Here is a 56,055-nt window from a genome sequence, read left to right as displayed (position 1 = left end):
ATTTATCGGGTGGTGCAGGAGTCGCTGACGAACGCCCTCAAATACGCCCACGGCGCCCCCACCGTGGTTCGTGTCCGCCATGGTGAGAACGTGATCGAGGCGGAGGTCGCCAACGACGGCACCGGGTCGCGGTCCAGCTCTCCGGGCGGGAGCGGGCGCGGCCTGGCCGGGCTCCAGGACCGGGTCGAGGCCCTGGGCGGCGAGTTCAGCGCGGCCCCGCAGGTGGACGGCGGCTTCGTCGTACGGGCTCACGTCCCCACGCAAGCAGGGGAAGCCGGCCGGTCCGGTCAGCTCAGTGAGGCGGTGGCCGCGCGGAGTTCGTCCAGGGCGGCCAGGGCGTAGCCGGCCAGGTCGTCATCGCCGTCGCGCTCGCCCTCCGCCCATTCCTGGTAACCCCGCTTGAACGCGAGCACCCCCAGCTCGCCCGCGAGGGCCGCGATCGGATCGGGCACGCCGCGGGCCACCAGCGCGGTGGTCATCGCGGCCGCGAGGCTGACGGTCTTGAGCGCGTCACGTGCCTGCAGTTCGCCGCTGGCGGCGATGGCCGCCTTCAGCCGGGGGGCGAACTCGCGATTGGCCGGCCCCATCGTGCTCGACGCGCGCCGGAGACCGGCGGCGACCGCCTCCAGCGGGCCGGCGTCGGCGGGCGCCTCGGCGATGCCCTCGGCCAGCAGCCGGCACAGCGTCTCCTGGCCGGCCACCAGCAGCTCCCGTTTGTCGGGGAAGTGGCGGAAGAAGGTGCTCTTGGTGACTCCGGCGCGCTCGGCGATCTGCGCGACCGTGGTGGCGTCGTATCCCTGCTCGGTGAACAGGTCGACGGCGGCCACGACGAGGCGTTCGCGCGCACCTGGTTCCCATCGGCCCATGGCTCCATCGTAGCGTGATGAGACCTTTGTCCCATCGCCCTGCTACAGTGATGGGACAAAGGTCCCATCGCTTGCGGGAGTGTTCCATGCGCGTCTTCATCACCGGCGGCACCGGCCTGATCGGCTCCGCCGTCGTCGCCGAACTGCTCGGCCACGGCCACACCGTCCTCGCCCTCGCCCGCTCCGACGCCTCGGCGCGGGCCGCCAAGGAGGCAGGTGCCGAGCCGCTGCGCGGAGGTCTCGCCGATCTGGACGTCCTGCGCGCCGGCGCCGCCCAGGCCGAGGGCGTGATCCACCTGGCCTTCGCCAACGACTTCAGCGGCGCCGACGCCCTCGCGCAGGCGGTCGCCGAGGAGAGCGCGGCCCTCGCGGCCCTCGGGGAGGAGCTCGACGGCAGTGACCGCCCCATCGTCGCCGCCTCGGGCACGCCCCTCGCGCCGGGCCGCGCCTCCACCGAGGCCGACCCCGCGATGACCGAAGGTCCGGTCGGCGGTCGCGGTCGCGCGGTCACGGCGATCCTGGACCTGGCCGAGCGCGGGGTCCGCAGCACCGCCGTACGGCTGCCGCGTACGGTGCACAACCAGGGCCAGGGCGGGTTCGCCGGCCTGCTCACCGGCATCGCCCGGCAGACCGGCGTGTCCGGCTACCTGGGCGACGGCACCCAGCGCTGGCCGGCCGTGCACGCGCTCGACGCGGCGGTCCTCTTCCGGCTCGCCCTGGAGACGGCGCCGGCCGGCACGGCCTGGCACGCCGTCGCCGACGAGGGCGACCAGGTACGCGACATCGCCGCGGTCATCGGCCGCCGGCTGGGCCTGCCGGTCGAGTCGGTGCCGCCGGAGACCTACGGCCCGCTCGCGCCGATCTTCGCCGCCGACCAGCCCTCGTCCAGCGCCCACACCCGGCAGGCGCTCGGCTGGGAGCCGAAGCATCCCAGCCTGCTGGAGGACCTGGAGCAGATCCAGCCCTGAGGAGCGGGTCGATACGATGGCAGGGTGGCGACGGCACACGACCGGACAGGCGACCTCGCCGCACTCGATCCCGAGTCGGCCGGGTGGGTGCGCGCGCTGCGCGGCCCGGAGCCGGATCGGCAGGCCGCCGTCGAGCGGCTGCACGCGCTGCTCCTGCGCATCGCGAGGAACGAGGTCCGCAGGCGGAGCGCGCGGCTCGGCGTCACCGGTCCCGAGCTCGACGACCTCGCCCACCAGGCCGCGGCCGACGCGCTGCTGGCCATCACCGGCAAGATCGGCGACTTCCGGGGCGAGAGCAGGTTCACGACCTGGGCCTACAAGTTCGTCATCCTGGAGGTGTCGGCGAAGGTCGGGCGACATTTCTGGCGCAATCCCCGCGTACCTTTCGATACCGAGGACTGGGAGCGGCTGCCCGACCGGTTCGGGCTCGACCCGGCCGCGGAGTCCGAATGGCGCGACCTGCTCGCCGCGCTGCGCCGCGCCGTCGAGGAGAAGCTGACCGAACGGCAACGCCGGATCTTCGTCGCACTGGTGCTCGCGGAGGTGCCGCTGGACGCCCTGGTCATCGAGCTCGGCACCAACCGCAACGCGATCTACAAGACGATGTTCGACGCCAGGCGCAAGCTCAGGGCCGCGCTCGCCGCGGCCGGTCACATGGATCACGACATGGTGAGGCGATCGTGAACGGCTGGGCCGAGCTGGACCGCTTCCTGGAGACCGATCCGCGCGACGTGGGCTGCGAGGAGGCGATGGCCCTGCTCCACGTGTACGTCGAACTGGTGGCACGGGACGCCGGAGCCGAGCGGCGCCATCCGGGCATCGCCGCCCACCTGCGCGCGTGCGGCCCGTGCTCGGACGACTTCGAGGGCCTGCTGGCCGCGGTCGTCGGCCAGGAGGGCTGAGAACGGCCGCGCGGGGGCCACGACCGGCCATCGCCGGAGCTGTGGCGCGCGTCACATGAGGGTAAGACCTGGCCGGTGGCCGCCGCCAACCAGGTATGACTGATTCATTCAACGGCAAATCCGCACTGCTGCACCCGGGTGACGCCTTCCCGGCACTCACGCTGTCGCTGCCCGGCGACGCGAAACTCCAGCTGCCCGACGCCCTCGCCGGCGGCTTCGGTGTGGTGCTCTTCTACCGGGGCTCGTGGTGCCCGTACTGCAACGCCCAGCTCCGCGCGTTCCAGCGGTCGCTGGACAAGCTCGCCGAGCTGGACGTCAACGTGGTCGCGGTCTCGGTCGACGACGAAGCCACCACCAAGGAGCTGGTCGGCAAGCACGGCCTGACGTTCCCGGTGGGTTACGGCGCCGACGCGGCCGCCTTCGCGGCGGCGACGGGCGCGTTCGTGCACACCGACCCCACCTACCTGGAGTCGACCGGCTTCGTGCTCGACCCGGACGGCAGGGTCCTCGTCAGCGTGTACTCAAGCGGGGCCATCGGCCGCCTCGTCCCCGAGGACGTCGCCGGCATGATCCGGTACGTACGCGAGCACGCGGCCGGCTGATCAGAGGTCGAGCACCAGGTCGTGGCGTGGCGTGGCGCAGCAGATGAGGACCTCGCCGGCGGGCGGCGGCTCCAGCGGGTCGGGGGCGTACGCCACGTCCCCGGCCAGGAGCGGCGTCGTGCAGGTGTGGCAGACCCCCGTACGGCAGGACCAGCGCGTCTGCACGTCGCAGGCGTCCGCGAGATCGAGCACCGAACGGTGGCGCGGTGACCAGCGGACCGACAGGCCGCTGCGGGCGAACGTGATCAGCGGCCCGGTGCCCGGCTCGCCCGGCGGTTGGTGCGGCGCCACCGCGGGCCGGGCCGTGAGGCCCGGGTTGATCGCGGCCAGCGCGCCGAACAGTTCGGTGTGGATCCGGTCGTCCGCCAGCCCGATCGTGGTGAGCGTCGCGCGCATGGCGTCCATGAAGGGGGCCGGGCCGCACAGGTAGGCGCTGGCTTCGGCGGGCAGCCCGAGCCCAGCCATGCTCTCCAGACCGGGCCGGCCCCGATGAACCTCAGCCCGCACCCCGTCCCCACTGTCGCTGCTGCCGTCGCCGGTCGCGCCGTTCTTCGCCGTGTAGAAGATGTGCTCGTGCGCTTCGGGCAGGTCGCGGAGCAGGGCGTGCGCCTCCTGGGCGAAGAGGTGCTCACTGCGGTTGCGCGCCGCGTGGATCCACCAGACCGGCCGCGCGGTACGTTCGGCGGCCAGTCGGTGCAGCATCGCCATGACCGGGGTCGCGCCGACTCCGGCCGAGACGAGCACCACCGGCCCGTCCCCGGGGACGAGGACGAAGTCGCCGCGCGGTGCCGCCACCTCCAGCACCGCGCCGACCCGCAGCCCGGCGTGCAGGTAGCGGCTGACCAGGCCGTGCTCCTCGCGTTTCACACTCACCCGGTACGCGGACGCGCCGGGCGCGGAGGAGAGCGAGTAACTGCGTACCGGCGGCGGATCGCCGGCGCCGCCGACCCGGAGGGTGAGGTATTGACCGGCCTCGGCGGCGGGCAGCGCGCCCCCGTCGGCCGCTTCGAGCTCGACGGAGAGCACGGACGGGGTCTCGTGCACGAGCCCGGTGACCCGCAACGGCCGGAACCCCGGCCACGCCTCGGCACGCGGCCCGGCCTCAGCGGCGCCGGCCGGCCCAGCGGCAGTGGCCATATCGCGGAACGACTGCTGCCACCCAGGACTGAGCGCCGGAATGGCGAGCGCTCTGCGAAGTTTGTCCGGATCGCGCCCCGGAAGGTAGAGCAACGCGTCGATGTCGGCCACGCTGAGCGCCCCCGGCCCGGTCCGCGTCTTGACGATGGCGTCCCCCGCCCGCACCACACCCTCGGTGATGACCCGCAGGTAGAAGCCCGGCCGATGATGGGAGACGAGCAGGGCGGGCAGCTCCGGTTCGCCGAGCCGCATGCCGACCCGGTAACAGGTGACCCGTGGCTGGGTGACCTCGAACTCCGCCTCCCCGATGCGGTACCGGTCGCCGACGCACACCTCGTCGTCGGGCAGCCCGTCGACGGTGAAGTTCTCCCCGAACTGGCCGTACTCGAAGTCGGAGCGGCCGAAGTGCTCCTGCCAGTGGGCGTAGGACTCGATCTGGTAGACGAGCACGGCCCGCTGCTCGCCGCCGTGTCCCTGGAGGTCGCCCTGGCCGTCGCCGTCGACGTTGAGCCGTCTGACCAGGCGCGGGCCGGTGACGGGATGTTTCCACACGCCCGTGTGCACAGTCCTGCCCTGCCAGGACACGTCCTTCGGCATCCCGACGTTCACCGACAAGAGCTTCGCCGTCATGATCCTCGCCGTGGTGTCGCCCACCCCAGGTCGCCGTTCCCCTCCACCCTAACCAGCGGCTTCCCGGCGACCGCGACCGCCCCGCGCGCAGCGGCCGAGGCCCACACCCGCCGCACTTCTTACGGACCGCGGACGGTACCGCCCGGGGACGGCCACTCGGACGCCCGGAGGTGTCAGGCTTCGAGGCATGAGCAGGCGCCTGACAAGCATCGCGGTGACCTTTGGCCAGTCGTTGGCCGGCAGGTTCACCAGCCGGCTGCGTTCGGAACGGGTGGCGGCCAAGCTGGGGATGTGGCTGGGGATCAGCTTCACCGTCGCCTTCGCGACCGGCCTCTTCAGCCACTTCACCCAGCATCCGCCCACGTGGCTGCTGTGGCCGTCGCGGCCGGTCAACCTCTACCGCGTGACGCAGGGCCTGCACGTCATCGGCGGCATCGCCACGGTCCCGCTGCTGCTGGCCAAGCTGTGGACGGTCTACCCGAAGCTGTGGCAGTGGCCGCCGTTCCGCTCCGCGGGGCACGCGGCCGAGCGGCTGTTCGTGCTGCTGCTGGTCGCGGGTGCGTTGTTCCAGCTCGTCACGGGGCTGCTGAACATCGCCTACACCTACCCGTGGCCGTTCGGGTTCGTGCAGGCGCACTACTGGACCGCCTTCATCGTCTACGGCGCGCTCGTCATCCACGCCGCCAACGAGTGGTCCAAGGTCAGGCGGCACCTGTGGGTCCGCGTGGAGGACCCCGACCGGCGCCGCTTCCTGACCACGGTCGCCGCCGCGTGCGGCGTGGCGGCGCTGGTCACGGTGGGTGAGGCGGTCACGCCGCTGAAAGGGCTGGCGGTGCTGGCGCCGCGCGATCCTGACGCGGGGCCGCAGGGCGTGCCGGTCAACCGGTCGGCCGCGGCGGCGGGCGTGAGGGTGGCGCCGGGCGATCCGGCGTACCGGCTGGTGGTGACGGGAGCCGTGCGCACGGAGCTGTCGCTCGCCTACGCCGACCTCGCCGCCCTGCCCCAGCACACGGTACGACTGCCGATCGCCTGCGTGGAGGGCTGGAGCGTGGAGTGCGAGTGGACGGGCGTACGCCTGCGCGACCTGATCAGCCGGGCGGGCGCCGCGCCGGACGCGTTCCTGACGATCGAGTCACTCGAACGCACCGGCTACTACCGCACCAGCGAGGTACGCCCCCCGCACTGGAACGACCCGCTGACCCTCCTGGCACTCCAACTGAACGGCCACCCGCTGGACGCCGACCACGGCTACCCGGTGCGGCTGATCGCGCCCAACCGGCCCGGCGTCATGCAGACCAAGTGGGTCGGCACGGTGAGGGTCGCATGAGGTGGGTCCTGTACGCGGCCGGTGCCGCGCTGGTGGGCCTCGGGTTCACCGGCTTGTTCCTGGACAGCGGTCCGATCGGCTGGGCGCTGTGGTTCGGCGGCGTCGTGGTGGCGCATGACGGGATCCTGGTTCCCGTGGTCCTGCTGATCGGCCTGGCCGTGCGCCGGGCGGGCGGCGCGGTGCGCGCGGTCGCGATCGTGGCCGGGACGGTGACGCTCGCGACCCTGCCGACCGTGCTGGCGCTGGGCCGGCGGGCGGACAACCCGTCGATCCTCCCCCTCGACTACGTCCGAAACCTGCTGCTCGTCCTGGGCGTGCTCGCTCTCGCCGCACTGGCTCCCCGGCTGTGGCGGGCGGCACGACGGAAGCGCGGGGGCCGCGCGCCCGAGTCGGATCGCTGACGCCGTCCCGATCACGACCCGAGGTCCAGTACGGGCGGAGTACGGACAGCGCCGCGCCAGCGGCGGTCCTTAGCGTTCTCGTCAAGACGCCCAAGATCTGGACCTCGACCGGACCCGCGGCCGGGCAGCCGTACCCCCACGGCACCGCGTGACGTCACTGTGCTCACGTTCTCCCAAGTGACTCTTCGTGAATCGCGCCGATCTGTCGTTCATCGACTTCCGCCATGAAGGGAAACCCAGTGAAACCAGGAATCATCGCGTCGGCCGTGGCCTTCTTAGTCGCGACCACCAGCGCCGTCTTCGTGAACGCGCCCTCCGCCTCCGCCGACGGCCTGAGCAACCCGAGCGGCACGCTCACCACCGAGTGCGCCGGCGCCAGCAGCTTCCTCCAGGTCGACTGGAAGGCCGGAGACCGGGTGACCATCCGCTGGCGGGTCGACGACACCGGCACGGCGAGCAACTTCTCCCCGGTGCTGCGGATCCAGGCTCACGACGCCGACCACAGCTCGGCGCCGTTCACGTTCCCCAGCGGCGACGCGCACTTCGTCCTCAACAGCGGCAACGGCACCCATGAGGTGGGCCTGAAGTCCGACTGGAACCCGGAGGCCATCGGCAACATCAACCACCTGCGGGTGCAGATCCAGAACGGCACCACCGCCCAGGGCACCAACTGCGTCGAGGTGCGGGAGATCTACAACTGGAGCATGATCGGCCACAAGAACGCCATGGCGAAGCGCGGCGTCGACTACGTGCTCGGCGGTGAGGGAACGCCGGCCAAACCCGGGTACGACTGCTCGGGCCTCGTCTACGCCTCCTACAACCCGATCGGCAACTTCCCCGGCTGGCCCGTCCGCCGTGCCGTCGACATGTGGAGATGGGCGGAGAGCCACCAGTCCCCGTCGAAGTTCTACGCCAAGTCCGTCGCCTGGTCCGACCTGAAGGTCGGCGACCTGATCTTCTACAAGACGACCGATGAAGCCGTCGGCCACGTCTCGTTCTGGGAGGGGGACGGCAACGTCCTCGACGCGCTCGAACCGGGCACCAAGGTTTCCGTCCATCCCGAGGGCGGCCTGCGCAACGTCCGCGTCGCGGCCTTCCGCATCCTCGGCGTGGCGACCGTGCCCACAGACTGACATCGTTCCCGCCGCGAGCCCAGTGTGCCGAGCGCGGCGCTCTGGGCCTCGGCGTGTTCCTGACCTAAGATCGGGCGGTGCCCCGAAGGCCGTGGACCGACGTTCCGCTCACTCGGTGCAGGCACGAGTGAGCGAGACCAGCTTCGGCGGGCTGCTGCGCGCCCATCGCCGCCGTACCGGGCTGACCCAGCGGCAACTCGCCGACCGGGCGGGCGTGAGCGCGGGCGCGATCCGTGATCTGGAACAGGGCAGGACGAGAAGCCCGAAGCGGGACTCGGTCCAGGCCATCGCCGTCGCGCTCGGGCTGAGCGGGCCCGACTCCGAGCAACTGCACGCCGCCGCCGAGGCGCGTCGCACCCGGCAGGGCGAAACCGATCCGGTTCAGGGCGGTCCGCTGCGCGTGCGCGTGCTCGGCCCGATCGAGGTCTGGCACGGCGAGGTCCAGGCGCCACTCGGCTCCGACCTGCAACGCACGCTGCTCGCCCGGCTGGCGCTCGGCGCCGGCGCGGCGGCCGGTCAGGACGAGCTCATCGAACTCCTGTGGCCGCACGGCGGTGCCCATCGGACGGGCCGTCGCACCGGCCATCGTGCGGTCAGCCTGCTGCACACGCACGTCGCCAGGCTGCGGCGGCTGCTGGACTCCGGGCCGGCTGCGGCAAGCGTGCTGCTCGGCGGCCAGAACGGATACCGCCTCGCGCTCGCCGCCGATCAGCTCGACCTGCTGGAGTTCCGCGACCTCACGGCACGGGCGGCGTACGACGCGCCGGAGGAGGCGCTGGCCAGGCTCGCCGCGGCCGTCGCCCTGTGGCGCGGCGAGATCGACGCGGAACGGGTGGCGGCGAGCCCGCTCTACACCGCGGTGACCGGCGAGTACGCCGCCACCGTCCAGATGTTCGCCACCCTGGCCCGCGACCTGGGACGGCCGGAGCGGGCACTGCGGCCGGTGCGCCAGCTCGCGCTCCGGCACGAGTTGGACGAGCCGCTGCACGCCGAGCTGATCCTGACGCTGGCCGCGAGCGGCAGGCAGGCGGAGGCGCTGGCGGCGTACGATCGGATCAGGGCGGCACTGGCCGACCAGCTCGGCATCGATCCGGGAGAGCGGCTCAGGCACGCCCAGCTCGCGGTGCTGCGGCAGGAGGAGCGGCAGGCCCGGCGGGCGATGGGACGCACCGCGATCCAGCAGGCGCCCGCCGCGCCGCCCGACTTCGTCGGCAGGACGGACGAGCTGGCCGGGATCGAGGCCGCGCTGGCCAGATCGGGCCTGGAGCCGGTACCGGCCGCGCCCCGGATCGTACTGATCGACGGCATAGCGGGAGTCGGCAAGACCGCGCTCGCGCTCGCCGCCGCGCACCGGTTGCGCGGGGAGTATCCCGATGGTCAGTTGTACGCCGACCTGCGCGGCACCACCGCGACCGGGCCGGAGCCGATGCGGGTGCTCAGCCGGTTCCTGCGCGCGCTCGGCGTGCCGGGCAGGCGGATCGGGACCGACGAGACCGAGGCGGCCGCGGTGTTCAGGAGCGAGCTCGCCGACCGGCGGATGCTGGTGCTGCTGGACAACGCGCACGACGCCGGCCAGGTGCTGCCGCTGCTGCCCGGCGCCGGCGGCAGCGACCTGATCGTGACCAGCCGGCGCCGGATGCCCGGCCTGGCCGGCGCGAACGCCGTCCACCTCGAACCGCTCAACCCGGAGGAATCGATTGCCCTGATAGCCGCGACCGCGGGAGCGCACCGGATCGAGGCCGATCCCGGCGCGGCCGGCGCGCTCGCCGAGGCGTGCGCCCGGCTGCCGCTCGCGTTGCGCATCGCGAGCGCGCGGCTGGCCACCCGGCAGGCGTGGACCATCGGCGACCTGACCCGCCGGCTGCACGACGACAACCGCAGGCTCACCGAGCTTTCCACCGGCGAGTCGAGCGTGCTCACCAGTTTCCAGCTCAGTTACGCCGACCTGAGCGCCGCCGCCCAGCGCGCGTTCCGGCTGTGCGGCCTGCATCCCGCCGACGACTTCGGCGCCGACAGCACGGGCGCCCTCCTCGACCTGCCGGCGCTCGAAGCCGATCGCCTGCTGGAGGACCTGCTCGAAGCGAACATGCTGATGCAGTACGCGACCGACCGCTACCGGCTGCACGACCTGCTCGGCCTGTACGCCCGGCGGCTGCTCGCCGACGACGCCGAGGGCGAGATCGCCCGTTCGCGCCTTTACACCTGGTACGCCGACGCGGTGACGGCCGCGATGGAGTGGGTCTACCCGCAGCTCGTCCGGCTCCGGACGCACGCGGCGCGGGAGTCGGTCTTCGCCACCGAGACCGACGCCCTCACCTGGCTGGACGCCGAGCTGCCCGCGCTCGTCGCCGTCGTCAAGCACACCGCCGGAACTGCCGACCGCGCGCTGGCCTGGCGCATCACCGACCAGCTCCGCGGCTACTTCCTGATCCGCCGGCACATCGACGGCTGGTTGCCGGCGGCCGAGGCGGGCATGGAGGCGGCCGTCCTGGCCGGGGACGACGTGGCGCGTACCGCGATGCTGATCAGCCGCGGCCAGGCGCTGTGGTCGGTCGGCCGGGACGAGGAGGCGCTGGCGGACTCGCTCGCCGGTGAGCGGCTCGCGGCCGCCACCGGTTGGACGACGGCCGCGGCGTACCTGTCCCACCACATCGGCTGGCACCACCTGGAGCAGGGCAAGCTCGCCGACGCGGAGAAGTGGATGCGCCGCGCGCTCGACCTGACCGAGGACGACCCGCTCGGTCACGTACGCGCGGTCGCGTTCAACGGGCTCGGGGTGCTGCGGCTGCACCAGGGCCAGTTGGTGGACGCCGCCGACCTGCTCAACGCGGCACTGGAGATCAACGAGACGACGGGCAGGGAGACCTCGGCGCTGGCGAACCGGGGCAACCTGGCCAGCGCGCTGCGTCAGCTCGGCTCGGAGCGGCACGCCTTCGAGCTGCTCACCGGCGTGCTGGCGGCGTACAGGAAGGCGGCCAACCTGCGCGGCGAGCTGTCCACCCTGGACGAGCTGAGCCGGCTGCACCTCCAGCGCGGGGACGCGGCCACCGCGCTGGAGGTGGCGCGGCGGGCGTACGACATGGCGATCGCGGTGCACGACAGGAAGGCCACGGCGCAGACCGCGGCCACCGCGGCGCAGGCCTACCACGCTCTGGGCGAGGTGCGGGCTGCCGTCCAGTGGTTCGAGCGCTGCGTGACGATCGCGCGCGACACGTACCCGTTCGTGGAGGCGCGCGCCCTGGTCGGCCTGGCCACCACCCGGCTCTCGGACGGCGACCCGGCGTCGGCGCGGCGGATCGCCGAGCGGGCCCTGGCCATCGCCGCCGCGTGCGGTTTCCGCCTGCTCGAACGCCGCGCCCTGGCCGCGCTGGACGCCTCGAAACGGTGAGCACCCGCCCCGCGTCAGGCTCGGCTGAGGCCGCGGGGAGGGGTCACGGGGTCGGCTGGGGGTGCAGGGCGTCCACGAGCAGGTCGAGCAGCCGGCCGATCTGCTCGGGCGTGTCGAGGGCCGCCGTGGCCAGGAAGATCCCGAGGATCATCATGGTGACCTGCTCGGGCTCGACGTCCGCGCGCAGCGTGCCCGTGGCGGCGCCCGCGGTGAGGAACGCCGTGATGGCGGCGGTGATGCGTTCCCTGGTGGTGGTGGTCGGGATGCGGCCCGCGCTCTGGCCGGCCCGAATCGCGTCGGCCATGCCGCGCTTCATCGCCGCGAACGCCGCGTACCGCTCCATCCAGGCACGCAGCGCGAGCTGTGGCGGGAGCCGTTCGAGCAGGTCGGGGACGCACGCGCTGAGCTCGTCGAGCTCGGCGGCGTAGACCGCCTCCACGAGCGCCTCGCGGGTGGGGAAGTGGCGATACAGGGTGCCGATCCCCACCCCCGCGTCACGGGCGATGGTCTCCAGCGGAACGCTGTCGTCGGACGCCGCGAACGCGGAGCGGGCGACGGCGACCAGTCTGTCGCGGTTGCGCTGGGCGTGGGCGCGCAGCGGGCGCTGGGGCGCGGCCGGGGTGGGCGTCGATTCGTGCGCGGCCAAAGTGGAGGAACCTCCGGTATTGCCCTATAGTCGATCGAGGATAACGGAGGGTCCTCCGCTATCTCTGGCATTCTACGTGGACGGGATTCCCATGCCCCCAACCAGCTCTCCCGCTTCTCCCGATGCTCCCGGCGGGCCGGTCGCCGCGCCGCGGCCCGGCGGCACCGCTCCGTTCGCCGGCCGTACCGTGTCGCGGATCGGCTACGGCGCCGCGCAGCTCGGACGCCGCCGCGGCGACCGTGACGCGGCCCTGGCGCTCGTCCGCCAGGCGATCGACCACGGCGTCGACCACATCGACACCGCGCAGTTCTACGGCGACGGCTACGCCAACGAGATCCTCCGCGACGCGATCGGGCCGGAGGACGACGTCATGATCGTCAGCAAGGTCGGCGCCACCGCCAACCCCGGCGGACGGGTCCCGCTGCGCCTGGCCCAGCAGCCGAAGGAGCTGCGCGCCTGCGTCGAGGACAACCTCACCGCCCTCGGCGTGGACCGCATCCCCGTCGTGAACCTGCGCCGCCTCGACGCAGGCCCGGGGCTGCGGCCCGAGGGCGATCAAGTCGTCGACCTCGACGACCAGCTCGCCGAGATGACCGCGATGCGCGACGAGGGCAAGATCGGCGGGATCGGGCTGAGCGGCGTCGGCATCGACGGGTTGCGCCGGGCGATCCCCGCCGGCCTCGCCTGCGTGCAGAACGCCTACAGCCTCGTCTGCCGCGACGACGAGGAACTGCTGCGGCTGTGCGCGGCCGAGGGCATCGCCTGGGTGCCGTTCTTCCCCCTCGGCGGGAACGTCTTCCCCGGCATGCCCAAGCCCACCGACGAACCGGCCGTCCGCACCGTGGCCGATTCGCTCGGCGTCACGCCGTCCCAGGTCGGCCTCGCCTGGCTGCTGCACCACGCCCCGAACGTGCTGCTCATCCCCGGCACCGGCGACCCCGCTCACCTGGAGGCCAACCTGGCGGTCGGCGACATCACCCTCGACGCCGCCGCCATGGCCGCCCTCGACGCCGTCGAGTCCCGGTCCAGCGACGTTCCGCTCGGCTGATCGGCGTCGGGCGGGTAAGAGATCATTGCCGAGACATCAGCGCCGAGCGAGCAAGGACAGGACGATATGAAGGCCATCATCTACCGCGACCACGGCGACGCCGACGTTCTGCAACTCGTCGAGCGTGACGTGCCCGAGCCCGGCCCCGGCGAAGTACGCGTCCGGGTCGCCGTGTCCGGGGTCAACCCGACCGACTGGAAGAGCCGCTCCGGTGCCACCAGCAGGAAGAGCTTCCCCGAGATCACCCCGCACCTCGACGGAGCCGGCGTGATCGACGCCGTCGGCGAGGGGGTCGACCCGAGCCGGGTCGGCCAGCGGGTCTGGCTGTTCATGGCCACCGTCGGGCGGCCCACCGGCACGGCCGCCGAGTTCACCGTCGTGCCCGCCGGCAACGCGGTGCCGCTGCCCGACGCGGCCGGGTTCGACCTCGGCGCCTCGCTCGGCGTTCCCGCCCTCACCGCGCACCGCGCGCTCACCGTCGCCGAGGACGGGCCGCGCCGGCTGCGTCCCGGCGCGCTCGACGGCAAGGTGGTGCTCGCCGCCGGCGGGGCGGGAGCGGTCGGGCACGCGGCGATCCAGCTCGCCCGCTGGGCCGGGGCCACCGTGATCAGCACGATCAGCGGGCCCGAGAAGGCCCGGCTGGCCATCGCGGCCGGCGCCCACCACGTGGTCAACTACCGCGAGGGCGACGCTGCCGCCCGGATCCGCGAGCTCGCCCCGGACGGCGTCGACATCGTCGCCGAGGTGGCGCTGGGGGCGAACCTGGCCCTGGACCTGGCCGTGCTGGCCACCCGTGGCACCATCGCGATCTACGCCAACGACGGTGACAAGCCGGTCAACCTGGACGTGCGGCAGAACATGACGCTGAACACGCGCTACCAGTTCCTGGTGCTCTACACGGTCGGCACGCAGGCGCTAACCGCCGGTGCCGAGGACGTCGCCGCGGCCGTCCGCGACGGCGCCCTGCCTGTCGGCGAGGAGCACGGCCTGCCGCTGGTCCGCTTCCCGCTCGACCGCACCGCCGACGCCCACCGGGCGGTGGAGGGCGGCGCGGTCGGCAAGGTCCTGGTGGACATCACCCCGTGACGGCCGCGCGAGACGGTCCCGCGAGGCGGCGCTCTCGCGATGGGGCGGCCTCGCGATGGGCGGCCTCCGCGATGTGACGGACGCGGGCCCTGCTACGGTGCTCCTCGACGAGCTGGAGATAGTCCCGGGCCGGCTCACCGTTGAAGGAGAGACTCTGCGACGAGACAGGCCGCGTGGCCGGCTCCCGCTCATCGCGCTCGTCGCACTCGTCCTGGGCCTGCTCCAAGCGAGTGGCTGCGCCATCGACAAGGGCACCGCGCTCGCCGCGGACTTCGACGCGGACTGGGCCGGAACGCCGGACGTCACCAAGATCGACACGACCAGGAACAACACGCTCCCGTTCGCGGGCTCGGCCTCCGGCACCCTGATCCTCAGGGACGGCACGCCGGCCGACCGGGTGGGCGTGCTGGCGAACGACCTGCGGCGGTACGTCGCCGAGCACGGGAACATCACCGGCCGGATCGCGGCGGGCGCCGTCAGCTTCACCGTCGTCGCCGACCGGCGCCGTACGGACGAGGCACTGTCGTTGTGGCGGTCACTGACGACCGACGACCGGACGCTGACCGGCGACCTGCACGACGCGCCCACGAAGGGGGTCGTCCGCTGGCGGATCGAGCTCACCGCGACCGACGCCGCCGCCGCGATGACGCTGTTCGAGGACCTGGTCACCGACGGCGGACGGCATCGGCCCCTGTCGGACGTGGTGTCGCTGAAGGTCGGCACGGGCCGCGCCGCCCGGCCCGCGCTCTCCGTCGGCACCGACTTCAACGGCGCCCGCCCCACCGAGGCCGTCGCCGCCTACCAGGCGGTGGCCGCCCGGTACGCCGTCGCCGGCGCCACGCTGATGCCCGACCGCGCCACCATCGTGGTCGCGAAGCAGGCCGACCTGGCCCGTGCGAGCGAACTGGCCGCGAAGGCGGCTCCGGGCCTCGGGGCCACGCTCAAGGTCACCAGCGCCGGCAACCCCTGACGGTCACCAGCGTCGGCGACCTCTGGTCCCCCTGTGCTCGTGGTGCCCGCGCGCGCACCGGCACAACCCATCGTTCATGACGCGCCTTCGTTCCCGTTGGCCGGCACGGGCGTCACGGGGATGACGTCGTCCGGCAGGGAGACGGGCCTCGCCTCGCTCCGCACGAACGTGCGCGGCACGTGCACCCAGGCATGCCCCCGGTGCTCCTTCTCCAGCACCTGGACCCGGCGGAAGTCGTCGAGGTGGTAGGTGGTGTAGCCCTGGCTGATCGTCCCGTCGTAGATCTCGTCGGAGACGATCATCGCGAGGGACGTGTCGGAGGTCTCCAGCGTGTGTCTCAGCGCACTGCACGAGAGCAGCCGCCTGACCTGGACGACCGCCTGTCCAGCGAAGCCGTTGGCCGCCTGCGAGACGACGCCCTCGTGCACGGCCATCCGCAGCCGCAGCCGCGCCTCCTCGATCCTGGTGGCGTTGCACTGGTTCAGCAGCCGGTGCAGGTGCCTGACGAACTCGTCGACGAGGCGGTGCCCCGGTTCGGAGGTGGGGAGGATGGCGAGCTCTCCGTCGCCGGAGGGCTGGGTCGTCCACAACTTCCTGTGCAGCACGGCCGCGTCGGCCGCCTCGTGCAGAACGTCCACCAAGGTGCGCTGAACACTGCGATGACGCTGGGCGTCCCCGCTGCCGTAGCCGGCGATGTCCGTCGCCAGCAGCAGATATCTGCCGGTGTTTATCGGCTTTGTCGGCATTTGCTTTCTCCGGGAAGGAATTGCCGCTTAATTGATGAGGAGACTCTGGCATATGATCCAGCCGGACAAGACCTGCCCATACGTTTTCGAAGATCGTCCGTCAGCCCCCGCCATGTCCCCCCTGCGGCGGTTGGCCCAGTCGAGGGTGGAGTTCAATCCGGCCGTAAAGGTATTCGAAGGCCATTCGATGGGATAACGACGTTGCACACTTCCTCCGACAGGTCCACTCCCGCGAGGCCGATGGATCGCCTGGGAGAATCATTCACTTCTGGTTCGGATGTCGCAACTAGAATCCCATTTCTCCTTTACTGCCACAGCATCTTCAAGCGGGACAGTGGGCGCGATATCAGACAACACGCCTGAATACCGTGAATTACCGGCGTAATACATGCCAAAGTGGCACTGCGCCTTACCGCCTCGTGTGGCGGCGGGACGTCGGTCGAGGCGCGGCCGGCCGGGTGATCAGCCGGGTGCTACGGGGCAGCGGCGACGGCCGCCAGGCGGGGTGCGAGGCGCTCGGCCATGAGGCGGTAGCCGTCGGCGTTCGGGTGGAGGGCGTCGGGCAGCAGGAGGTGGGCGTCGCCGGGGCCGAGGACGCTCGGGCCGTCGATGAGGTGCAGCCGGGTCTCGCCGCACCGCTGCAACGTCCGTACGGCGTCCGCGACGGCGGTGCGGACGTCGTCGAGGGTCAGCCGCACCTGGTTGGCCAGCCGTTCGCGAGGCGGTGAGGTCATCGGCGAGATCACGGCGATCGGCACCCGTGGTTGCGCGTCGCGAATCGTCTGGATAAATCCTGATACCTGGCCAGTGAACGTCCGCAGGCTCATGCTCGCGAAACCATGGACGTTGCCCCCGAGGCACAGCGAGATCAGGTCCGCCGGCGTGCGCGCGATGGCCCTGGCCGCGACGGGATCGAGGTGGCACTCGCCGGCGAACCCGAGACAGGTCAGGTCCCAGTCGAGGCGCCGCGCGACCAGGGCGGGCCAGGTCTCGCTCGGTCCGGCCGCCGAGCGGCACTGCGTGATCGAGCTTCCGTACGTGACCCAGCGCGGCCCCTCGTCCCCAGGCGCGGTGGCGTACGTCGCGCCGTGCAGGACGAGAGGTCCCGTCCTGACCTCGCCGAACTGAGGCAGCCAGACCTCGACGACCTTGGCGCCGGGCGGCAGCACGACGCGGCTCGTCATCGCCCCCGCCGCCAGCGCCGTCCGCCGCCAGAGCATCCCGTCCACCGTGACGTCGAGCGACGTCACGTCGTCGGCCGCGGCGTAGGTGCGCAGTTCCAGCGCGGCCGCGTCGGTACGGACGACCGCGAGCACGCCGGCCGGCATCCGCGCCCGCGTGACCAGGACGGGCGCGTGGGCGGTGGCGATCCGGTCCGGCGGCAGCCGCCACGGCTGCCAGGCGCCGCCCTCCTCCGTCCAGGCCAGCGCGCCCCGCCAGACCGCCGCCCCGGCGCCGGGGGTGAGCCGGATCACCGACATGCGAGTCCGATCACTGCCATGCGAGTCACAGTCACTGCCATGCGAGTCACTGCCATGCAAGCCCGACGAGTTCCATCCGGATCCAGTGCTTCGGGAGCCCGATCAGCGCCGCGTGAGCCGGGGTCGGTGTCATGAGAGCCGGGTCAGACCTTGGGGCCGAGGACGACGTTGCGCCAGGCGGCTCCGTCGGAGAGCGCGAGGCCGCGCTTGCCGGTCTTCGGGTCGCGAACCATGACGATCCCCCCGGCCTGGCCGGCCGCGTCCGGCAGGGTGTCCGGGGTGTGCTCGGCCAGGACCACCTGGTGCGCGTAGACGTTCCGCATCCGCTGCGTGGCGCTGCCCAGATCTCGTGCGTTGTCGGCGGGCGGCATCAGCCCGGTGGCGTTGGCGGCCATGGACACCAGTTCGTTCGTGGACGTGGTCGAGCAGAGCAGCTCGGTCGCGGCCGATCCCGACTGGTTGACCGGCACCACCCGCACCCCGCCCTTGACGCCCGGGTTGGCGTTGCTGCCCTCCACGAGGAACGACCCGTACCGGTCCGTGCCCACCTTGACCGGCTCGGTCGAGGTGCTGACCACCTTCGCCGCCGCCCCCAGCGGCCCGGCCACCTCGATCCGGTTGAACCGGCCGGGGGTGGCCTGGACGAACGAGTCCGCCCCCAGAGGGCCCGCGACCAGCGGCACCTGCTCGGAGGCGTTGCCAATCACGTGGGAGGCGTGCAGCCCGCCGGTGGTCATGATCGGCGGCCGGTTCGCGGGATCGGCCGAGATGACGTTGCCGATGACGCTGAACGCGCTCGCCTTCCCGGCCACCGCGATGGCGGCGTTGTCGTTCCTGCCGGAGAGGTTCCAGTTGTCGAACGAGTTGTTGGCGATGGTGATCCTGCTGGCGTCGTTCTCGAAGCGGATCGGCGAGCCGTTGAGCCAGTTGAAGGTGTTCCCGCTGATGGTGACGTTGTGCGCCTTGACGCCGCTGGAGAACTGGATCGCGCGGGTGCCGTTGTTCTGCGGCGGTTCGAACCCGCCGAGTACGTTGTCGCCGATGGTCAGGTTGTGGCCCCCGCTGGTGATCTCGATGATCGCCCCGTTGTCCGCCTTCTCCACCACGTTGCCGCTGATGGTGGAGTTGGTGAGGCTGCCGATGAACAGGCGCCGGCCGATGTCGAGCAGGTTGCCCTGAATGATCATGCCGCGGAAGTCGCTGCTCTCGGCGCCCTGCGTGACGATGGCCTGGAACGGGCTGTGGAAGTGGTTGTTGGTGATGAGCCACTTGCGCAACCCGTACGGCGGGACATGGTCGGCTCCGCCTTCCACGCCGCTGGTGGGCCAGGCGAGGCTGACGCCGGTGGTACAGAGCGCGACGAGGTTGTGCGAGAAGTACAGCCCGCGGCCGACGTGTTCGACGGCGAGCTTGAACGACACGAACGTGCACTCCAGGATGGCGGCGTCGGTGTCGTCGGTGTTGACCTCACCGGCGAAGCGCAACGCCACGTTGCGTTCGGTCTTGGCGGGGGCGACGAAGGCCAGGCCGTAGATCGCGGCGAGCGAGCAACGTACGTCGATGCCCACGCCGTCGTGCGTCACCTGGATGATCGACGCGCGGTTCGTCATGGTGCTGTAACCGCGGAGCTGGATGCGGTTGAAGGACTCCCCGGCCACGTCGGGGATGACGATGGTCCTGGTGATCCGGTAGGTGCCAGGCGGGAAGACGACGATCCGGGTGGTCCGGGTCCGGGTGGCGAGGATGGCCTGCTCGATGGCGTCGGTGTCGTCGTGCTGCCCGTCGGCCAGCGCGCCGAACTGCTGGGGCGTGATGATGTCCGCCGGGTCCGCGTCTTCCGGGCCCGCGGCCGCCGCGGGTGCGGCTCCCCAGGTGGCGCCGGCCGCGGCGGCGCCGAGCGCCGCACCGCCGATCCGTAGGAGCGCTCGACGATCGGTCCACTCGGGCATGGCCGCTACCTCCGACTGCGCGGGTTGATACGTATTGATCGGGGATCGTACATACGGCCAATCCGGCTAACAAGAGCTAATAAATGCTGATAATCGGACGACATCTAGACATCTGACGGCAACATTCGTGAAATTTCCCCCTTGTGGTGAGCGCCGACAGGTGTCTAGAGTGCCCCGGAGTCGTTACGTATTAGTCAACTGGATCCCCATGCGCAAACGAGCGGGGCCACGACGCCCCACCCAAGTCGAGATCGCCCAGCGAGCCGGCGTCTCCCAGGCCACCGTCTCCCTCGTGCTCAGCGAGCGACCCGGCGTGCCGGTCGCCGAGGAGACCCGCCAGCGGGTGCGGCAGGCGATCGAGGAGCTCGGGTACGCCGTCAACCCCGCCGCCCGCGCGCTGCGCGGGATGAGCGTCAAGACCATCGGCCTCTACACGTTCGAGTCGGTCTTCCCCGTCGACCAGCGCGATTTCTACCACCCGTTCCTGGTCGGAGTGGAGGAGGAGGCGGCCAGGCTCGGATACGACCTGCTGCTGTTCACCTCGGCCAACACCGCTCATGGCGGGGTCTACGCCAGGGGGCGCAACGCGCTGCTGAAGGCCGACGGCTGCGTGCTGCTGGGCCGGCACATCTCGCGTGACGACCTGACGAACCTGGTCGACGAGGGCTTCCCCTTCGTCTTCATCGGCCGGCGCGACATCGAGGGCACCGAGCTGTCCTACGTCGCCCCCGACTACGTCGCCCCGACCGCGGCTCTCGTGGAGGAGCTGGCCGCGCTCGGCCACCGGCGGATCCTGCTCCTGCGGCAGAGCGACGGCGCCGAGCCGGGCGACGACCGTGAGCTCGGCCTGCGGCGCGGCGCCGAGGCCGCGGGCCTGAGCCAGGACGACCTCCTGGTGGAATACTCCTCCGGCGCCGCGGACCTCGGCACCGACCGGGTCACCGGATGGGTGGACGATGGCGTCACGGCGGTCCTCGTCGAGCCCTCAGAGGACAACGCCAGCGGCCTCGCCCTGGCCGCGGCCGCCGAGGCCGCCGGCGTGCGGATCCCCGATCGGCTGTCGGTCGCCTTCCTGGGCTCCGCCCCGCCGCCGACCGCGACCAGGATCTGGACCTCGTTCGAGATCCCCCGGATCGAGATCGGCCGGGCGGCCGTGCAGCTGCTGGTCACCCTGCTGGAAGACGCGGAGCGGTCGCCGCTGCAGCTCGTGGTGCCGTGCACGGACGTACGCGGCAACTCGATCAGCCGGGTGGTGCGGCGATGACCCGATACGCGCTGCGCACGGCGGCGACCGGCGTCCTGATCATCTTCGGCGCCGCCACGCTGGTGTTCTTCATCATGCGGATCGCCCCGGGTGACCAGGCGCTGGTGCTGCTCGGACCGGACGCCACGGGCGCCGAAGTGGCCGCCGCCAGGACCAGGCTCGGGCTCGACCAGCCGTTGCCGGTGCAGTACTGGCACTACCTGACCCAGCTCGCCACGCTCGACTTCGGTGACTCCTACCGCTTCGGCCGGCCGGCGTTCGAGCTGGTGCTGTCCCGGGTGCCCGCCTCGGTGGAGCTCACGCTGGTGGCCACCCTCATGGCGATGAAGGGCGTCGTCCTCGGCGCCCTGGCCGGGGCCTACCGGGGCCGGTGGATCGACCGCGGGATCTCCGGTCTCGCCCTGTTCCTCTACTCGATGCCGCCGTTCTGGATCGGGATCATGCTGATCCTGGTGATGGCGTTGCAGTTGCGGCTGCTGCCCAGCGCCGGCACCGGGACGCCGGCCCACATCGTGCTCCCCGCGCTCACGCTCGCCGCCCCGTTCACCGCGCTGCTCACCCGGATCACCCGGAGCAGCGTGGCCGACACCATGGCGGAGACTTACGTGCAGCGCTCGTACGCCAAGGGGCTCAGCACCCGCGAGGTGGTGACGGGACACGTGGTGCGCAACGCGGCGACGCCGGTGGTGACCGTCGGTGCGCTGCACGTGAGCACGCTGCTGGGCGGCGCGGTGATCGTGGAGACAGTCTTCACCTGGCCGGGCCTCGGCTCGTTGCTGGTGACGGCGGTGGCCAACAGGGACTACTCGATCGTGCAGGCGGCCGTGCTGCTCATCGCGGTCATCGTGGTCTGCTGCAACGTCGCGGCCGACCTGATCGCCGCCCGGCTCGATCCGCGGGTACGGCTGGGGGCGAGGGCATGAGCGCGATCACCGTACGGCCCAGGTTGTGGCCCGTCCGCCTGCGGTCAACGCCCGCCGTCGCCGCGGTCGCCACCGTCGTGCTCGCCTGTTACGTGCTCGTCGGGCTGATCGGCCCGCTGCTGATCGCGTACGACCCGGTGGCGACCAGCGTGGCGGACCGGCTGCTGCCGATCGGGGCGACCAGGGCGGACGGCACGCTCGCCCTGCTGGGCACCGACGGAGCCGGCCGGGACATGCTCGGCCAGCTCGTCTACGGCGCCAGGACGTCGATCATCATCGGGATCTCCGTGGTGGCCGCCTGCCTGGCGGTGGGGCTGGCCTTCGGCACGCTCGCCGGTTACCTGGCGGGCTGGACCGACATCGCGATCTCCCGGCTGATCGACATCCTGATGGCCTTCCCCGGCATCCTGCTGGCGATCGTCATCGCCGGCCTCTTCCAGCGCAGCATGCTGGTCGTGGTGCTGTCGCTCTCGGTGGCCGGCTGGGTCGGCTTCGCCCGGTTGACCCGCGGCGTCACCCTCTCGTTGCGCGAGCGGCCGTGGGTCGACGCCGCGCGGCTGATCGGGGTGCCCACCCCGATCGTGATCGTCCGGCACATCATCCCGTTCGTGATCGGTCCTGTGACGGCGCTGGCGACCACGGAGTTCGCCGGCGCGGTGCTGTCGGAGGCCGGTCTCAGCTTCCTCGGTCTCGGCCTGCCCTCGGCCACGGTCTCCTGGGGCCAGGTCATCGCGAACGGCAAGGACTATCTCGACACCGCCTGGTGGATCTCAGCGCTACCGGGGCTGGCGCTGACCGGCCTCGTGGTGAGCACGGGCCTGCTCGGCGACCACCTCACCCAGCGTCTCGGCACGAGCCGCTGACAGCACAGCCAAGGTCAGGAGGAATTCCATGAGGCCCGTTCGGCTTCGTCGGGCGGCGGCACTCGCCGCCGCGGCATTTTCCATCGTGGGGCTGGTCGCCTGCAGCACCACCACCGGCGGCGGCTCGTCCGCCGGCGGTGACGCGCCGCAGGAACTGGCCGTCGCCGTCTGGACCCCGATCGAGAACCTGGATCCGCACGGCGCGTCCGGGATGGACAACGGCACCCAGGTCGCCGCCAAGGCGATCTTCAGCCCGCTGGTCAGGACGTCGGGGAAGGGCAAGTTCGACGGCGTGCTGGCCGAGTCGTGGGAGGCCGACGACGACGCCACGGAGTGGACCTTCAAGCTGCGCGACGGCGTCAAGTTCTCCGACGGCACCCCGGTCACCGCCGCCGACGTCGTCGCCTCCTTCGAGCGGGTGCTGGAGCTCAAGGGCGCGATGGCCAGTAACTACGCCGGTCACAAGGCCGAGGAGGGCGACGCGGGCACGGTCGTCATCACCTCCAAGGATCCCGACCCGGCGCTGCTGGGCAAGCTGATCACCTTCTACGTCACTCCGAAGGCGCACCTGAACGACGGCTGGACCAAGCCGGTCGGCTCGGGCCCGTTCGTCGTGCAGCAGTTCACGCCGGGCCAGAGCCTGGTGCTCGCCCCCAACCCCGGCTACTGGGGCGGCAAGCCGGCGCTGAACCGCCTGGAGCTGCGCAGCATCGGCGAGATGGCAGCGCGGATGACCGCGCTGAAGACCGGCGAGGTCGCCATGACGTGGGCAGTCCCCGACGACCAGTTGCCGGGCCTGAAGAGCAACCCGGACCTGGTGGTGGAGAAGGACTCGGGCAGCGGCGTCATCACCATGTGGATGAACGGCTCCGTCAAAGGGCTGAAGGAGGCCGCCGTCCGGCGCGCGCTGTGGCAGGCGGTCGACTTCCCCACCATCATCAAGTCGCTGTTCCCCGAGACCGGCTCGGTGGCGGACTCGGTGGTGACGCCCAGCGTGCTCGGCTACGCGCAGCAGACCCCGGTCAAGTACGACCCGGCCGCGGCCAAGAAGGCGCTCGACGACGCCGGCTGGGACTACGGGCAGACGATCCGGATGCAGTTCTCCCAGCCCCAGTTCCAGCAGTTCGCCGACGCCGTGGCGAGCGACCTGGCCAAGGTCGGGGTCAAGGCGGAGCCGACCCAGAAGGAGCCGGCCGTCTTCCTCCAGGACCTGCTGGCGCTCAAGTGGGACCTGAACATCCAGCAGCTCGGCACCGCGGGCTTCGACGCGGCGACCAACCTCGGCCGGCTCTACACCTGCGCCGCCAAGCGCACGGGCTACTGCAACCCCGACCTCGACAAGGTGCTCGCCCAGGCCGGCTCCACCAGCGACAACGCCAAGCGGCAGGAGCTGTACGGGCAGGCCAACAAGATCATCTGGGATGACGCGGTCGGCATGTACCCCATGTTCGTGCGCAACGCGTTCGTCCGGAACAAGTCCGTGCGGGGCCTGGTCATCCCGCCGGACCTGACGCCGGACTTCTCCACGGTCAAGATCGGCAATGGTGGCTCATGAGCCCGTCGTCGAACATGACGGACCCGGCGCCGGTCGGCAGCGGCGCGGAGGCGGCGCCGCTGCTCCGCGTCGAGCACCTGTCGATCGACCTGCCGGGTCCGGCCGGCCCGGTCCGCGTGGTGGACGACGTCTCGTTCACCGTGGCCGCGGGCCGGACCACCGGGCTGATCGGCGAGTCGGGCAGCGGCAAGACGATGACCGCGACGGCGATCATCGGCCTGCTGCCGCCCGGCGCGGCGGTCTCAGGGCGGATGATGTGGCACGGCGAGGACCTGGTCACCATGGCCGAGCAGGACCGGCGGCGGCTGCGCGGGCGCGGCATCGGGATGATCTTCCAGGATCCCCAGGCCGCGCTGGACCCGACGCAGACGATCGGCCGGCAGGTCGGCGAGATCCTGCGGCGCGGCGGGATGCCCGCCAAGGAGGTCCGCAGGACCGTGATCGATCTGCTCGACCGGGTGGGGATCCCCGAACCGGAGACGCGGCACGCCCAGTATCCGCACCAGTACTCGGGCGGGCTGCGGCAGCGGGCCATGGTCGCGACGGCGCTGGCCGGCTCGCCCGAGCTCATCCTGGCCGACGAGCCGACGACCGCGCTCGACGTCACCGTCCAGGCTCGCATCCTCGCCCTGCTGCGGCGCGTCCGCGACGAGGAGGGCATGGCCATGCTGCTGGTCAGCCACGACCTGCGGGTGATGGCCCACGTGGCGGACGAGGTCGTCGTCATGTACGCCGGCCGGATCTGCGAGATCGGCAGCGGCCGGGAGGTGCTCAACAGCCCGGCGCACCCGTACACGCGGGCGCTCGTCGTGAGCGTCCCGGCCGTCCGCAGCAAGACGGCCATCGCCGAACCGCTGCCCGGCAGCCCCGCGAGCCCGGCGGAACGCCCGAGCGGCTGCCCGTTCCACCCGAGGTGTGCCAAGGCCCAGGAGCGGTGCGCGAGCGAGGTGCCCAGGATGCGCCAGGTCGCCGCGGGCCGGCAGGTCGCCTGTCACTTCCCGGAGGAGACGTGAGCGCATCGCCCCTGGTCGAGGTCAGCGACCTCGTGGTCAACTTCCACACCCGCAGGGAGCGCAGGGCCGGCAAGCCGAACGCCGTGGACGGCGTCTCCTTCGCCCTGCGGCCTGACGAGACCCTGGCGATCGTCGGGGAGTCGGGCTCGGGGAAGACCACGGTCGCCCGCTGCGTCGTCGGGCTGCAGGCCCCCCAGGACGGCGTGATCCGGTTCGACGGGGCCGCGATCGGCCCGGTGTCGAAGCGGTCGCCGGCCACCCGGCGGGCGATCCAGATGGTCTTCCAGGATCCCGCGGCCTCGCTCAACCCCAGGATGACCGTCAGGTCGATCATCTCCGAGACCTGGCGGACCCACCCGTCGGTCGCGCCCGAGGGCCGGACCTGGGAGGCCGCGATCGACGAACTCCTCGGGGACGTCGGCCTGGATCCCGGCGTCGCCGACCGGCGCGCCGCGGCCCTGTCGGGCGGGCAGTGCCAGCGGGTCAGCATCGCCCGCGCGCTCGCCCTGCGGCCCCGGCTGCTGGTCTGCGACGAGGCCGTCTCCGCGCTCGACGTGTCGGTGCAGTCGCAGATCCTGCGGCTGCTGGCCGGCCTGCGCGCGGCCCGCGGGCTGGCCATCCTCTTCATCACCCACGACCTCGGCGTGGTCAGGCAGATCGCCGACCGGGTGGCGGTCATGCACCGCGGCAGCCTGGTCGAGACCGCGACGGCCGACGACCTGTTCGAGCGGCCCGGCCATCCGTACACGAAGACACTGCTCGAAGCCGCCCTCGACCTAGAGGGCGCCTGAAACACACATGCGATCAGGGGGAACACGGTGCAATCGCGGATCAGTGACGCGGACCTTGCCATCATCGGCGGCGGCGTCGGTGGAGTCGCCGCCGCGCTGGCGGCGCTCCGGCACGGGCTGCGGGTGGTGCTGACCGAGGAAGGCGACCGGATCGGCGGGCAGTTCACCAGCCAGGGGGTGCCCCCTGACGAGCACAGGTGGATCGAGCAGTTCGGCTGCACCGCCTCCTACCGCCGCTACCGGAACGCGGTCCGCGATTACTACCGGACCTGGTACCCCCTCACGGTGGCGGCCAGGAACGAGCCCTACCTGAATCCCGGGCTGGGCCGGGTCGGCGCGCTGTGCCACGAGCCCCGGGTCAGCGGGGCGGTGCTGCGCGCGCTGGTCGACCCCTACCTGAGCAGCGGCCGGCTGCGCATCCTGCTCAACGCGCGGCCGGTGGCCGCCGAGACCGACGGCGACCGGGTCACCGGCGTGACGGTGCGGCGCGCGGACGACGTCCTGGTGCATCTCGTGGCTCCGTACTATCTGGACGCCACCGAGCTCGGCGACCTGCTGCCGCTGGCGGGCGTGGAACACGTGACCGGGTTCGAGTCCCGGCACGAGACGGGGGAGCCGAGCGCGCCCGAGGTGGCGCAGCCCGGCAACATGCAGGCGTTCTCCTGGGTGTTCGCGATCGACCACCGGGAGGGTGAGAACCACGTCATCGACCGGCCGGCCGACTACGACCACTGGCGCGCCTACCGCCCGGACTACTGGCCGGGCACGCAGATCGGGCTGACCGCGCCGGACCCGCGCACGCGGGAGCCGCTGACGCGCACCTTCACCCCCAACCTCACGTCCGGGCCCGTGCTCGCCGACCAGAGCCAGGACCCCGGGGACCGGGAGCTGTGGGAGTTCCGCCGGGCCGTCGCCCGCGAGCTGTACGAGCCCGGCTTCGTGACCAGTGACGTGACCCTGGTGAACTGGCCCATGATCGACTACGTGGAGGGGCCGATCATCGGGGTGAGCGAGGAGGACAAGGCCCGCCATCTCGCCGGCGCGCGGGAGCTGTCGGAAAGCATGCTCTACTGGCTGCAGACCGAGGCTCCCCGGCCGGACGGCGGACGTGGCTGGCCGGGCCTGCGGCTGCGGCCGGACGTCATGGACACGCCCGACGGCTTCGCCGCCGCGCCGTACATCCGCGAGTCCCGGCGGATCAGGGCCGAGTACACGGTGGTCGAACAGGACGTCTCCCTCGCCGTACGCGGTGACGCCGGCGCGGCTCCGTACGACGACACGGTCGGGATCGGCATGTACCGGATCGACCTGCACCCCTCGACGGGCGGAGACAACTACATCGACGTCCCCAGCAGCCCGTTCCAGATCCCGCTCGGGGCACTCCTGCCCGTACGCGTGCGCAACCTGCTGCCGGCCGGGAAGAACATCGGCAGCACGCACATCACCAACGGCTGCTACCGGCTGCATCCGGTCGAGTGGAACATCGGGGAGGCCGCCGCCTCGCTGGTGGCCTACTGCCTGGGGGAGACGGTGGAGCCGCACGACGTCCGGCGCAAGGACGGGCACCTGCGGGCGTTCCAGAGCGCGTTGAAGGCCGACGGCGTCGAGCTCGCCTGGCCGGAGATCAGGGGGTACTGATGATCGTCTCCGATGTGATCGTTCCCGCCGTGACCCCGATCGGGGCGGACGGCCGTCCTGACCTCGCGGCCGGCACCCGCTACTTCGGCGCGCTCGCCGCCGCGGGCGTCGAGAAGATCATGCTGCTGGGCACCAACGGTGAAGGGCCGCTGCACCAGACGACCGAGGTCGGCCTGTTCCTGCGCGATGCCGTCGCCCACTGGCGCGGACTCGTTCCCGGCGGCGTCGTCATCGTCAACGTCTCCGCCGCCGGCACCCGCGAATCGCTCGCGCGGGCCGAGCTCGCCGCCGAGGCCGGCTGTGACGCGGTCGCCCTCAGCCCGCCCTGTTACTTCCGCCATGACGAGCGCGACATCGTCGAGCACTACCGGGCGAGCCGGGCGGCGGCCGTGCCGGTGATCGCGTACAACATCCCCCGGTACGCGCCGCCGTTCTCGGCGGGCCCGATCGCGGCCGTCGGCGACATGGAGCACGTCGTGGGCATCAAGGACAGCTCAGGCGATCCGGACATCCTGCGCCTGTGGCTCGACGTCAAGCGCGATCGGCCGGACTTCGGGGTGAACCAGGGAGCCGAAGGCGCGCTGCTCGACGCGCTGGCCGCCGGCGCCGACGGGATCACGCCGGGCATCGCCAACCTCGCCCCGCGCGTCGCCCTGGAGCTGGTCGCCGCGTACCGGGCCGGCGACCTGGAGCGGGCCGCCCTGGCCCAGAAACGGATCGACCGGCTGCTCCCCGTGCACCGGATTCGCCCCGGAGTCCCGGTCGTCAAGGCGGCACTGGCCCTGCGCGGTCTGTGCTCGGCCGCGGTCGCACCGCCGCTGCGGACGCTGAACGACGGCGAGCTGACGGCGCTGCGCGACTTCCTGGCGGGATTCGAGCCGGAACTGATCGGAGGCGCCGATGACTGACGCCGAGTGGTGGCGCCGCGCGGTCATCTACCAGATCTACATCCGCTCCTTCGCCGACGGCGACGGTGACGGGATCGGCGACATCGCCGGGATCCGCGGCCACCTGGGATATCTGGCCGGGCTCGGCGTGGACGCCCTGTGGATCACGCCCTGGTACGAGTCGCCGAACAACGACGGCGGCTACGACGTCTCCGACTACCGGGCCATCGCCCCCGAGTACGGCGACGTACGCGCGGCCGAGCAGCTGATCGCCGAGGCGCACCGGCACGGCCTGCGGGTGATCCTCGACATCGTGCCCAACCACACCTCCACCGAGCACTTCTGGTTCCAGGCCGCGCTCGCCGCCCCGCCGGGCTCCCCGGAACGCGCCAGATACCACTTCGCGGACGGCTCCGCAGACGGGGTCAGGCCCAACGACTGGCGCAGCACGTTCGGCGGCCCGGCCTGGACCCGGGTGCCCGACGGGCAGTGGTATCTGCACCTGTTCGACCCCACCCAGGCCGACCTCAACTGGTCGAACCCCGAGGTCCGGGCGGAGTTCCTGGACCTGCTGCGCTTCTGGTTCGACCGGGGCGTGGACGGGTTTCGCATCGACGTGGCCACCGGCCTGGTCAAGCACCCCGGCTATCCCGATCTGGGCTACCGGGAAGAGGACCTGCTCGTCCTGACCGACGTGCCGGACCATCCGCACCGCGACCGCGACGAGGTGCACGAGATCTACCGGGACTGGCGCGCGGTGGCCGACGCCTACGACCCGCCGCGGATCTTCGTGGCCGAGGCGTGGGTGGCCGATCCGGAACGGCTGGCCAGGTATGTGGCTCCGGCCCAGCTCCACACCGCGTTCAACTTCCCGTTCCTGCAGTCCGCGTGGGACGCCGGCGACCTGTTCAAGGTGATCGACGCCACCCTCGCCACGATGTCGCTCTCCGGCGCGCCGCCCACCTGGGTGCTGTCCAACCACGACGTCGAACGCACGGTGACCCGGTACGGCCGCGCCGACACCCGCAAGCACCAGGGGAAGTCCGGCCACGAGCTGGGCCCGGTGGACGAGGACCTGGGCCGCCGCCGGGCCAGGGCCGCGCTGCTGCTGATGCTGGCGCTGCCCGGCGTCGCGTACCTCTACCAGGGCGAGGAGCTGGGCCTGCCCGACTACCTGGACATCCCCGACGACCGGCTCCGCGACCCGATCTGGACGCGGTCCGGCGGGCGGCGCCGGGGCCGAGACGGTTGCCGGATCCCGCTGCCCTGGACGCCGGAGCCGGGCGGCGCCGGATTCGGCGCCGCGGACCCGTGGCTGCCGCAGCCTCCCGGCTGGGGGCGGCTCTCGGCGACCGTCCAGATCGACGACCCGGACTCCACCTACAACCTCGTGGCGCGGGCGCTGCGGATCCGGCGGGAGCTGGATCTCCCGCAGGAGCTCGAATGGGCCGGCTGGGGCGCCTCCGTGCTGCGTTTCCGGCGCGGGCCGGGCTTCGAGTGCGTGGTCAACTTCGGCTCCGCCGAGGTGTCGCCGCCCGAGGGTGCGGTGACCCTGCTGCGCAGCGACACCCGCGCCTCGGGCGACCCGCTCGGCGCGGACACGGCCGCCTGGCTGCGGACGCGGGACGACCGTACGACATGAGAACGCCCGACACGAGCCCGGCCATGAGACCGCGCACCATGAAACCGCCCAACATCGTGCTGATCCTCGCCGACGACCTGGGCTACTCCGACCTCGGCTGTTACGGCGGCGAGATCCGCACGCCGAACCTCGACCGGCTCGGGCGCTCAGGGGTGCGGCTGACCCAGTTCGCCAACACGGCTCGGTGCAGCCCGTCGCGCGCCTCCCTGCTGACCGGGCTGCACCCGCATCAGACCGGCATCGGCGTGCTGGCCGGCAACGGCACACCAGGAGGGTATCCGGGCAGCCTCGACGACCGCTGCGTCACCGTGGCCGAGGTGCTCGCCGACGCCGGGTACGCCACCGGCATGTCGGGCAAATGGCACCTGAGCGGCCCCCTGTGGGAGCCGCACGAATCCTGGCCCACCCGGCGCGGATTCGCCGACTTCTTCGGCACGCTCAGCGGCTGCGGCAGCTACTACGATCCGGCGACCCTGTTCCGGGGCGAGACGGACGCGAGCGCCGAGACTCGCGACCCCGACTTCTTCTACACCGACGCGATCACCGAGCACGCGGTGGAGTTCATCCGCGGGCAGGCCGCCGCCGCTCGCCCGTTCCTCTCCTACGTCGCCTACACCGCGCCGCACTGGCCGCTGCACGCGCCCGAGGAGGACGTCGCCGGGTACGACGGCGTCTACGCCGCGGGCTGGGACGAGCTGCGCGCCCGCCGGCTCGACCGGCTGCGCGCGGAAGGGCTGCTCGGGGTCGAGTCGGCGCTGTCCGGGCGCGATCCGGCGCAGCCGCCCTGGACGGCGGTGCCGGACCAGGCGTGGGAGGCGCGCCGCATGCAGGTGTACGCGGCCCAGGTGGAGCGCATGGACCGGGGCGTCGGCCGGATCCTCGACCAGCTCGCGGCCTCCGGCGTTCTGGACGACACCCTGGTGGTGTTCCTCTCGGACAACGGCGGCTGCGCCGAGATCCTGCCGCTCGGCGACCCCGAGGAGTTCCGCGCCAAACGGCACATCGTGCCCGCGCGCACCCGCGACGGCGGCGAAATGCGCGTCGGCAACCTCTTTGACGTCGATCCAGGCCCGGAGCACACCTACGCGAGCTACGGTCCCGCGTGGGCCAACCTGTCCAACACCCCGTTCCGCTTCTACAAGCGGTGGGTCCACGAGGGCGGGATCGCGACCCCGTTCATCGTGCACTGGCCGGCCGGCGACCTGGCCGGGGGCCGGATCGTCCGGACGCCGTTCCAGCTCACCGACGTGCTGCCCACCCTGCTCGACATCGCCGGCGTCGAGTATCCGGCGCGACGCCGGGGGCGGGCGGTGCCGCCCGCCGAGGGGCGTTCCATGCTGCCCGCCCTGCGCGGGGCGCCGATCCCCGACGCGTGGCTGTTCTGGGAGCACCTGGGCAACGCCGCGATCCGCCGGGGGCGGTGGAAGCTGGTCCGCGAGCACGCCGCGCCATGGGAGCTCTACGACCTGGACGCCGACCGCTCCGAGCTGACCGACCTCTCCGAGCGGCACCCCGGCCTCGTCAGCGAGCTGGCCGGCGCGTACCGGCGGTGGGCGGATCGGGTCGGCGTCCTGGCGAGGTCATGAACGGGTCAGCTGCGGTAACCGGGGGTGAATTCGACCGGCAGTGACTCCAGGCTGCGCATCTGGATGGACGAGCGCCACTCCAGCGACGACTGCGGCACCGCGAGCACCACGTCGGGCAGCCGGTCGAGCAGGGTCTCCACCGCGATGTGCGCGATGATCTCGGCGATCTCCGGCGCGGGATGCGGGCAGCCGTGCGCGCCGTACCCGAACGACATGTGCGCGTGGTTGCCCACGGAGCCCTCGTGGAAGTCGGGGCGCACCTTCGGGTCGAGGTTGGCCGCGGCCAGGCCGGAGACGAGCAGGTCGCCGGCCTTGATGCGGCGGCCCCCGACCTGGGTGTCCATGATCGGCCAGCGGCCGATGGCGATCTGTCCGGGGGCCTCCTTCCACAGCACCTCGTTCAGCGCCTGGCCGACGCTGCGCCGCCCGCCCGAGAGCGTCATGGCGAAGCGGTCGTCGGTCAGCATGAGCTGCAGGGTGTTGCCGATCCACGTGGCCGTCGGGTCGTGGCCCGCGGTCATGGTCAGCAGCAGGTCCTGGATGAGCTCCTCGTCGGTGAGGTTCGCCGGGTGGGCCAGCAGCCGGGAGGGCAGGTCGGGGCCGGGGTGGTCGCGCTTCAGTTCGAGCAGTTTGGCCATGATGGCCTGAACCCGGCCGTAGGCCTCCATGGCGGCCGGGCCGCCGTTCAGCGTCGTGGCGACCTCGCCGACCAGGGCGCGGGTGTCGGAGTCCGGCAGGCCCAGCATGGAGCCGAGCACGAGCAGCGGGATCGGGTTGGCGTACTGCGCCATCAGGTCGGCCCGGCCCGAGCCGATGAACGTGTTGATCAGCCCCTCGGTGACCCGCTCGCAGTTGGCGCGCAGCTCGAACTGGTCGGCCGCGGCCAGCGCCTCGCTGACCGCGCCCGCCCGGCGCTCGTGGGCCTCGCCGATCTCGAACAACATCGACGGCTGGTAGCCGACGTACGCCATCAGCGGCCAGTCGGGCGGGATGTTGTCCCACTGGTTCCAGTAGCGGGAGTCACGGACGAACAGCTTCGGGTTGCTGAGCACGTACCGCAGCTCGCGGTAGCCGAGCACCAGCCAGCCCGGGACGTCGCCCTCCAGCAGGATCGGCACCACGGGCCCGTGCCGGCGCATCTCGTCGAAGGCGGCGGCCGGGTTCTGGTGGTAGGCCCGGCCGTACATGGGGAAGGCGCCCTCGAACGCGTTCTGGTCCGGCCCTTCCGCTGGGTTGGCGAACCAGGAGGATTGCGTGAAGTCAGTCATGAGGTCACCTACCGGGCGGAAGACAGAGCGTAGAGATGGTTGACGAGCGTGATCAGCACGGACTTGCTGGAGTCGCGCTGCCGCGCGTCACACGAGACCAGCGGCACGTCCGGGGACAGGTCGAGCGCCTCGCGGATCTGGTCGAGGGTGTGCGTGCTCTCGCCGAACTGGTTGTGCGCCACGACGAACGGCATGCGGTGGTGTTCGAGCCGGTCGATGGCGTACCAGGAGTCGGCCAGGCGCCGCGTGTCCACCAGGACCACGGCGCCGAGCGTGCCGGTGAACAGGCGGTCCCACAGGAACCAGAAGCGCTCCTGGCCGGGCGCGCCGAAGAGGTAGAGCACCATCTCCGGGTTGAGGCTGATCCGGCCGAAGTCGAACGCGACCGTGGTGGTGGACTTCCACTCCACGCCGCGCGGGTCGTCGATCTCCGCGCCGGCCCTGGTCAGGGTCTCCTCGGTGCTCAGCGGGCGGATCTCGCTGACCGATCTGACCAGGGTGGTCTTTCCCACGCCGAACCCGCCGACGATGACGATCTTGAGTCCGGTGGTCGCGGAACTGGCCAGTGGAGTTCGCGCGGCCGCATCAGAGATTTTCGAGTCCAACGAGCACCTGTCTGAGAACGTCGGGGTCGGGCAGACGCGACTCGGCCGGCGCCGGACGCGGGTTCCTGGCGGTGATGCGTCCCATGTCGAGCAGGTCGCAGAGCAGGATGCGGACCACGCTGACCGGCAGCCGCAGCTCGGACGCGATCTCCACGACCGCCGTCGGACTCGTGCACATCCGCAGGATCCGGACATGCTCGGACTGCATGCCTGGAGTGGGGTCGCACTCGCTCACGATGAGCGTGACCAGGTCGAGGCCGTCGTCGGCCACGTTGCTGCGCCCGCCGGTCACCATGTAGAGGCGGTCCGGGTTCTCGTCCTCCAGGCGCGGGGCCATCAGCTTCGGCTGCTCGTCTGTGGCGCACGAGGTGGCGCGGTCAGGTGTTCGCCGATCTGCTCCACCAGCTCGTTCATGTTGTGGCCGATGACGCCGGGGTCGGCCTCGTCGCCGGCCACCACGGCGAGGTGCGCGCCCTCTCCGGCCTCCACGATGAACAGTAAGCCGCCGTGGAACTCGGTCATCGACTGGCGCAGGCCGCCGGTGCCGTCGCCGAACTCGATCGAGGCGCCGTACGACAGGCTCTGGATCCCGGAGGCGATCGCGGCGAGCTGGTCGGCGCGGTCCACGGACAGCGCGGCGGTGTGGGAGAGCCGCAGGCCGTCTCTCGACAGCACCACGGCGTACCTGGCCTGCGGAGTCCTCTCCAGGAGGTTCTCAAGCAGCCAGGCGAGTTCCTGGTCCGAAGTTCTCATCGAGTCTCTTCCTCACCCATCTGTCGTGCTTCGCTCGCCTGACTCTGCCGTGCCTTGCCGGCCTGGTGGAAGGCGCTGAACTTGCTGCCGGCGTCCGACGGCGCCCGCCGCGGCTCCTGCGCGGGAGCCGGGCGGGAGGGTGTCTGCGCGGACGAGGCGGCCGCGAACGTCTGCCCGCGGCGGCGGCGCGGCAGGCCGTGCAGCTCCCCGTCCGGCTCGGGGGACACCTGCGCGGGGACCTCCTGCCTGGCGGTGACCTGCTTGGCCGTGACCTGCGTGGCCCCGGCGGGCCGTGCCTGCGCCGGCACCGGGGCCGGCACGTTCTGGCTGATGAGCTGCTGCGGGATCATGACCACCAGCCCGGTGCCGCCACGGGAGGACGGGCGGAAGGAGACGGTGAGCCCGTGCTTGCGGGCCAGGCAGCCGACGACCGCGAGGCCGAGCCGCGAGCCGGACAGCGTGGTGAAGTCCAGCGGTTCGGCCGAGACGGCCCGCTCCGCCCTGGCCAGCGCGGACGGGCTCATCACCAGGCCGCAGTCCTCGATCGTGACCACGATGCCCGCGGTGACCTCCTCCACGTAGACGTGGACCTCTTCGGTCGGCGGGGAGAAGCTGGTGGCGTTGTCCATCAACTCGGCGAGCGCGTGCATGACGCCCTCGGCGGAGTGCCCCGCGATGGCGAACGTGCTGGTGGAGTGGACCCGGACCCGCTGGTAGGCGCTGATCCGGCCGATCGCCCCGCGCAGGATGCTCTCCATCACGATCGGCTTGGTCCAGCGCCGGCCCGAACGCGCCCCGGTCAGGACCGCGATGCTGTCGGCGAGCCGTCCCGCCTGGGCGGTCGTGTGGTCCAGCTTCAGCAGGTCGCCGAGCGTGATCTGGTCGTGCCGGTCCTCCATCTCGCGCAGGTCGGCCAGCATGCTGGTGGCAAGGGCCTGCACCCGGCCGGCGGCGCTGGCGCAGGCGGAGGTCGTGGCGGCGCGGACGCGTCCCTCCCTGCTCACCTCGCTGACGAACGAGCGCAGGATCTGCTGCTGCGCCTTGTTCGCCGGACGGTGGATCCTGGCGAGGACGGACTCGGCCGACATCCCCGTGCGGATGAGCTGTACCGTCTCGGGGAGCGTCTCGGCGGCGAGTCTGGTGAGCTCGGCGTCGCCGAGGGCCATCCTGCCTCTGAGCTGCTGGATCTGCCGTCTGTTCGAGGCCGCGAACGTGATCGCGGCGCAGACCAGGACGGCCGCGACGCCGAGGGCCCAGGCCAGGTGGCCGCGCGAGGAGGTCGGGGCGGTGAGGACCGCCGTCAGCGACGCGGCCCCCATGACGGCGGCGCTGATCGCCAGAACGACCAGGGGATCACCCAGCCGCGGATGTGCCGCGCGATGGCGAGTACGTACCGATGCTGACATCTTGAGTTCCTCGTCGGCGAGTGGATCACGGTCACCGCGAACCCGACGGGGCCGAACGCGTAGCGACGACCGGTTCCCGACCTCCATGATCGCGGGGCGAGTGACTTGGGATCTTACGACATTTCACTCCATGTGGTCATCAGGTTGCAGATTTTCTCGACATATTGATCAACGCGAAGTACGGTGCCCCTTTCTGTCCTTCGGAACAATCTTGGAGTCGCTCGCAAATGGCAGGTTCTCTCCTTGACGGCAGAGCGGCACTGATCACGGGCGCGGCGTCGGGCATCGGCGCCGCGACGGCTCTGGTCTTCGCGCGGCACGGGGCCAGGGTCGTGGTCGCCGACATCAACGAGGAAGGCGGCAGGCGTACGGTCGCCGAGGTCGAGGCGATCGGTGGCGAGGCCGCCTTCGTCCGGGCGGACGTACGGAGCTCCGACGCCGTCAGGGACATGGTCGCCTTCACCGTGGAGCGCTTCGGCCGCCTGGACTGCGCGGTCAACAACGCCGGCGTGGACACCGCGGGCGACGGCCGGTTCCACGAGGTGAGCGAGGAGTCCTTCGACGCCTCGTTCGAGGTCAACCTCAAGGGCGTCTGGTGGTGCATGAAGCACGAGCTGGCCCAGATGGTGGCGCAGGGGTCGGGCTCCATCGTCAACGTGGCCTCGGTGGCCGGGCTGGTGGGCATCGAGGCGCCGTTCGTGTCGCCGTACATCGCGGCCAAGCACGGCGTCGTGGGGCTGACCAAGGCGGCCGCCCTGGAGTACGCCACCTCGGGCATCAGGGTGAACGCCGTGTGCCCTGGCGCGGTGCGTACACAGATGGTGGACGACCTGATCGAGCAGGGCATCATGACGCTGGAGCAGACGGCGGCCTACCATCCGGTCGGCCGCTACGCGAACCCGCCGGAGATCGGCGAGGCGATCGCCTGGCTCAGCTCCGACGCCGCCTCCTTCGTGACCGGCCTGCCGATGGCGGTGGACGGTGCCATGACGGCCCGCTGAATCGGTCGGGGGCGGTGATTTCTCCGCTCGCCGCCCCTTCGGCGCGAAGGATTTCCTTGCGTGCGACATTTCCGAATAACACCCCGAAAAGGGATTTTAGGCTTGTAATACTCTGTTTTCCGGCAAAGAGAGACCAGTCACATGGTGGGCTCCCAAGGCGACATCAAGCCGACGACACCGCTAGGGTGGCCGCGATCACCGGAAAGGATCACTCCATGCTGCGCATCGTTCGGCGTTCCGTCCTCACCAGCGCGCTCGCGATGGGGGTCGCTCTGGCCGCCATCGGGCTCGCTCCCGCCTCCGCCTCGGCGACGCCGCCGTACGCGCTCGTCAAGTTCTCCTTCAACTGCTCGCGCGTGGGCCCGGTGACGGTCACCGTCAAGGGGCCGGGCGTCGCGGGCTCCGCGCGCAAGGTGACCGGCACCAGCTACTTCCGCGGCCGGCCCGGGCTCTTCAAGATCGAGCGCCTCGCCAACGGCCGGATCGCGCCCAAGAAGAAGTACTTCAGGATCACGAACTCCTCCACCCGCCGGATCCCGGTCTGCTCCACCAAGTGGTGACGCCAGGGTTGATCGACTCTGGCTTGTAGATCGTTTTTGACGTACAAACCCCATATGAGATCGTTTGTACGTCGTACGCGCCTGCTGTCCGTTACCGGAGCGGTCGTGGCGGTCCTCGCCTCCTTGGCGGCGCCCGCCGCCGCTTCGGACGGGAGCGGCTTGACTCTCACCGTGCTGTCGTCCCGCCCGCAGGCCGTGTCCGCGCACGACGCCCTCATCCGCCTGGAGCTCCCGCGAGGCGTCCCTGCGGCGAAGGTGCGGGTGAAACGCGACGGCACGGACGTGACCGGAAGCTTCCTGCGCGTCGGCGCTGGGCTCGAAGGGCTGGTCACCGGCCTGCGTACCGGGCGCAACGTGCTCACCGCGACGGCGCCGGGCGCCCGATCGGCCCGGCTCGTCCTCGACGACCATCCGGTGACCGGGCCGGTCTTCTCGGGCCCGCACGAGCAGCCGTTCATCTGCGACACGGCGGCGTTCACCACCGTGACCGGCGACAAGCTCGGCCCGCCTGCGGACTCGGACTGCTCGGTCGCCACCCGGGTGGACCACGTCTACCGCACCACGGCCGGAAAGTTCGTGCCGTTACCCGCGGACGAGACCCGCCCCGCCGACCTCGCCTGGACGACGACCAGCGCCGGTCAGCGGGTGCCGTACATCGTGCGGGTGGAGACCGGCACGATCAACCGGGCCGTCTATGAGCTGTCGATGCTGGCCGACCCCGCGGCCCAGCCGCCGGACCCGTGGCGGCGCTCGCCCGGCTGGAACGGCCGGCTGATCTACACCTTCGGCGGCGGCTGCACCGGCGGATGGTACGTCCAGGGCCGCAACACCGGCTCCGTCATGGACGACCGGATGCTCCGCCAGGGGTACGCGGTGGCGTCGTCGTCGCTCAACGTCTTCGGCAACAACTGCAACGACCTGCTGGCCGCCGAGTCGGCGAGCATGGTCAAGGAACGCTTCGTCGAGGCGTACGGGGCGCCGGCGTTCACGATCGGGTGGGGGTGCTCGGGCGGTTCGTACCAGACGCACCAGATCGGCGACAACTACCCCGGTCTGCTCGACGGCATCGTCTCGGGATGCAGCTTCCCCGAGGTCGGCTTCGCCACCGTCAACGCGATCACCGACGCGCGCCTGCTCGATCACTACTTCCGCGAGGTCGCGCCCGGCGCCTTCAGCCAGGAGCAGCAGCAGGCGATCTCCGGCTTCGGCCGGTGGGAGAGCATCGCGAACCTCGCCGCGGGCGGCGGCCGGATCGACCCGCGCATCTTCTGCCCCGGTCAGCTTCCCGCGCCGCTCCGCTACCACCCCGAGACCAACCCGACCGGCGCCCGGTGCGACGTCTACGACCACACCGTGAACGTCTACGGCCGCGACCCGCGCACCGGCTTCGCCCGGCGGCCCCTGGACAACACCGGCATCCAGTACGGGCTCGGCTCACTGCGCGACAAGACGATCACCGTCGACCAGTTCCTCGACCTCAACGAGGGGATCGGCGGCTTCGACGCCGACGCCAACCACGTGACGGAGCGGACCAAGGCCGATCTGGCCGCGACGCGGGCGGCGTACCGGAGCGGGCGGTTGCTCAACGCGGGCGCCGGCCTGGCGAGCATGCCGATGATCGACTACCGCGCCTACACCGACGACGCGCCGGGCGGCGACATCCACATGCGCTTCCACTCCTTCGCCACCCGCGAACGGCTGCTGAAGGCGAACGGCACGTACGCCAACCAGGTCATGCTCGTCGAGGACAACCGCTACGGCGGCTTCTCACTGTCGAGCCCCGTCCTGATGGAGGCGCTGACCCGGATGGACCAGTGGCTCACCGCCATCGCCGCCGACCACGGCCCCGGCCCGAAGGTGGTGCGGAACAAACCCCAGGACCTCACGGACGCCTGCTGGACCCGCGACGCCACCCCGCGCAAGATCACCGAACCCCAGGTGGCCGGCAGCGGCACGACGACCTGCAACACGCTGTACCCGGTGTGGACCTCACCGCGCCTCGTCGCGGGCAGCCCGATGGCGGGCGACATCGTCAAGTGCCACCTCCGCCCCCTCGACCCCGCCGCCTACGGCACCCCGCTGACCCGGCCCCAGCTCGACCGCTTGAAGCGCATCTTCCCGCAGGGCGTCTGCGACTGGTCCAAGCCCGGCATCCAGCAACAGCCCCTCGCCGGCACCTGGCAGTCGTTCTGACGACTCAGCCGGGGCACGGGCTGGGAGTCGCTGTTCCTTGAGCGCCCCGTTCAGCCGGCGGCGGGCCCTTCGAGCGGGACGACGCGCCTCAGCAACCCCGCGAGCTGCCGTAGTTCGCTGTCCGACAGCACCCCCAGCGGGGTCTTCTCCAGCGTCGTCCTGAGCAGTTCCGCCCGGACCTCGCGGCCCTTGGCGGTCATGACCAGGACGCGGGAGCGGCGGTCGGACGGGTCCACGACACGCTCCACCAGGCCCCGTTCGGTGAGCTGGTTGGTGATGAAGGTCAGGTTGGGGGCGTTGCAGTGGAGCCGCTCGGCCATCACCTTCATGGACGGCGGCGGTTCGTCGGGGTCGATGGCCCACAGCGCCTGGAACGTGGCCGGCGTCAGCCGGTGGCCGGCCAGGGCTTCCATGATCAGCGCGTTGGTCCGCATCCAGATCTCGTACGTCGCCGTGACCGCTGCGGTGAGCTCGTGCCCGGACATACCGCCATCCTACGACGTTTCGAGTATCGAAGTATCGTGCTAGCTTTTGCTTCGAGACTCGAAACAAAGGAGGATCGGATGAGAGCCGACGACTATCGAGGCGTGACCGCGCTCGTCACCGGCGCGTCCAAGGGGCTGGGGCGGGCGTACGCGCTGGAGCTGGCCCGCCGGGGCGCGCGGGTGATCCTGCTGGCCCGCTCGGAAGCGGACCTGCGCGAGCTCGCCGCCCGGATCGAGGAGGCGTACGGCGGGGCGGGCACCGAGGTGATCGTCGGTGACCTCACCGCCCAGGACGGCCCCGAGCGGATCGTACGGGAGCTGCACGACCGCGGCCTGACCGTCGACCTGCTGCTCAACAACGCCGGCATGGGCAGCGCGGGCCCCTTCCTCACCCGCCCGCTCCAGCCGCAGCTGAGCTCCGTCAGCCTGAACGTCAGCGGCCTGCTCGCGCTGACCCACGCGATCGGGGCCGAACTGGTCGCCCGCGGCTCCGGCGGCATCATCAACGTGTCGTCAACCGCGGCCTTCCAGCCCCTGCCCTACCAGGCGAGCTATGCCGCGACCAAGGCGTTCGTGCTCTCCTTCAGCGAGGCGCTGGCGGAAGAGCTGCGCGGCACCGGGGTGCATGTCATGGCCGCGCACCCCGGCGCGATCGCGACCGGCTTCTTCGACGGCACCTCCGCCACGATCGACCCCCGGGTGGCCGACACGCCGGAGGCCATCGCGGCCCGTACGCTGGACGACTACGCCAGGCGGCGCGCGGTGTCCTACCCGGGCCGGGCCGTGACCCGGGCCATGACCTGGCCCGCGCGGCTGCTGCCGCGCACAGCCGTGGTGCGGATCGCCGCCGCGCTCAACCGCCGCCTGCGCCTGCACGAGACCGTCGACCTCACCTGAACGGCCGCTCACGGCAGACGGCGCCCTTTATGGCTGACGGGCTGCTCACGGTGCGACGGGCCTCGTCCTGCGGGTGGCGAGCAGCAGGACGATCAGCGCGTACGCGCAGAGCAGGGCGAGCCCGGCCGGCCAGGGCAGCGGGAAATACCCGGCCGACGGCGCGTAGTGCTGCGTCACCTGCGGATACTCCACCAACGTCTGCTTGACCGCGAACCCGGCCGCCGGCGTGAGCCGCAGCAGCCAGTCGGAGACCGCGTCGGGCAGCAGCGGGAACGCCGTGACCACGTACGGCAGGGCGATCAGCGACAGGCCGGCGACGAGCGCCGTCCACCCGCGGCGGAGGAGCACGCCGAGCCCGTACGCGACGACGGCGCAGAGGGCCAGCACCGTCGCGAGCCCGGTGATCACCCGGACCCCGGTCGGCACCGGCAGCGGCGGCACCACGATGCCGTTGCCCTTCATGATCTCCAGCCCCACCGGCAGGACGACGCCGACCGCTACCAGCCCGGTGACGAAGACGGCCCCCGCGACGACGAGCGCCCGAGCGGCGATCACCTGCCGGGACGCCGCGGCGCCGGCCGTGCGGGTGCCGTAGCGGGCGGCCACGATGACCACGACGATCAGGGCGATCGGCAGGCCGGGGAGCGTGTTCTCGACGGCCAGGGTGCCGTCCTCGCCGAGCGGCCCGATGTCACCGATGCCGCTGACCGTGATGACGCCGTCCTTCACCACGGCCCCCGACGCGTTGTGGCGCTTCTCCCAGTCGGTGTGGTTCATCGCGCCGACCGGGTCGCTGTCCCACGCGTCACCGGTGCCGCCCTCGACGGTGACGTGGTCGAAGACGCCCACGGCCTGCGTGAATCTGACCTCCTCGATCGCCCCGCCGAGGCCGGTCTCGCGCAGCGTGAGGTCGCCGGGCGAGGTCGCGAAGAGACCGACTCGCACGGTGTCCGGCAGCCCGTCGAGCGTCGCGGTCGCGACGGTGCGCCACCGGCTCCCGTCGGCCGACTCGGCCCCGGTGATCACGTCGCCGGAACGGGTCAGCCGCAGCCAGCGGGGGGAGCGCGCCGAGACGCCGCCGGGGCCGCCGGCGACGTCGTACCGATAATCGTGCTGAAAGCGCACGCCGTGACGGCCGGTCATCATCAGCGCCGCGTACCGCGAGCCCGGCCGCGTGCCGTCCTTGACGATGATCCCGGCCTTCGCCCACGGCACCAGCCCGGACACGATCTGGTCGTGATTCGGCGGCGGGTAGGTGATCGTCCCCGTCATCGAGGTCATCCGTACGGTGATCGAGCCCTCGCGGCCCAGGTCCCGATGGAGGAACCAGAACCTGTCACTGACCACGGACCCGTCGGCGGCGACGGGCACGGCTGGGCAGGGTCCCGAGCAGGACGAACGGTTGTTCAGGGCGAGCAGCAGCCCCAGCGCGACGATGGTGAGGGCCGCGCAGGTCAGGGCGATCAGCCGCCCCGGGCGGCGGAACCCGGTCCATTCCCGCCGGAGCAGTTCGGTGGTCGACATGCGGTCGGTTGTACGCCCGCACGTATAACACGGCCCGAACCAGCCCCGTCATGCTGGTGTTATGTTCGCCAGGGCATGCTGACAGCATGGTCGGGCCGCGCAGTGGGACCGTGGGCACACGGTTCACGATGTTGTACGCCGTTGTGTTCCTGCTGTCGGGCGCCGGGCTGCTGGCCCTGGCCTTCCTGCTCTCCGGCGGGGGCAGCCTGAGCGAGACCGCCCCGGCCGGAGGCCCTTCGGCCCAGGGCGACGTCACCGCGGCGCACCAGCGCATCAGGGAGCTGGAGGATCAGCTGGCCGCGGTGCACGTGCAGCAGTCCAGGCAACTGCTGGTCGGCTCGCTGCTCGCGCTGGTCGTGATGGCGGTCGTCTCGGTGCTGCTCGGCCGGGTGCTGGCCAGGCGCGTCCTGCGGCCGCTGCGGCTCATCACGGCCGTCACCCGGCGCATCTCCGCCGACAGCCTGGACCGCCGCCTGGCCGTCACCGGCCCGGCGGACGAGGTCAAGGACCTCGCCGACACCATCGACGAACTGCTCGGACGGCTGGAGGAGTCGTTCACCGCGCAGCGGCGGTTCGTCGCCAACGCCTCTCATGAGTTGCGTACGCCGCTGGCGACCATTCGGGCCTCGCTGGACGTCGCGGTCGCCAAGCCCGACCCGGCCCCCTCGACGGTGGCGCTCGCGGCCCGCGTACGCCGGCAGCTCGACCGGCTCGACCACCTGCTCGACGGCTTCCTCGTGCTGGCCAGGGCGCAGCACGGCCCGCCAGCCGACACCGCGCGGGTCGACCTCGGCGACCTCATCGACGCCGCGCTGCGGGAGAGGTCCGCGGACGTCGGGCGCAAGGAGCTGAGCGTGGCGGTGGACGTGCCGCCGGAGACGGCGGTCGTGGGCAGCCCGGCGCTGCTGGCGCGGCTGGTGGGCAATGTGGTCGACAACGCCGTGACCCACAACGAGCCCGGCGGCTGGATCGGGATCACCGGGTCCGTGGACGAGCGGGAGACGACGCTGGTCGTCGAGACCGGCGGGCCCGTACTCGACCAGCGGGAGGTGGCCCGGCTGGCGCGGCCCTTCGAACGGCTGGGCGGCGAACGTACCGGCTCATCCGGCCTGGGCCTGTCGATCGTCGCCGCCGTGGCCGCCGCCCACGGGGGCCGGCTCGACCTGCTGGCCCGGCCGGAGGGCGGCCTGCGCGTGTCGATCACCCTGCCGGTCGCCGGAGGGCCCGGGGCGCCGATGGCCGGCGGGCCGGTCGCGAAGGCGCCGGTGGAGGCATGAGGATCCTGGTGGTCGAGGACGACGACGCCCTCGCCGAGGTCGTCGCCGAAGGGCTGCGCGACCAGGGGATGGCCGTCGACCTGGCCTACGACGGGCTCACCGCCGCCGCCAAGGCGGACCTCACCGCGTACGACGTGGTGGTCCTGGACCGGGACCTGCCGGGACTGCACGGCGACCTCCTGTGCCGGCTGCTCGTCGAACGGGCGGAGCGGCCGATGGTGCTGATGCTGACCGCGGCCGGCGCGCCCGGCGACCGCGTCAGCGGGCTCACCCTGGGCGCGGACGACTATCTCGCCAAGCCCTTCCACTTCCCCGAGCTGATCCTGCGCATCCGCGCGCTGGCCCGCCGCCGCCCGGACGCGCGCCCCCGGACGCTGCGCGTGGCCGGGATCCTGCTGGACCCGGTACGCCGCACCGTCGTCCGCGACGGGCGGCAGCTCGACCTCTCGGCGAAGGAGTTCGCCGTGCTGGAGGCGCTGCTGCGGGCCAGCCCAGGCTTCCTGAGCGCGGAAACCCTGCTGGAACGGGTGTGGGACGAGAACGCAGACAGCTTCACCAACACCGTCACGGTCACGGTCGGCCGCCTGCGCCGCAAACTCGGCGACCCACCGGCCATCACGACGGCACGAGGAGTCGGCTACCGGATCGCCTGATCAGCTCGCGCAGGGTTCCGAACCGGCGGTCGCGCAAATGCATCCAACAGGGATGATGATTCGCAGACGCACCCCACGCGTCACCCCGCAGGTCGAGGTGACGCGCCTGCCCGAGGACGTCGTGGCGCTCATCGACGCCCTGGAGCCGGGGGCGGAGATCATCCTCACCCGTGACGGCGCGTCGATCGCGACGATCTCCAGCACGATCGCCGTGGTCGAGGGTGCCGTCGTCGATCGTGCGGCCCAGGACGAGACCGGCGATCAGGCGCCACCCGACTACGACGGCGTGACGGTCGTGGTCACCGCCATGGAGCTGTCGAAGGCGGCCAGGGTCGCGCTGTCCACCCAGCTCGGGGCCGATTACGTGGTCCTCGACCTGCACGCGGCCCCGGCGACGGCCGATGTCCTGCTGGTGCCTCCTGGCAGCCCGCAGCTGATCGCGGCGCTGCGGGCGAGCTTTCAGCGGGCTCGCGTCGTCGTCGCCGAGATCGAGGATCACGAACTCGGGGTCCAGTATCACGGCCCGGTACGACGGCTGCTCGACGCCGGCGCCGACGCGTATCTCCCTCCGGCGACCGTTCCGCTGCTGGCCAGGCAGCTCGACCACACCCTGAACCAGGGACGCGAGCTCGCCGCCGGCTCCGCCGCGCCCCCGCAGCTCGCGCCCGCCCCCGGACCGGACGCCGAATGATCCCGCCCCCTGCTATTCGGGGCACTTCCGGGGGTCGACGTCCTTGTCGGTGCCGGTGACGGTGACGTCGGCGGTGCCCTGCAGTGTGGCGGTGGCGGGCGTGCAGACGCTCTGCTCGACCGCCCGCGTGGACAGCTCGCCGGCGCCGGCGGACACGGTCACCACGACGCGGCCGGCCGGGCCGGTGGTCACCGAGAACGGGCCGGCTTCGAGGGGTATGTCGGTGGTGAGGCCGCGGGCCTGTTCGGCGGCGGTCGGGCCGGCCGCCAGCAGCGCGAGCGTGTCCGCCTGGGAGAGCCGGCGGCCGGGCCGCGTCACCGGGCTGAGCTTGCCCTTCTTCACCAGGTAGAGGGTGATCGGCCGGGCCGGTGCGACGGCTCCGCTCGGCGGAGCGCCGACGGGGATGACGTCGCTCGGCCGCACGCCACAGCCGGCCACGGCGACGAGCGACGCCAGGCTTGCGGCGAGTACGCGGCGGGCCCTGCTCACTTGGAGCCTCCCGCGTCGATCCGCCCGTCCGGGCCGTCCGCTGAGGGCCCGGTCCGCTCGTCAGGGTCGGGCGTGAGGCGGGGCAGGCGCAAGGTGAAGACGGCGCCGCCGTCCGGGGCGTTGGCGGCGGTGAGGTCGCCTCCGTGCAGGCGGGCGTTCTCGCGCGCGATGGCCAGCCCCAGCCCGCTGCCCTCCGACCTGGCCCTGGCCGCGCTGGCCTTGTAGAACCGGTCGAACACGTGCGGCAGCGCCGCCTCGTCCAGCCCGGGGCCGTGGTCGCGCACCTCGACGGTGACCCAGGACGAGTCGGTGGAAAGCCGTACCGACACCGGTGGTTCGCCGTGCCGCAGGGCGTTGCCGACCAGGTTGGCGAGGATGACGTCCACCCGGCGCGGGTCCAGCCGGGCCGTCACCCCGGCGGGCAGCTCGGTCCGCACCGACTCCGGCCAGCCCCGGGTGCGCAGGGTCGCGCGTACGAGCTCGGCCAGGTCGATCTCGTTCAGCGCGAGGGCCGCGACGCCCGAGTCGAACCTGCTGATCTCGATCAGGTCGTTCACCAGCGCCGTGAGGTTGAGCGTCTCCTGGCTGACCAGTCTGGCGGCCCGGCCGGCCGGCTCGGGCAGCTCGGCGGCCTCCTCGTCGAGGACGTCGGCGACGGCGGCGAGCGCGGCCAGCGGCGTGCGCAGCTCGTGGGACACGTCGGCCACGAACCGGCGCGCGTCGGCCTCCATCTCACGCAGCTGCGCGACGTGCCGTTCCAGCTCCGCGGCGGTGTGGTTGAACGTACGCGCCACGTCGGCCAGCTCGTCGGAGCCGCGGACCGCGATCCTGGTGCGCAGCTCGCCCTCGCCCAGCAGGCGGGCCGCCCGGCCGAGCTCGCGCACCGGGCGCAGCACGCCACGGGTGGCCAGCGAGGCGAGCAGGACCGCGAACGCCAGGGCCGCCCCGCCGGCGAGCCAGGCGTACGCGGCGAGCTCGTCGATGCTGCGTTGCTCGGGAAGCAGGCTGAGCGCGGTGTAGACCTCGATGCCGGACACGTGGGTCGTCCGGTCCGATTCGGTGATCAGCAGTGGCGCCCCGATGATCAGGATGGGCTGCCCGTGCCATACCAGGCGTTTCCACGCCATTTCACCGCCGGCCACCGTCTGCCGCAGCCCGGCCGGGATCATGGAGAGATCGGCGACCGGCGCGTCCGCCGGCATGGCCGGCAGCCGGGGCCTCAGCGGGCCGTCCTGGTTCGGGTCCTCCTGGAGTCGGCGGTCCTGGGTCGGCTCGTTCTGGGTTGGGCCGTCCTGGGTCGGGCCGTCCCCGAGTGGGTCGTCCTGGGGTCGGCGGTCCTGGGACTGGTGGTCCGGTGGCGGGCGGGCTGGGCGTGTCAGGGACGGTGCGTGCATGTCGCGGTAGACGGCGACCGTGGAGGTGTTGCCCTCGGTCATGGCACGGGCGATCTCTTCGAGGTCGGCCGGCCCCGGCGTCGCGGTACGCAACGGGAAGAGCGCCTCCAGCCGGCTCCGCATCGCCTCCACGGCGGCGTCCTGGGCCCGCTGCAGGATGGCGTTGCGGGCGCCGACGTAGAACCCGCCGGCCACCGCCGCCGCGGTGACCACGCACAGCAGCGCGAACGCGAACAGCAGCCGGGCGCGCAGCCCCAGGCTCGGCCGAGGTGTCACGGGCGGCTCACACCGGCCCGAACCGGTAGCCGAACCCACGCACGGTCTGCACGTAGACGGGCGCCGCCGAGTCGTCCTCGATCTTCGCGCGCAACCGCTGCACGCAGGCGTCCACGAGGCGGGAGTCGCCGAAGTAGTCCTGCTCCCACACCGACTCCAGCAGCTGCTGGCGGCTGTGCACCCGGCCGGGCGTGCCGGACAGTTCGAGCAGCAGTCGCAGCTCGGTCGGGGCGAGGCTGACCGGTTCGCCGCGGTTGGTCACCACCAGCCCGGCCCGGTCTATGGTCAGATCCCGGTAGCGCTCCAGCTCCGCCTGGTCCCGGCCGATCCGCCGCAGCACCGCGCGGATGCGCGCCTCCAGCACCCTGGGCTGCACCGGCTTGACCACGTAGTCGTCCGCGCCCGCCTCCAGCCCGGCCACCACGTCCATGTCGTCGCCGCGCGCGGTCAGCATGATGATCGGCACCTCGCCGATGGCCCGGATGCGGCGGCAGACCTCGAACCCATCCATCCCGGGCAACATCAGGTCGAGCACGACGACGTCGGGAACCTCCGCACGCAGCCGGTCGAGCCCCAGCTCGCCCGACTCCACCGCGCGCACCCGGTGCCCGTGCCGGCTCAGGGCCAGCTCAAGGCCCTCACGCACGGCCGGGTCGTCTTCGATCAGCAACACTCGCGACACGCCGCCGAGTTTCACCACACGCTCCGTCACTCGTCCGCCGGTCAACCCCCGTCCATTGTCGACCGGTCGTGTCTCCGCCTCGTCCGCGCGATGTCATGGTCGAGTCACGGCCGGGTCCCAGCCGGGTCCCAGCCGGGTCCTCGCCGGGGCGGGGCCGCACGGGTGGCGGCCGCCGTCGAGAAACGGTGACATGCGGCGGACGGCGCGCGCACATTCGCCGCCAATCGTAATCGGCATGGACGAACCCCGCATGATTCCACCTCGGCCCCGAGATCGGGTGTATGCCGTGGTCACGCTGGTGCTCGCCGTGCTGCTGCTGCCCGCGGCGCTCGTTCGCGACCCGGGCCGCGCCCGCGAACTGGCCTGCCGCTGGGCGTTGCGGCTGCGCTTCCCCACCGAGGATCTGACCGGGCTCACCGAGGGCGCCCTGGCGGCGTTCACGGCGGCGCGCACCGAGGCGCTCTGGCGTCACGGCCAGCTCATCGGCCTCACCTCGGGCTACCGCGATCCCGCCGCCCAGCAGCGGCTGTTCGACGAGGAGGTACGCCGCTCCGGCTCGGTGGCCTCGGCACGCATGCTCGTGCTGCCGCCGGCGTTGTCCCCGCACGTCAGGGGCCTCGCCATGGACGTACGCCCGCACGAGGGCGCGCGCTGGCTGGAGCGGCACGGCGCCCGCTACGACCTCTACCGCATCTACGACAACGAGTGGTGGCACTTCGAGTACCTTCCCGGCCGCGGCGGCACCCCGCCACCCCGGCGGCCCCACCCCGGCGTGATCACAGGACCGCTCTGAAGGCCCTGTCCTCCTCGGATGCTCCCGAATCTAGCGTCGCTAGCGCGAATGTCGTAGCTATGCTAGCTTTGTTCGTGTTCCTAGCGACGCTAGATATCGGAGACGTTCATGCTCACCGTCATCGCCTACGGCCTTGCCATCGCGCTCAACCTCATGATCCTGTTCATCGGGCTGCGCTTCCTGTTCACACCGGTGGCCGCGGCCACCGGCTACGGCGTCCCCGCCGAGACGGATCGCGCCTACCTGTCCATCAAGGGAGTGCGTGACAGCACGTACGGTCTGGTCGGCCTGGCGCTGCTGGCCTTCGTCGGGGCCTATGCCGAAGCCTGGTTCATGCTCGTCGTGGCCCTCGCGCCGCTCGGCGACACCGTGATCGTGCTGCGCAACGGCGGCACCAAGGCGGTCGCGTTCGGTGTGCACTTCGCGACCGCCGTGGTCCTCCTGATCAGCGCCGCCCTGCTCTTCGCCCTCTGAACCGTGACACCGCGTAGCCGGACGCGTCCCGTCAGGCATCCTGTCATGCGTATCGCCGGGCATCGCGGCGGTATCGGTTGAGCGGGGCTGCGGGTGCTGTTACCTTCGCACGGTGGGCGACAGGCGTGCACGAGTGGAGGCGATCGAGGGCTTCGCGGCGACTCTCCGGGAGTTGCGCAACGCGGTCGGCAACCCACCTTTTCGGGAAATGTCCGGTAGGTCAGGGGCGATCTCCCACACGACGCTGCACGAGGCCACCAAAGGCAACCGGCTCCCGAGCTGGGAGACCACCGTCGAGTTCGTCAAAGCCTGTGACGCCGACCCGGCCGCGTACCGCGAACGCTGGGAGACGGCGAACCGCACGGTCAGATCCGTGAGCGCCGGGGATCCCGCGACCAGCGCCGGCACGACGGCGGCGCCCGGTGAGCTCGCGGCCTCCGCCACCGGCGGCGCGGACCTCCGTGCCGCGCACCTCGCCATCGGGGCACCGGCCCCCCGGTCGGTCGGCGAGACCCTGGCTTTCCCGCCACCATCCGGCCCGCTCACGGGTGACGCACCTTCGCCGGCGGCCGGCGGGCAGCCGGGCGGCGCACAGCCCCCGTCCGGCTTCGCGGGTGACGTGAAGCCGCCCGGGAGCGGGAGGCGGTTCCGGCTGACCCACCCGGCTGTGCTCACGGCGGCGGCGGCCGTCGTCGTGGGAGCGGCCGTCCTCGTCGTGACCGTGATCGACACCGGCTCCGAGCCGGAAGTACGCAGCCCGAGCCCCACCGCCGCCCCGTCGCTCGCCGCGCTGACCCCGGCCGACTGTCCCGTGTACACGACCAACCCGCCCTGGGCCCCGCCGCGGCACAAGGACGACAAGGCGGTGTTCATCACGGACGTCACGCTCTCCGACTGCACGCGCGTCGGCGGCGGCCAGACCGTGACCAAGGTGTGGCGGCTCAAGAACGCCGGATCGGTGCCGTGGCAGGGATATTCGCTGCGCCGCCTCGACCATCCCACGCAGCAGGCCGACCAGTGCCAGACCATTCCCGACGTGCCGATCAAGGACACGATGCCGGGCGAGATCGTCGACATCAAGACCGTCGTCACCACGCCCAAGAAACCGGGCCTGTGTTACGTGCGCTTCAAGATGGTGGACGCGTCCGGCGCGGTCGCGTTCCCCGGGAACCGCCCGATCAACTTCCAGCTCATCGTCGACTGAAGCGGAAAATCCCCGCCGTGCGGAAACACGACGGGGATTTCAACGCCGGACGATCTCGGCGATCAGGAACCGATGGCGATTCCCGTGTAGTACTTCCGCAGGATCTGCGCGTAGTTCCAGCCCTCGTTGGCCCTGTCGCGAGAGCCCTTCTGCGACATCCAGTCGCCGTCGACCCAGTTGCCGCAGTCGGTCGTCGTGGCGCAGTACTGAGCCCGGAAGATCTTTCCGTTGCGGGTCAGCCGCATGCCCCAGGTGGCGTCCACCGCGGCGCTGGTCGTCGACTTCGCCGAGCCGGGCTTGTACACCTGGCTCGACGTGTGATCGTAGACGTCGAAGCACTGGCCGCTCGGGGTCTTGCGGTTGGAGTGCAGCGCCCAGTACCAGCCGAAGTTCTTCACCGCCATCGCCCCGGCCTTGAGCGACTCGGCCGGCCAGCCCGACACCCATTCATTGGGCAGGACGTTCTTGACGTAGCTCTTGAACTCCACCCGTTCCACCCGGTCGAGCGACTTTCTGTAGACGAGAATCGTCGTGGGCAGGCGGGTGTCCGTGCCGTCGGTCTTGCACCCGGTCGGCGACCCCGAGGTCACGAACTGGTGCGAGGCGTTCTGGTTCTTCAGCGCGGCTTTCAGGTTCGCTTTCGCGCCGGGGGCGAAGTCCTGGTACGTGCCCGAGTAGCCGCTGTTGAAGTAGACGCGGACGGTCTTGCCGCTGCGGTTCCAGGCGGAGGCGGCGGCGTTCTTGATGCACTTGCCCTTGCCGGCGCCGGGGCCCTTGTAGTCGTAGCAGGTGGGTTGCTTGGTGTCGTAGTTGGCGACCGACGTGGTGAAGTCGGAGACCGAGCCCTTGTTGTTGCTGTTGAAGTAGTAGCAGAACTCGCCGCTCTGGCACACGCCGTCGCGGGCGGCGGCCGAGGCGGGTGCCCCGGCGGCGAGTAACGTCCCGCCGAGCGCCGCCGCGACGCTCGCCGCGCCGAGCCGCGAGATCAGCCGTGCTGTTCGTGCAGACACAGGAGTCTTCCTTCTGTCCGGAGGTCCAAGATGGTCAGCGGCAGCGCCGGGACGGCCGGGCCGGGGCGGCGCTGAAGCTGGGCCGAGGCGGGTCGTGTCATCGCACGGTGTAGCCCTGGGAGTTCCAGAACGAGGTCGGGTTCGGGTTCTGCAGGTGCGGGTCGCCGACGCTCTTGGCCGCGCGCGGCTGCCGGCCGAGGCGCATCTCGACGTGGGTGTGGGCGGCGCCCTTGCTCGACACGCCGTTCCACGACTCCTTGGCGATGACCTGGCCGCGACGGATCGTCTGGCCCACGCGCAGGGAGGACAGCGGGGCGGAGTGCAGGTAGATGACCGTCTTGTTCAGCGAGGAGCTGTAGACGGCGATCGTGGACAGCCCCGACCGGCCGGTGCTTCCGCGCTGGACGTTGATGAGCTGGCCCGCCGTCAGGGCGTAGACGTTCGAACCGACGCCCCTGGCGATGTCGATGCCCTCGTGCCGGCCGGAGGTGTTCCGGTAGCCGTCGAAGCCGCAGGTGATCGTGCCGGCGGCCGAGTAGAGCGAGAACGACATGTTCTTGCGCGACCCTCCGCCCCCGGACGTCGGGCCGATCTGGTGGGAGGCGTTCTGGTTCTTCAGACCGGGCTTCAGGTTGGCCTTGGCACCGGGGGCGAAGTCCTGGTAGGCGCCGGAGTAGCCGCTGTTGAAGTAGACGCGGACGGTCTTGCTGCTGCGGTTCCAGGCGGAGGCGGCGGCGTTCTTGATGCACTTGCCCTTGCCGGCGCCGGGGCCCTTGTAGTCGTAGCAGGTGGGTTGCTTGGTGTCGTAGTTGGCGACCGACGTGGTGAAGTCGGACAGCGAGCCCTGGAGGTTGCTGTTGAAGTAGTAGCAGAACTCGCCGCTCTGGCACACGCCGTCGCGCGCGGCGGCCGAGGCCGGCGCCGCGGTGGCGAGCAGCGAGCCGCCGAGCGCCACCGTGGCGGTCGTCGCGGTGAGGATCTTGGTGAGCATGGACATGCTGTTTCTCCTGTCTGCGGAGTTCGTCTTCCGAAGAGTCGGGAAGTTCGTGTGCTGCGGGGCGGCCGAGCCCGGGGTGTCAGCGGCGCCGGCGCTCCTCCCAGGTGCGGATGGTCACCTTCGGGCCGTCGTCGGGCGCCCGGCCGGCTAGGCCGTTCAGGCCGAGGTAGTAGTCGCCGACCTGGTGCTGCGCCTGACCGGAGAGACTGGTGTCGCTGATGGCGACGGCGTGGATGTGCCACGGCCAGTCGTCCTGCCGGGGGTTGCGCACCCACGCCGCGAAGCCGGCCTGGCGCAGCGCGCGGACGGCCGCGGTCCTGGTGGCGGCGCTCATCCCCTTGACCGAGATGTCCACGACGCCCCCGCCGTCGTGGGTGCCGGCCGAGGTGGGATCGCCGCTCGGGTTGTACGACCCCTGATCCAGCTTGAAACCGCGCCCGAACAGCCGCTTCGCCTCGGCCAGCATGTCCCGGGTACGGGTGTTGACCACGAAGCCGCCGAACGGCACCCGGGGCCCGGGATCGAGCACGGCGGTGACCTTGAAGCGGCCGGTCCCCAGCTTGGCCAGCGACATCTTGCCCGGCAGCCCGTTGGCGTCCAGGCCGGTGAGGCCCAGGGACTTCTGGTACTTGGCGTAGGCGGCCACCGTCGTGGTGCCGAAGTAGCCGTCGACCCACTTCGCGTCCAGGAGTTTCCGGTCGCGCAGCGCCTGCTCGACGAGGAGCACGCCGGCCTTGGCGCCAGGGGTGAGCGTGTTGTCGGGCCGCCGCGGGTCGATCTGGGCCGCCTTGACGGTGGCCTCCATGCTGACGCTCGGAAGGGCCCGGGACTCCGCCTGCGCCGCCGACGCCCCGAACGTGCCACTCAGCGAGGCGAGCAGGACGCTCGGCATGAGGGCGACGGCGTATGCGGGCAACTTCATCATCACTCCTGGTGCGAAAGGCTGAGGCGGTGCCGGTGTGGCGGAGTCCACGTTGGCGGGTCGCCTCACGTGTCCGCAGGAGATCGGTGTTGTCAGCCTGTTCGACGATCTCTCTTTACGGGCATAAGCGCAGGTGGCGGGCAATTAGCCAGCGGGCGTTATGTCCGGTCTGAGTCTTATGTGCACGACGGATCTGACGCCCACGGGCCTGGCGGATCGGGCGGGCGTGGGCCTGGCGGACCGGGTGGGCGTGGCCGTTCTGGCGGTCCTGGCGCTCCGGCGGCGGGGCTAGGATGCCGCGCATGCAGCGCCCCCTCGCCCTCGTGTCGGCCGTCGGCCTGCTCGTCGTCGTCTGGCTCGGCCTCATCGGCGGCATCGCGCTCGTCTGGCGGGGCGCGGTCCCCTTCGAGCTCTTCGCGGGCTCGTTCTGGAGCTTGGTGTGGTTCTTCTGGATCGCCCGGATCTGGCTGGGCGGCCCGATGGCGATCGGGCTGATGCGCAAGGCGCTCTTCGGGCTCTGCCCGATCCTGATCTTCGCCACCGGGCTGGCCATCGGGATCGGCGGCGGTGAGGTGTACCCGTCGCAGCTGGTCGCCTTCGCGGTCGCGGTGTGCGGGATCTTCGCCGGGGTGCTGCTCATGCGCGGTGAGGTCCAGCGGTGGAGCCTGGCCACGGTCGCGGTACGGGTGGTCCGGCAGCCGCCCGACGGGACCGCCTTCGACCTGCGGTCCGCCGCGCTCCGACAGGGCAGGGGCAAGTTCGGCTGCCTGATGATCGTGGTCACTCTGCTCATGCTGCTCGTGGTCGGCGCCATCGGCGCGACCTTGCCGGCGGACCGGGGAACGGACGCCCCGGACTATATCGCCTTCATGGTAGGCGTGGTGCTGGTGATTCTGGGGGGAATTGCCGGATACGTCTGGATTAACGTCCGGGCCGGGGCCATGGGCGTGCTGACCGTCACCGGCCGGCGGCTCAACGAGCATCCGTGGTCCAGGCTCCGCTCGGTGGCGCTGTCGTACAAGGGCGAAGCCAAGGTCGTGAACGGGGTGCGCCGGCATCGGTCGGCCCGGCTCGATCTGTCCCTCTACGACGAGCCGGACCCGCGCCGGCTCCGGCTGCCCGACGACGCCGCCCTGCACGGCTCGATCGCGGCGGCGCTGGCGGCGCACAGCCCCGAGGGCGTCTTCCGCGGCTGGGTTTCGCGAACTGGATCCACGACATCCGGTCAGGCGGCCAGTTGACGCCCTGCGGCCCCCTCCGGGAGAGGACGCGCAGGTCGTGGGCGGGCGGCGGACACGGGGCCGAGCGCCGCACCTGTCCGCTGAGGTGCTGTGAACGGAGTGACGGAACTACACACAGTTGACTAACGCGACTTAAGCGGAATACTGGTCACCCGATTGGGCCGTCGTTCTAGTGAGACGAGGATTCCCATGTCGTCGTTCGGCCTCGCGATGCCTTCGGCAGAGCCATATCCGGCACAGCCGTATCAGGCGGAGCCACGCCAGGCGGAGCCGTATCAGGCGACGCCGCACCCGGCGGAGCCGCACCAGGCTGCCGGCGACGCCGACGACGCGGAGAGGCACGCGCCAGACCGGCGCGGCCCCGACCGGCCACCGGACGGGACCGGCACCCACCGCTAGCGCAGCCTTTCGCGGCGGTCGACAGATCCCGACGACTCCCCCCGACCCCAGGACTTTCATGCCGCTAGACTCCTTCAGCGTCCCGACGGTGATCGGCATCGCCGTCCTCGTGCTCGCCCTCGCGGGCGTCCTGATCCTCTACCTGCGCGTACGCGGCCAGCTCGCCCAGGCCCGCGGCCAGCTCGCGCAGAACCGTCAGGTACAGGACCACCTGACCCGAGAGTCCAGCGCCTGGAGCCAGCGCCTGCTTCAGGCGGAGCGCAAGGTCCAGGAGAACGCGGACCAGCTGCGTGACGCCCGCGCCCAGCACGACCTCCTACGCGCCGAGACCGACCATCTGATCAACAAGCGCATCCCCGCCCTGCTGTCCCACCTGCGCGCCCCGCACGTGATCGTGCCCGGCATGCAGAACCAGGCCCTCGCCGGCACGGACGTCGACCGGCAGCACCGCGCCGTCCTCGACGCGCTCACCCGCGGCATCCGCGAGGAGGCCGAGCGCATCGACGAGAGCGCCCAGGCCGTCATCAGAGGTGCCATGTCCCGCGTGCAGAGCCAGGCCCTGCGCGCCCAGGACCTGCTCGCCGGCGTCCAGCAGCGTTACAGCGGCGACGAGCACACGGCGCTGCTGCGCGAGGTGCTGGGACTCGACATGTTCAACGAACTGATCATCCGCCGGATGCAGGTCACCGGCATCGCCTGCGGCGCCACCCCCGGCCTGTCGCGTGACGACACCTACCTGGTCGACCTGGTGGTGGGCGCCGTCTCGCGGGTGGAGAACTTCGAGCTGCGCATCGACGGCCCGGCCAACCACCTGCGCCGCCGGATCGGCGTCGCCGCCCGCGCCGCGGAGTCGATCCTGTTCATCACCGCCGAGCTGCTGGCCAACGCGGTGCACCACTCCCACGGCACGCTCAAGGTGACCATCGCCGTGCACGAGACCAACAACGGCGCCGCCATCGTCATCGACGACGCCGGCGTCGGCCTCAACGAGGACCAGTACGCCCGCGCGAGCCGCCTGCTCAGCGGTAACCACCCGGTCCGCCTGGTCGACCTGGGCAACCCGCCCCGCACCGGCTGGGCGGCGATCGGCCGCCAGGTCGCGCACTACGGCATGCAGGTCACGGTCAAGAAGAGCGCCTTCGGCGGCGTGCAGGCCGTGCTGAACATCCCCTCCGCGCTGCTGGTGGAGATGCCGGAGGACAGCCGGCCATCGGTGCTCGCGCCCGAGCCGTTGTCCGCGGTCCCCCCGGCCGCCGCCACGGCCATCCGCAGGGACCCCATCCCCGCCTCCATGGCCCCCCGGCCGGAGCCCGTGTCCGTTCCCACCGCCCGTCGGGAGGCGGCGCCGGCCCCCCGGCCGGAACCGGTGGCCCCCGCCGTCCGGCCCGAGCCGGTCGACTCGGCCGCCCGGCCCGAGCT

At 71.6% G+C, this 56,055-nt stretch carries 53 protein-coding genes (1 of these 53 only partly in view); 34 read left to right on the top strand and 19 right to left on the bottom strand.

Going from position 1 to position 56,055, the window contains the following annotated elements; translation table 11 throughout:
• Positions 1–342: the final stretch of a sensor histidine kinase gene (locus ABFX54_RS34465; RefSeq protein ID WP_346110812.1), read on the top strand. Its footprint begins 879 nt before the window's first position; only the last 342 of its 1,221 coding nucleotides appear in the window; its start codon lies beyond the left edge, outside the window; its stop codon occupies positions 340–342.
• Here the strand turns inward: ABFX54_RS34465 and ABFX54_RS34460 are convergent.
• Positions 288–866 carry a TetR/AcrR family transcriptional regulator gene (locus ABFX54_RS34460; protein WP_346110811.1) on the bottom strand — a complete coding sequence of 193 codons (579 nt, stop codon included), beginning with the start codon at positions 864–866 and terminating at the stop codon, positions 288–290. The two genes, ABFX54_RS34465 and ABFX54_RS34460, sit on opposite strands and share 55 nt — an antisense overlap.
• Before the next feature lie 86 nt (positions 867–952).
• Between ABFX54_RS34460 and ABFX54_RS34455 the strand changes: the two genes are divergently transcribed.
• The 4 genes from ABFX54_RS34455 (at position 953) to ABFX54_RS34440 (ending at position 3,338) form a co-directional block, all read left to right on the top strand.
• Positions 953–1,834: an SDR family oxidoreductase gene (locus tag ABFX54_RS34455; protein ID WP_346110810.1), complete on the top strand. Its 882-nt coding sequence runs from the start codon at positions 953–955 to the stop codon at positions 1,832–1,834.
• 24 nt (positions 1,835–1,858) lie between these two features.
• Complete coding sequence (locus ABFX54_RS34450) at positions 1,859–2,518, top strand: sigma-70 family RNA polymerase sigma factor (RefSeq protein WP_346110809.1); 660 nt, start codon at positions 1,859–1,861, stop codon at positions 2,516–2,518.
• Positions 2,515–2,736 carry a hypothetical protein gene (locus ABFX54_RS34445; RefSeq protein ID WP_346110808.1) on the top strand — a complete coding sequence of 74 codons (222 nt, stop codon included), beginning with the start codon at positions 2,515–2,517 and terminating at the stop codon, positions 2,734–2,736. The genes ABFX54_RS34450 and ABFX54_RS34445 overlap by 4 nt, the downstream gene beginning before the upstream one ends.
• Positions 2,737–2,831: 95 nt before the next feature.
• Positions 2,832–3,338: a redoxin domain-containing protein gene (locus ABFX54_RS34440; protein WP_346110806.1), complete on the top strand. Its 507-nt coding sequence runs from the start codon at positions 2,832–2,834 to the stop codon at positions 3,336–3,338.
• Here the strand turns inward: ABFX54_RS34440 and ABFX54_RS34435 are convergent, their stop codons facing one another.
• Positions 3,339–5,105, bottom strand: coding sequence for an MOSC domain-containing protein (locus tag ABFX54_RS34435; protein ID WP_346110804.1), 1,767 nt, complete (start codon positions 5,103–5,105; stop codon positions 3,339–3,341). It abuts the gene before it with no gap.
• Positions 5,106–5,292: 187 nt separating this feature from the next.
• Between ABFX54_RS34435 and ABFX54_RS34430 the strand changes: the two genes are divergently transcribed.
• The 4 genes from ABFX54_RS34430 to ABFX54_RS34415 all read left to right on the top strand — a co-directional run bounded on the left by ABFX54_RS34430 (position 5,293) and on the right by ABFX54_RS34415 (position 11,354).
• The gene (locus ABFX54_RS34430; RefSeq protein WP_346110802.1) at positions 5,293–6,432 is read left to right on the top strand and encodes a molybdopterin-dependent oxidoreductase; all 1,140 of its coding nucleotides are present in this window, start codon (positions 5,293–5,295) and stop codon (positions 6,430–6,432) included.
• Positions 6,429–6,833, top strand: a complete 405-nt coding sequence (locus ABFX54_RS34425; RefSeq protein WP_346110801.1) for a hypothetical protein — start codon at positions 6,429–6,431, stop codon at positions 6,831–6,833. Before ABFX54_RS34430 ends, ABFX54_RS34425 begins: the two co-directional genes overlap by 4 nt.
• Positions 6,834–7,099: 266 nt before the next feature.
• Entirely contained in the window at positions 7,100–7,966 is an 867-nt protein-coding gene (locus ABFX54_RS34420; protein ID WP_346110800.1) for a C40 family peptidase, read from the top strand.
• 127 nt (positions 7,967–8,093) lie between these two features.
• The gene (locus ABFX54_RS34415) at positions 8,094–11,354 is read left to right on the top strand and encodes a BTAD domain-containing putative transcriptional regulator (RefSeq protein ID WP_346110799.1); all 3,261 of its coding nucleotides are present in this window, start codon (positions 8,094–8,096) and stop codon (positions 11,352–11,354) included.
• Positions 11,355–11,397: 43 nt separating this feature from the next.
• Here the strand turns inward: ABFX54_RS34415 and ABFX54_RS34410 are convergent, their stop codons facing one another.
• On the bottom strand, positions 11,398–12,000 hold the full coding sequence (locus ABFX54_RS34410) for a TetR/AcrR family transcriptional regulator (RefSeq protein ID WP_346110798.1): 603 nt from the start codon (positions 11,998–12,000) through the stop codon (positions 11,398–11,400).
• 91 nt (positions 12,001–12,091) lie between these two features.
• Between ABFX54_RS34410 and ABFX54_RS34405 the strand changes: the two genes are divergently transcribed.
• From ABFX54_RS34405 to ABFX54_RS34395, 3 genes are all read left to right on the top strand, one after another.
• Positions 12,092–13,048 (top strand): aldo/keto reductase, encoded by a 957-nt coding sequence (locus tag ABFX54_RS34405; RefSeq protein ID WP_346110797.1) that lies wholly within the window; start codon positions 12,092–12,094, stop codon positions 13,046–13,048.
• A gap of 66 nt (positions 13,049–13,114) precedes the next feature.
• Positions 13,115–14,134 (top strand): NADPH:quinone reductase, encoded by a 1,020-nt coding sequence (locus tag ABFX54_RS34400; protein ID WP_346110796.1) that lies wholly within the window; start codon positions 13,115–13,117, stop codon positions 14,132–14,134.
• 55 nt (positions 14,135–14,189) lie between these two features.
• Positions 14,190–15,104, top strand: a complete 915-nt coding sequence (locus ABFX54_RS34395) for a hypothetical protein (protein WP_346110795.1) — start codon at positions 14,190–14,192, stop codon at positions 15,102–15,104.
• Positions 15,105–15,178: 74 nt separating this feature from the next.
• Here ABFX54_RS34395 and ABFX54_RS34390 read toward each other — a convergent pair whose 3' ends face one another.
• The 3 genes from ABFX54_RS34390 to ABFX54_RS34380 form a co-directional block, all read right to left on the bottom strand.
• A complete protein-coding gene (locus tag ABFX54_RS34390) occupies positions 15,179–15,850 on the bottom strand; it encodes a hypothetical protein (protein ID WP_346110794.1) in 672 nt (223 codons plus the stop codon).
• A 473-nt stretch (positions 15,851–16,323) separates the two neighbouring features.
• Positions 16,324–17,331, bottom strand: a complete 1,008-nt coding sequence (locus ABFX54_RS34385) for a GDSL-type esterase/lipase family protein (RefSeq protein ID WP_346110793.1) — start codon at positions 17,329–17,331, stop codon at positions 16,324–16,326.
• 143 nt (positions 17,332–17,474) lie between these two features.
• Positions 17,475–19,280, bottom strand: a complete 1,806-nt coding sequence (locus ABFX54_RS34380) for a right-handed parallel beta-helix repeat-containing protein (protein WP_346110792.1) — start codon at positions 19,278–19,280, stop codon at positions 17,475–17,477.
• A 208-nt stretch (positions 19,281–19,488) separates the two neighbouring features.
• Here ABFX54_RS34380 and ABFX54_RS34375 point away from each other — a divergent pair, with 208 nt between their 5' ends.
• The 10 genes from ABFX54_RS34375 to ABFX54_RS34330 are packed head-to-tail and all read left to right on the top strand — an operon-like array spanning position 19,489 to position 31,442.
• Positions 19,489–20,544: a LacI family DNA-binding transcriptional regulator gene (locus ABFX54_RS34375; RefSeq protein ID WP_346110791.1), complete on the top strand. Its 1,056-nt coding sequence runs from the start codon at positions 19,489–19,491 to the stop codon at positions 20,542–20,544.
• The gene (locus ABFX54_RS34370; protein WP_346110789.1) at positions 20,541–21,467 is read left to right on the top strand and encodes an ABC transporter permease; all 927 of its coding nucleotides are present in this window, start codon (positions 20,541–20,543) and stop codon (positions 21,465–21,467) included. Before ABFX54_RS34375 ends, ABFX54_RS34370 begins: the two co-directional genes overlap by 4 nt.
• The gene (locus ABFX54_RS34365; RefSeq protein ID WP_346110788.1) at positions 21,464–22,330 is read left to right on the top strand and encodes an ABC transporter permease; all 867 of its coding nucleotides are present in this window, start codon (positions 21,464–21,466) and stop codon (positions 22,328–22,330) included. Before ABFX54_RS34370 ends, ABFX54_RS34365 begins: the two co-directional genes overlap by 4 nt.
• 28 nt (positions 22,331–22,358) lie before the next feature.
• Positions 22,359–23,885, top strand: coding sequence for an ABC transporter substrate-binding protein (locus ABFX54_RS34360; protein WP_346110786.1), 1,527 nt, complete (start codon positions 22,359–22,361; stop codon positions 23,883–23,885).
• Entirely contained in the window at positions 23,882–24,898 is a 1,017-nt protein-coding gene (locus ABFX54_RS34355) for an ABC transporter ATP-binding protein (protein WP_346110785.1), read from the top strand. The genes ABFX54_RS34360 and ABFX54_RS34355 overlap by 4 nt, the downstream gene beginning before the upstream one ends.
• Positions 24,895–25,689: an ATP-binding cassette domain-containing protein gene (locus tag ABFX54_RS34350; RefSeq protein WP_346110783.1), complete on the top strand. Its 795-nt coding sequence runs from the start codon at positions 24,895–24,897 to the stop codon at positions 25,687–25,689. The genes ABFX54_RS34355 and ABFX54_RS34350 overlap by 4 nt, the downstream gene beginning before the upstream one ends.
• A 27-nt stretch (positions 25,690–25,716) precedes the next feature.
• The gene (locus ABFX54_RS34345) at positions 25,717–27,327 is read left to right on the top strand and encodes an FAD-dependent oxidoreductase (RefSeq protein WP_346110782.1); all 1,611 of its coding nucleotides are present in this window, start codon (positions 25,717–25,719) and stop codon (positions 27,325–27,327) included.
• Positions 27,327–28,235, top strand: coding sequence for a dihydrodipicolinate synthase family protein (locus ABFX54_RS34340; protein WP_346110781.1), 909 nt, complete (start codon positions 27,327–27,329; stop codon positions 28,233–28,235). The genes ABFX54_RS34345 and ABFX54_RS34340 overlap by 1 nt, the downstream gene beginning before the upstream one ends.
• On the top strand, positions 28,228–29,856 hold the full coding sequence (locus ABFX54_RS34335) for an alpha-amylase family glycosyl hydrolase (protein WP_346110780.1): 1,629 nt from the start codon (positions 28,228–28,230) through the stop codon (positions 29,854–29,856). Before ABFX54_RS34340 ends, ABFX54_RS34335 begins: the two co-directional genes overlap by 8 nt.
• A gap of 38 nt (positions 29,857–29,894) precedes the next feature.
• Positions 29,895–31,442 (top strand): arylsulfatase, encoded by a 1,548-nt coding sequence (locus tag ABFX54_RS34330; protein ID WP_346110778.1) that lies wholly within the window; start codon positions 29,895–29,897, stop codon positions 31,440–31,442.
• Between the two features lie 5 nt (positions 31,443–31,447).
• Here the strand turns inward: ABFX54_RS34330 and ABFX54_RS34325 are convergent, their stop codons facing one another.
• Genes ABFX54_RS34325 through ABFX54_RS34305 form a run of 5 tightly spaced genes read right to left on the bottom strand, consistent with a single transcriptional unit; the run spans position 31,448 to position 35,474 of the window.
• On the bottom strand, positions 31,448–32,710 hold the full coding sequence (locus tag ABFX54_RS34325) for a cytochrome P450 (protein ID WP_346110777.1): 1,263 nt from the start codon (positions 32,708–32,710) through the stop codon (positions 31,448–31,450).
• Between the two features lie 8 nt (positions 32,711–32,718).
• Positions 32,719–33,315 (bottom strand): GTP-binding protein, encoded by a 597-nt coding sequence (locus ABFX54_RS34320; protein WP_346110776.1) that lies wholly within the window; start codon positions 33,313–33,315, stop codon positions 32,719–32,721.
• On the bottom strand, positions 33,296–33,652 hold the full coding sequence (locus ABFX54_RS34315) for a DUF742 domain-containing protein (protein WP_346110775.1): 357 nt from the start codon (positions 33,650–33,652) through the stop codon (positions 33,296–33,298). The genes ABFX54_RS34320 and ABFX54_RS34315 overlap by 20 nt, the downstream gene beginning before the upstream one ends.
• On the bottom strand, positions 33,652–34,068 hold the full coding sequence (locus tag ABFX54_RS34310; protein ID WP_106241442.1) for a roadblock/LC7 domain-containing protein: 417 nt from the start codon (positions 34,066–34,068) through the stop codon (positions 33,652–33,654). The genes ABFX54_RS34315 and ABFX54_RS34310 overlap by 1 nt, the downstream gene beginning before the upstream one ends.
• Complete coding sequence (locus ABFX54_RS34305) at positions 34,065–35,474, bottom strand: ATP-binding protein (RefSeq protein ID WP_346110774.1); 1,410 nt, start codon at positions 35,472–35,474, stop codon at positions 34,065–34,067. The genes ABFX54_RS34310 and ABFX54_RS34305 overlap by 4 nt, the downstream gene beginning before the upstream one ends.
• Before the next feature lie 227 nt (positions 35,475–35,701).
• Here ABFX54_RS34305 and ABFX54_RS34300 point away from each other — a divergent pair, with 227 nt between their 5' ends.
• From ABFX54_RS34300 to ABFX54_RS34290, 3 genes are all read left to right on the top strand, one after another.
• On the top strand, positions 35,702–36,475 hold the full coding sequence (locus ABFX54_RS34300; RefSeq protein ID WP_346110773.1) for a glucose 1-dehydrogenase: 774 nt from the start codon (positions 35,702–35,704) through the stop codon (positions 36,473–36,475).
• A gap of 215 nt (positions 36,476–36,690) precedes the next feature.
• On the top strand, positions 36,691–37,035 hold the full coding sequence (locus ABFX54_RS34295; RefSeq protein WP_346110771.1) for a hypothetical protein: 345 nt from the start codon (positions 36,691–36,693) through the stop codon (positions 37,033–37,035).
• Positions 37,036–37,089: 54 nt separating this feature from the next.
• Positions 37,090–39,228 carry a DUF6351 family protein gene (locus tag ABFX54_RS34290; RefSeq protein ID WP_346110769.1) on the top strand — a complete coding sequence of 713 codons (2,139 nt, stop codon included), beginning with the start codon at positions 37,090–37,092 and terminating at the stop codon, positions 39,226–39,228.
• 50 nt (positions 39,229–39,278) lie between these two features.
• On the opposite strand, the gene ABFX54_RS34285 is transcribed toward ABFX54_RS34290, so the two are convergent.
• On the bottom strand, positions 39,279–39,713 hold the full coding sequence (locus tag ABFX54_RS34285) for a MarR family winged helix-turn-helix transcriptional regulator (protein WP_346110768.1): 435 nt from the start codon (positions 39,711–39,713) through the stop codon (positions 39,279–39,281).
• Positions 39,714–39,791: 78 nt separating this feature from the next.
• Here ABFX54_RS34285 and ABFX54_RS34280 point away from each other — a divergent pair, with 78 nt between their 5' ends.
• Positions 39,792–40,610, top strand: a complete 819-nt coding sequence (locus ABFX54_RS34280; RefSeq protein WP_346110767.1) for an SDR family NAD(P)-dependent oxidoreductase — start codon at positions 39,792–39,794, stop codon at positions 40,608–40,610.
• 45 nt (positions 40,611–40,655) lie between these two features.
• Here ABFX54_RS34280 and ABFX54_RS34275 read toward each other — a convergent pair whose 3' ends face one another.
• Entirely contained in the window at positions 40,656–42,134 is a 1,479-nt protein-coding gene (locus ABFX54_RS34275) for a hypothetical protein (protein WP_346110766.1), read from the bottom strand.
• 128 nt (positions 42,135–42,262) lie between these two features.
• Here ABFX54_RS34275 and ABFX54_RS34270 point away from each other — a divergent pair, with 128 nt between their 5' ends.
• From ABFX54_RS34270 to ABFX54_RS34260, 3 genes are read left to right on the top strand one after another with little or no spacing between them, the layout of a single operon-like run.
• On the top strand, positions 42,263–43,411 hold the full coding sequence (locus ABFX54_RS34270; RefSeq protein ID WP_346110765.1) for a sensor histidine kinase: 1,149 nt from the start codon (positions 42,263–42,265) through the stop codon (positions 43,409–43,411).
• Positions 43,408–44,064: a response regulator transcription factor gene (locus ABFX54_RS34265; RefSeq protein WP_346110764.1), complete on the top strand. Its 657-nt coding sequence runs from the start codon at positions 43,408–43,410 to the stop codon at positions 44,062–44,064. Before ABFX54_RS34270 ends, ABFX54_RS34265 begins: the two co-directional genes overlap by 4 nt.
• A gap of 52 nt (positions 44,065–44,116) precedes the next feature.
• Positions 44,117–44,755: a hypothetical protein gene (locus ABFX54_RS34260; protein WP_346110762.1), complete on the top strand. Its 639-nt coding sequence runs from the start codon at positions 44,117–44,119 to the stop codon at positions 44,753–44,755.
• Between the two features lie 12 nt (positions 44,756–44,767).
• Here ABFX54_RS34260 and ABFX54_RS34255 read toward each other — a convergent pair whose 3' ends face one another.
• Genes ABFX54_RS34255 through ABFX54_RS34245 form a run of 3 tightly spaced genes read right to left on the bottom strand, consistent with a single transcriptional unit; the run spans position 44,768 to position 47,596 of the window.
• On the bottom strand, positions 44,768–45,244 hold the full coding sequence (locus ABFX54_RS34255) for a hypothetical protein (RefSeq protein ID WP_346110760.1): 477 nt from the start codon (positions 45,242–45,244) through the stop codon (positions 44,768–44,770).
• Positions 45,241–46,914: an ATP-binding protein gene (locus tag ABFX54_RS34250; RefSeq protein WP_346110758.1), complete on the bottom strand. Its 1,674-nt coding sequence runs from the start codon at positions 46,912–46,914 to the stop codon at positions 45,241–45,243. The genes ABFX54_RS34255 and ABFX54_RS34250 overlap by 4 nt, the downstream gene beginning before the upstream one ends.
• 7 nt (positions 46,915–46,921) lie before the next feature.
• The gene (locus tag ABFX54_RS34245; protein WP_346110757.1) at positions 46,922–47,596 is read right to left on the bottom strand and encodes a response regulator; all 675 of its coding nucleotides are present in this window, start codon (positions 47,594–47,596) and stop codon (positions 46,922–46,924) included.
• Between the two features lie 190 nt (positions 47,597–47,786).
• On the opposite strand from ABFX54_RS34245, the gene vanY-N reads away from it, so the two are divergent.
• From vanY-N to ABFX54_RS34230, 3 genes are all read left to right on the top strand, one after another.
• The gene (gene vanY-N / locus ABFX54_RS34240; RefSeq protein ID WP_346110755.1) at positions 47,787–48,389 is read left to right on the top strand and encodes a D,D-peptidase/D,D-carboxypeptidase VanY-N; all 603 of its coding nucleotides are present in this window, start codon (positions 47,787–47,789) and stop codon (positions 48,387–48,389) included.
• Positions 48,390–48,497: 108 nt separating this feature from the next.
• On the top strand, positions 48,498–48,863 hold the full coding sequence (locus tag ABFX54_RS34235) for a DUF4267 domain-containing protein (protein ID WP_346110754.1): 366 nt from the start codon (positions 48,498–48,500) through the stop codon (positions 48,861–48,863).
• A gap of 208 nt (positions 48,864–49,071) precedes the next feature.
• Positions 49,072–50,067, top strand: coding sequence for an NBR1-Ig-like domain-containing protein (locus ABFX54_RS34230; RefSeq protein ID WP_346110753.1), 996 nt, complete (start codon positions 49,072–49,074; stop codon positions 50,065–50,067).
• 62 nt (positions 50,068–50,129) lie between these two features.
• On the opposite strand, the gene ABFX54_RS34225 is transcribed toward ABFX54_RS34230, so the two are convergent.
• The 3 genes from ABFX54_RS34225 to ABFX54_RS34215 form a co-directional block, all read right to left on the bottom strand.
• On the bottom strand, positions 50,130–51,077 hold the full coding sequence (locus tag ABFX54_RS34225) for a SpoIID/LytB domain-containing protein (protein WP_346110751.1): 948 nt from the start codon (positions 51,075–51,077) through the stop codon (positions 50,130–50,132).
• A 97-nt stretch (positions 51,078–51,174) separates the two neighbouring features.
• Positions 51,175–52,074: a peptidase inhibitor family I36 protein gene (locus tag ABFX54_RS34220; protein WP_346110750.1), complete on the bottom strand. Its 900-nt coding sequence runs from the start codon at positions 52,072–52,074 to the stop codon at positions 51,175–51,177.
• A gap of 79 nt (positions 52,075–52,153) precedes the next feature.
• On the bottom strand, positions 52,154–52,999 hold the full coding sequence (locus ABFX54_RS34215; protein WP_346110749.1) for a peptidoglycan-binding domain-containing protein: 846 nt from the start codon (positions 52,997–52,999) through the stop codon (positions 52,154–52,156).
• A gap of 299 nt (positions 53,000–53,298) precedes the next feature.
• Here ABFX54_RS34215 and ABFX54_RS34210 point away from each other — a divergent pair, with 299 nt between their 5' ends.
• Positions 53,299–54,237: a hypothetical protein gene (locus ABFX54_RS34210; protein ID WP_346110747.1), complete on the top strand. Its 939-nt coding sequence runs from the start codon at positions 53,299–53,301 to the stop codon at positions 54,235–54,237.
• 457 nt (positions 54,238–54,694) lie between these two features.
• Positions 54,695–56,055 (top strand): histidine kinase (locus tag ABFX54_RS34205; RefSeq protein ID WP_346110745.1); only part of this gene is annotated, 1,361 nt, incomplete at its 3' end.

Source organism: Nonomuraea maheshkhaliensis, from assembly GCF_039529435.1.
GTDB classification, from domain to species: Bacteria; Actinomycetota; Actinomycetes; order Streptosporangiales; family Streptosporangiaceae; genus Nonomuraea; species Nonomuraea maheshkhaliensis.
Note: the sequence above shows the minus strand (reverse complement) of the source record. Positions and strands in the feature narration are given on the sequence as shown.

Bases quoted from the DNA above. Each gene is read 5' to 3' on its own strand.
- ABFX54_RS34460 (WP_346110811.1), bottom strand. From the start codon at position 866: ATGGGCCGATGGGAACCAGGTGCGCGCGAACGCCTCGTCGTGGCCGCC.
- ABFX54_RS34455 (WP_346110810.1), top strand. From the start codon at position 953: ATGCGCGTCTTCATCACCGGCGGCACCGGCCTGATCGGCTCCGCCGTC.
- ABFX54_RS34440 (WP_346110806.1), top strand. From the start codon at position 2,832: ATGACTGATTCATTCAACGGCAAATCCGCACTGCTGCACCCGGGTGAC.
- ABFX54_RS34435 (WP_346110804.1), bottom strand. From the start codon at position 5,105: ATGACGGCGAAGCTCTTGTCGGTGAACGTCGGGATGCCGAAGGACGTG.
- ABFX54_RS34430 (WP_346110802.1), top strand. From the start codon at position 5,293: ATGAGCAGGCGCCTGACAAGCATCGCGGTGACCTTTGGCCAGTCGTTG.
- ABFX54_RS34425 (WP_346110801.1), top strand. From the start codon at position 6,429: ATGAGGTGGGTCCTGTACGCGGCCGGTGCCGCGCTGGTGGGCCTCGGG.
- ABFX54_RS34405 (WP_346110797.1), top strand. From the start codon at position 12,092: ATGCCCCCAACCAGCTCTCCCGCTTCTCCCGATGCTCCCGGCGGGCCG.
- ABFX54_RS34400 (WP_346110796.1), top strand. From the start codon at position 13,115: ATGAAGGCCATCATCTACCGCGACCACGGCGACGCCGACGTTCTGCAA.
- ABFX54_RS34395 (WP_346110795.1), top strand. From the start codon at position 14,190: ATGGGCGGCCTCCGCGATGTGACGGACGCGGGCCCTGCTACGGTGCTC.
- ABFX54_RS34390 (WP_346110794.1), bottom strand. From the start codon at position 15,850: ATGCCGACAAAGCCGATAAACACCGGCAGATATCTGCTGCTGGCGACG.
- ABFX54_RS34385 (WP_346110793.1), bottom strand. From the start codon at position 17,331: ATGTCGGTGATCCGGCTCACCCCCGGCGCCGGGGCGGCGGTCTGGCGG.
- ABFX54_RS34380 (WP_346110792.1), bottom strand. From the start codon at position 19,280: ATGCCCGAGTGGACCGATCGTCGAGCGCTCCTACGGATCGGCGGTGCG.
- ABFX54_RS34375 (WP_346110791.1), top strand. From the start codon at position 19,489: ATGCGCAAACGAGCGGGGCCACGACGCCCCACCCAAGTCGAGATCGCC.
- ABFX54_RS34370 (WP_346110789.1), top strand. From the start codon at position 20,541: ATGACCCGATACGCGCTGCGCACGGCGGCGACCGGCGTCCTGATCATC.
- ABFX54_RS34365 (WP_346110788.1), top strand. From the start codon at position 21,464: ATGAGCGCGATCACCGTACGGCCCAGGTTGTGGCCCGTCCGCCTGCGG.
- ABFX54_RS34360 (WP_346110786.1), top strand. From the start codon at position 22,359: ATGAGGCCCGTTCGGCTTCGTCGGGCGGCGGCACTCGCCGCCGCGGCA.
- ABFX54_RS34355 (WP_346110785.1), top strand. From the start codon at position 23,882: ATGAGCCCGTCGTCGAACATGACGGACCCGGCGCCGGTCGGCAGCGGC.
- ABFX54_RS34340 (WP_346110781.1), top strand. From the start codon at position 27,327: ATGATCGTCTCCGATGTGATCGTTCCCGCCGTGACCCCGATCGGGGCG.
- ABFX54_RS34335 (WP_346110780.1), top strand. From the start codon at position 28,228: ATGACTGACGCCGAGTGGTGGCGCCGCGCGGTCATCTACCAGATCTAC.
- ABFX54_RS34330 (WP_346110778.1), top strand. From the start codon at position 29,895: ATGAAACCGCCCAACATCGTGCTGATCCTCGCCGACGACCTGGGCTAC.
- ABFX54_RS34325 (WP_346110777.1), bottom strand. From the start codon at position 32,710: ATGACTGACTTCACGCAATCCTCCTGGTTCGCCAACCCAGCGGAAGGG.
- ABFX54_RS34315 (WP_346110775.1), bottom strand. From the start codon at position 33,652: ATGGCCCCGCGCCTGGAGGACGAGAACCCGGACCGCCTCTACATGGTG.
- ABFX54_RS34310 (WP_106241442.1), bottom strand. From the start codon at position 34,068: ATGAGAACTTCGGACCAGGAACTCGCCTGGCTGCTTGAGAACCTCCTG.
- ABFX54_RS34305 (WP_346110774.1), bottom strand. From the start codon at position 35,474: ATGTCAGCATCGGTACGTACTCGCCATCGCGCGGCACATCCGCGGCTG.
- ABFX54_RS34300 (WP_346110773.1), top strand. From the start codon at position 35,702: ATGGCAGGTTCTCTCCTTGACGGCAGAGCGGCACTGATCACGGGCGCG.
- ABFX54_RS34295 (WP_346110771.1), top strand. From the start codon at position 36,691: ATGCTGCGCATCGTTCGGCGTTCCGTCCTCACCAGCGCGCTCGCGATG.
- ABFX54_RS34290 (WP_346110769.1), top strand. From the start codon at position 37,090: ATGAGATCGTTTGTACGTCGTACGCGCCTGCTGTCCGTTACCGGAGCG.
- ABFX54_RS34285 (WP_346110768.1), bottom strand. From the start codon at position 39,713: ATGTCCGGGCACGAGCTCACCGCAGCGGTCACGGCGACGTACGAGATC.
- ABFX54_RS34280 (WP_346110767.1), top strand. From the start codon at position 39,792: ATGAGAGCCGACGACTATCGAGGCGTGACCGCGCTCGTCACCGGCGCG.
- ABFX54_RS34275 (WP_346110766.1), bottom strand. From the start codon at position 42,134: ATGTCGACCACCGAACTGCTCCGGCGGGAATGGACCGGGTTCCGCCGC.
- ABFX54_RS34270 (WP_346110765.1), top strand. From the start codon at position 42,263: ATGTTGTACGCCGTTGTGTTCCTGCTGTCGGGCGCCGGGCTGCTGGCC.
- ABFX54_RS34265 (WP_346110764.1), top strand. From the start codon at position 43,408: ATGAGGATCCTGGTGGTCGAGGACGACGACGCCCTCGCCGAGGTCGTC.
- ABFX54_RS34260 (WP_346110762.1), top strand. From the start codon at position 44,117: ATGATGATTCGCAGACGCACCCCACGCGTCACCCCGCAGGTCGAGGTG.
- vanY-N (WP_346110755.1), top strand. From the start codon at position 47,787: ATGCGGCGGACGGCGCGCGCACATTCGCCGCCAATCGTAATCGGCATG.
- ABFX54_RS34235 (WP_346110754.1), top strand. From the start codon at position 48,498: ATGCTCACCGTCATCGCCTACGGCCTTGCCATCGCGCTCAACCTCATG.
- ABFX54_RS34230 (WP_346110753.1), top strand. From the start codon at position 49,072: ATGTCCGGTAGGTCAGGGGCGATCTCCCACACGACGCTGCACGAGGCC.
- ABFX54_RS34220 (WP_346110750.1), bottom strand. From the start codon at position 52,074: ATGTCCATGCTCACCAAGATCCTCACCGCGACGACCGCCACGGTGGCG.
- ABFX54_RS34215 (WP_346110749.1), bottom strand. From the start codon at position 52,999: ATGATGAAGTTGCCCGCATACGCCGTCGCCCTCATGCCGAGCGTCCTG.
- ABFX54_RS34210 (WP_346110747.1), top strand. From the start codon at position 53,299: ATGCAGCGCCCCCTCGCCCTCGTGTCGGCCGTCGGCCTGCTCGTCGTC.